This window comes from Veillonella nakazawae, assembly GCF_013393365.1.
Classification (GTDB): domain Bacteria; phylum Bacillota; class Negativicutes; order Veillonellales; family Veillonellaceae; genus Veillonella; species Veillonella nakazawae.
This window is the reverse complement of the sequence record NZ_AP022321.1, coordinates 2,021,543-2,079,213: the sequence shown is the minus strand read 5'-3', so window position 1 is coordinate 2,079,213 and position 57,671 is coordinate 2,021,543. Positions and strand designations below refer to the sequence as shown.

At 38.9% G+C, this 57,671-nt stretch carries 52 protein-coding genes and 1 pseudogene (1 of these 53 cut by a window edge); 45 read left to right on the top strand and 8 right to left on the bottom strand.

From position 1 onward, the window contains the following. From hydF to VEIT17_RS09670, 8 genes are all read left to right on the top strand, one after another. Nucleotides 1-925: the 3' portion of a [FeFe] hydrogenase H-cluster maturation GTPase HydF gene (hydF, locus tag VEIT17_RS09705; RefSeq protein ID WP_060924857.1), read on the top strand. 353 nt of this gene lie to the left of the window's left edge; 925 of the gene's 1,278 nt are visible here — the last part of the coding sequence; its start codon lies beyond the left edge, outside the window; the stop codon is at nt 923-925. Nucleotides 926-1,044: 119 nt separating this feature from the next. Beyond that, nucleotides 1,045-1,566, top strand: coding sequence for a DUF4446 family protein (locus tag VEIT17_RS09700; protein ID WP_060924856.1), 522 nt, complete (start codon nt 1,045-1,047; stop codon nt 1,564-1,566). Nucleotides 1,567-1,578: 12 nt separating this feature from the next. Then, entirely contained in the window at nt 1,579-2,532 is a 954-nt protein-coding gene (locus VEIT17_RS09695; RefSeq protein ID WP_178885941.1) for a M23 family metallopeptidase, read from the top strand. A gap of 124 nt (nt 2,533-2,656) precedes the next feature. Then, complete coding sequence (locus VEIT17_RS09690) at nt 2,657-3,235, top strand: cob(I)yrinic acid a,c-diamide adenosyltransferase (RefSeq protein WP_060924854.1); 579 nt, start codon at nt 2,657-2,659, stop codon at nt 3,233-3,235. 29 nt (nt 3,236-3,264) lie between these two features. Further along, complete coding sequence (locus VEIT17_RS09685; RefSeq protein ID WP_178885939.1) at nt 3,265-4,404, top strand: hypothetical protein; 1,140 nt, start codon at nt 3,265-3,267, stop codon at nt 4,402-4,404. 155 nt (nt 4,405-4,559) lie between these two features. Next, a complete protein-coding gene (locus VEIT17_RS09680; RefSeq protein ID WP_005384862.1) occupies nt 4,560-4,937 on the top strand; it encodes a GerW family sporulation protein in 378 nt (125 codons plus the stop codon). A gap of 259 nt (nt 4,938-5,196) precedes the next feature. Continuing rightward, entirely contained in the window at nt 5,197-5,655 is a 459-nt protein-coding gene (locus tag VEIT17_RS09675) for an OmpH family outer membrane protein (RefSeq protein WP_060924853.1), read from the top strand. Nucleotides 5,656-5,851: 196 nt separating this feature from the next. Beyond that, nucleotides 5,852-6,373 carry a nitroreductase family protein gene (locus tag VEIT17_RS09670; protein WP_178885937.1) on the top strand — a complete coding sequence of 174 codons (522 nt, stop codon included), beginning with the start codon at nt 5,852-5,854 and terminating at the stop codon, nt 6,371-6,373. A gap of 122 nt (nt 6,374-6,495) precedes the next feature. Here VEIT17_RS09670 and VEIT17_RS09665 read toward each other — a convergent pair whose 3' ends face one another. The 3 genes from VEIT17_RS09665 to VEIT17_RS09655 form a co-directional block, all read right to left on the bottom strand. Then, entirely contained in the window at nt 6,496-6,783 is a 288-nt protein-coding gene (locus tag VEIT17_RS09665; protein ID WP_004694414.1) for a cupin domain-containing protein, read from the bottom strand. A 385-nt stretch (nt 6,784-7,168) separates the two neighbouring features. Continuing rightward, a complete protein-coding gene (locus tag VEIT17_RS09660; RefSeq protein WP_060924851.1) occupies nt 7,169-7,834 on the bottom strand; it encodes a hypothetical protein in 666 nt (221 codons plus the stop codon). A 1-nt stretch (nt 7,835) separates the two neighbouring features. Then, nucleotides 7,836-8,792: a DUF1858 domain-containing protein gene (locus tag VEIT17_RS09655; RefSeq protein WP_178885935.1), complete on the bottom strand. Its 957-nt coding sequence runs from the start codon at nt 8,790-8,792 to the stop codon at nt 7,836-7,838. Between the two features lie 544 nt (nt 8,793-9,336). Here VEIT17_RS09655 and VEIT17_RS09650 point away from each other — a divergent pair. From VEIT17_RS09650 to VEIT17_RS09570, 17 genes are all read left to right on the top strand, one after another. After that, a complete protein-coding gene (locus VEIT17_RS09650) occupies nt 9,337-9,552 on the top strand; it encodes a type II toxin-antitoxin system RelE/ParE family toxin (protein WP_337250261.1) in 216 nt (71 codons plus the stop codon). Between the two features lie 17 nt (nt 9,553-9,569). After that, nucleotides 9,570-10,433 (top strand): HigA family addiction module antitoxin, encoded by an 864-nt coding sequence (locus VEIT17_RS09645; protein ID WP_178885931.1) that lies wholly within the window; start codon nt 9,570-9,572, stop codon nt 10,431-10,433. 207 nt (nt 10,434-10,640) lie between these two features. Then, complete coding sequence (sfsA, locus tag VEIT17_RS09640) at nt 10,641-11,801, top strand: DNA/RNA nuclease SfsA (protein WP_178885929.1); 1,161 nt, start codon at nt 10,641-10,643, stop codon at nt 11,799-11,801. A 317-nt stretch (nt 11,802-12,118) separates the two neighbouring features. Then, entirely contained in the window at nt 12,119-12,913 is a 795-nt protein-coding gene (locus VEIT17_RS09635) for a hypothetical protein (protein ID WP_420031273.1), read from the top strand. Between the two features lie 19 nt (nt 12,914-12,932). After that, a complete protein-coding gene (locus VEIT17_RS09630; RefSeq protein WP_178885925.1) occupies nt 12,933-13,733 on the top strand; it encodes a hypothetical protein in 801 nt (266 codons plus the stop codon). Nucleotides 13,734-13,978: 245 nt separating this feature from the next. Then, a complete protein-coding gene (locus tag VEIT17_RS09625; protein ID WP_119209239.1) occupies nt 13,979-15,181 on the top strand; it encodes an ATP-binding protein in 1,203 nt (400 codons plus the stop codon). A 116-nt stretch (nt 15,182-15,297) separates the two neighbouring features. Next, on the top strand, nt 15,298-17,772 hold the full coding sequence (gene gyrA, locus VEIT17_RS09620) for a DNA gyrase subunit A (RefSeq protein WP_178885923.1): 2,475 nt from the start codon (nt 15,298-15,300) through the stop codon (nt 17,770-17,772). A 173-nt stretch (nt 17,773-17,945) separates the two neighbouring features. Continuing rightward, nucleotides 17,946-18,317 carry a hypothetical protein gene (locus tag VEIT17_RS09615; RefSeq protein ID WP_178885921.1) on the top strand — a complete coding sequence of 124 codons (372 nt, stop codon included), beginning with the start codon at nt 17,946-17,948 and terminating at the stop codon, nt 18,315-18,317. A gap of 469 nt (nt 18,318-18,786) precedes the next feature. After that, on the top strand, nt 18,787-19,152 hold the full coding sequence (locus tag VEIT17_RS09610; protein WP_178885919.1) for a hypothetical protein: 366 nt from the start codon (nt 18,787-18,789) through the stop codon (nt 19,150-19,152). Nucleotides 19,153-19,430: 278 nt separating this feature from the next. Further along, the gene (locus tag VEIT17_RS09605) at nt 19,431-20,474 is read left to right on the top strand and encodes a Fic family protein (RefSeq protein WP_178885917.1); all 1,044 of its coding nucleotides are present in this window, start codon (nt 19,431-19,433) and stop codon (nt 20,472-20,474) included. Between the two features lie 90 nt (nt 20,475-20,564). Beyond that, nucleotides 20,565-20,939, top strand: coding sequence for a hypothetical protein (locus VEIT17_RS09600; RefSeq protein ID WP_105093775.1), 375 nt, complete (start codon nt 20,565-20,567; stop codon nt 20,937-20,939). A gap of 401 nt (nt 20,940-21,340) precedes the next feature. Continuing rightward, nucleotides 21,341-22,771, top strand: a complete 1,431-nt coding sequence (locus VEIT17_RS09595) for a [FeFe] hydrogenase, group A (protein WP_156719507.1) — start codon at nt 21,341-21,343, stop codon at nt 22,769-22,771. Nucleotides 22,772-23,233: 462 nt separating this feature from the next. After that, nucleotides 23,234-24,382, top strand: a complete 1,149-nt coding sequence (locus VEIT17_RS09590) for a glycoside hydrolase family 3 N-terminal domain-containing protein (protein WP_178885915.1) — start codon at nt 23,234-23,236, stop codon at nt 24,380-24,382. A gap of 370 nt (nt 24,383-24,752) precedes the next feature. Continuing rightward, complete coding sequence (locus VEIT17_RS09585) at nt 24,753-25,817, top strand: ATP-binding protein (RefSeq protein WP_129823695.1); 1,065 nt, start codon at nt 24,753-24,755, stop codon at nt 25,815-25,817. 289 nt (nt 25,818-26,106) lie between these two features. Beyond that, entirely contained in the window at nt 26,107-27,012 is a 906-nt protein-coding gene (locus tag VEIT17_RS09580; protein ID WP_178885913.1) for a sigma-70 family RNA polymerase sigma factor, read from the top strand. Between the two features lie 474 nt (nt 27,013-27,486). Continuing rightward, a complete protein-coding gene (locus tag VEIT17_RS09575; RefSeq protein ID WP_178885911.1) occupies nt 27,487-28,095 on the top strand; it encodes a hypothetical protein in 609 nt (202 codons plus the stop codon). Nucleotides 28,096-28,412: 317 nt separating this feature from the next. After that, on the top strand, nt 28,413-29,414 hold the full coding sequence (locus VEIT17_RS09570; RefSeq protein WP_178885909.1) for a DNA cytosine methyltransferase: 1,002 nt from the start codon (nt 28,413-28,415) through the stop codon (nt 29,412-29,414). Nucleotides 29,415-29,455: 41 nt separating this feature from the next. Here the strand turns inward: VEIT17_RS09570 and VEIT17_RS09565 are convergent, their stop codons facing one another. Beyond that, nucleotides 29,456-30,349 (bottom strand): hypothetical protein, encoded by an 894-nt coding sequence (locus VEIT17_RS09565; RefSeq protein ID WP_178885907.1) that lies wholly within the window; start codon nt 30,347-30,349, stop codon nt 29,456-29,458. A 145-nt stretch (nt 30,350-30,494) separates the two neighbouring features. Here VEIT17_RS09565 and VEIT17_RS09560 point away from each other — a divergent pair, with 145 nt between their 5' ends. After that, nucleotides 30,495-31,412, top strand: a complete 918-nt coding sequence (locus VEIT17_RS09560; protein ID WP_178885905.1) for a DUF6731 family protein — start codon at nt 30,495-30,497, stop codon at nt 31,410-31,412. A 676-nt stretch (nt 31,413-32,088) separates the two neighbouring features. Here the strand turns inward: VEIT17_RS09560 and VEIT17_RS09555 are convergent. Next, complete coding sequence (locus VEIT17_RS09555) at nt 32,089-33,393, bottom strand: cytosine permease (RefSeq protein ID WP_178885903.1); 1,305 nt, start codon at nt 33,391-33,393, stop codon at nt 32,089-32,091. Nucleotides 33,394-33,855: 462 nt separating this feature from the next. Here VEIT17_RS09555 and VEIT17_RS09550 point away from each other — a divergent pair, with 462 nt between their 5' ends. The 4 genes from VEIT17_RS09550 to VEIT17_RS09535 all read left to right on the top strand — a co-directional run bounded on the left by VEIT17_RS09550 (nt 33,856) and on the right by VEIT17_RS09535 (nt 38,695). After that, the gene (locus VEIT17_RS09550) at nt 33,856-34,542 is read left to right on the top strand and encodes an IclR family transcriptional regulator (protein ID WP_242013262.1); all 687 of its coding nucleotides are present in this window, start codon (nt 33,856-33,858) and stop codon (nt 34,540-34,542) included. 203 nt (nt 34,543-34,745) lie between these two features. Continuing rightward, nucleotides 34,746-35,906, top strand: a complete 1,161-nt coding sequence (locus VEIT17_RS09545) for a M20 family metallopeptidase (protein WP_242013261.1) — start codon at nt 34,746-34,748, stop codon at nt 35,904-35,906. Between the two features lie 29 nt (nt 35,907-35,935). Next, nucleotides 35,936-37,297: a C4-dicarboxylate transporter DcuC gene (dcuC, locus tag VEIT17_RS09540; protein WP_178885897.1), complete on the top strand. Its 1,362-nt coding sequence runs from the start codon at nt 35,936-35,938 to the stop codon at nt 37,295-37,297. Nucleotides 37,298-37,474: 177 nt separating this feature from the next. Continuing rightward, entirely contained in the window at nt 37,475-38,695 is a 1,221-nt protein-coding gene (locus tag VEIT17_RS09535) for a hypothetical protein (RefSeq protein WP_178885895.1), read from the top strand. Between the two features lie 513 nt (nt 38,696-39,208). On the opposite strand, the gene VEIT17_RS09530 is transcribed toward VEIT17_RS09535, so the two are convergent. Beyond that, nucleotides 39,209-40,624, bottom strand: a complete 1,416-nt coding sequence (locus VEIT17_RS09530) for a sodium:solute symporter family protein (protein WP_178885893.1) — start codon at nt 40,622-40,624, stop codon at nt 39,209-39,211. A gap of 553 nt (nt 40,625-41,177) precedes the next feature. Here VEIT17_RS09530 and VEIT17_RS09525 point away from each other — a divergent pair. From VEIT17_RS09525 to VEIT17_RS09490, 8 genes are all read left to right on the top strand, one after another. Further along, complete coding sequence (locus tag VEIT17_RS09525) at nt 41,178-42,434, top strand: hypothetical protein (protein WP_178885891.1); 1,257 nt, start codon at nt 41,178-41,180, stop codon at nt 42,432-42,434. A 35-nt stretch (nt 42,435-42,469) separates the two neighbouring features. After that, nucleotides 42,470-43,051, top strand: coding sequence for a hypothetical protein (locus VEIT17_RS09520; protein WP_178885889.1), 582 nt, complete (start codon nt 42,470-42,472; stop codon nt 43,049-43,051). Between the two features lie 5 nt (nt 43,052-43,056). Beyond that, entirely contained in the window at nt 43,057-43,629 is a 573-nt protein-coding gene (locus VEIT17_RS09515; RefSeq protein ID WP_242013260.1) for a hypothetical protein, read from the top strand. Nucleotides 43,630-43,750: 121 nt separating this feature from the next. Next, complete coding sequence (locus VEIT17_RS09510) at nt 43,751-44,326, top strand: TonB-dependent receptor (RefSeq protein WP_178885887.1); 576 nt, start codon at nt 43,751-43,753, stop codon at nt 44,324-44,326. A 591-nt stretch (nt 44,327-44,917) separates the two neighbouring features. Next, the gene (locus tag VEIT17_RS09505; protein ID WP_178885885.1) at nt 44,918-46,138 is read left to right on the top strand and encodes a hypothetical protein; all 1,221 of its coding nucleotides are present in this window, start codon (nt 44,918-44,920) and stop codon (nt 46,136-46,138) included. A 484-nt stretch (nt 46,139-46,622) separates the two neighbouring features. Continuing rightward, nucleotides 46,623-47,216 carry a hypothetical protein gene (locus VEIT17_RS09500; RefSeq protein ID WP_178885883.1) on the top strand — a complete coding sequence of 198 codons (594 nt, stop codon included), beginning with the start codon at nt 46,623-46,625 and terminating at the stop codon, nt 47,214-47,216. Between the two features lie 21 nt (nt 47,217-47,237). Further along, nucleotides 47,238-47,774 carry a flavin reductase gene (locus VEIT17_RS09495; protein WP_119206384.1) on the top strand — a complete coding sequence of 179 codons (537 nt, stop codon included), beginning with the start codon at nt 47,238-47,240 and terminating at the stop codon, nt 47,772-47,774. A gap of 35 nt (nt 47,775-47,809) precedes the next feature. Beyond that, nucleotides 47,810-49,051, top strand: a complete 1,242-nt coding sequence (locus VEIT17_RS09490) for a hypothetical protein (RefSeq protein ID WP_178885881.1) — start codon at nt 47,810-47,812, stop codon at nt 49,049-49,051. 146 nt (nt 49,052-49,197) lie between these two features. On the opposite strand, the gene VEIT17_RS09485 is transcribed toward VEIT17_RS09490, so the two are convergent. Next, nucleotides 49,198-50,547: a hypothetical protein gene (locus tag VEIT17_RS09485; RefSeq protein WP_178885879.1), complete on the bottom strand. Its 1,350-nt coding sequence runs from the start codon at nt 50,545-50,547 to the stop codon at nt 49,198-49,200. Nucleotides 50,548-51,204: 657 nt separating this feature from the next. Here VEIT17_RS09485 and VEIT17_RS09480 point away from each other — a divergent pair. The 7 genes from VEIT17_RS09480 (at nt 51,205) to VEIT17_RS09450 (ending at nt 56,164) form a co-directional block, all read left to right on the top strand. Next, nucleotides 51,205-51,648 (top strand): hypothetical protein, encoded by a 444-nt coding sequence (locus VEIT17_RS09480; protein ID WP_107945074.1) that lies wholly within the window; start codon nt 51,205-51,207, stop codon nt 51,646-51,648. After that, the gene (locus tag VEIT17_RS09475) at nt 51,648-52,247 is read left to right on the top strand and encodes a DNA-3-methyladenine glycosylase I (protein ID WP_178885877.1); all 600 of its coding nucleotides are present in this window, start codon (nt 51,648-51,650) and stop codon (nt 52,245-52,247) included. The genes VEIT17_RS09480 and VEIT17_RS09475 overlap by 1 nt, the downstream gene beginning before the upstream one ends. Nucleotides 52,248-52,737: 490 nt before the next feature. Continuing rightward, the gene (locus VEIT17_RS09470; protein ID WP_105086081.1) at nt 52,738-53,454 is read left to right on the top strand and encodes a DUF554 domain-containing protein; all 717 of its coding nucleotides are present in this window, start codon (nt 52,738-52,740) and stop codon (nt 53,452-53,454) included. 382 nt (nt 53,455-53,836) lie between these two features. Next, complete coding sequence (locus tag VEIT17_RS09465; protein WP_129823256.1) at nt 53,837-54,121, top strand: type II toxin-antitoxin system RelE/ParE family toxin; 285 nt, start codon at nt 53,837-53,839, stop codon at nt 54,119-54,121. A gap of 12 nt (nt 54,122-54,133) precedes the next feature. Further along, on the top strand, nt 54,134-54,448 hold the full coding sequence (locus tag VEIT17_RS09460) for a HigA family addiction module antitoxin (protein WP_060925106.1): 315 nt from the start codon (nt 54,134-54,136) through the stop codon (nt 54,446-54,448). Nucleotides 54,449-54,524: 76 nt separating this feature from the next. Further along, the gene (locus VEIT17_RS09455) at nt 54,525-54,878 is read left to right on the top strand and encodes a Spx/MgsR family RNA polymerase-binding regulatory protein (RefSeq protein WP_005384960.1); all 354 of its coding nucleotides are present in this window, start codon (nt 54,525-54,527) and stop codon (nt 54,876-54,878) included. Nucleotides 54,879-55,390: 512 nt separating this feature from the next. After that, nucleotides 55,391-56,164, top strand: coding sequence for a hypothetical protein (locus VEIT17_RS09450; RefSeq protein ID WP_119208577.1), 774 nt, complete (start codon nt 55,391-55,393; stop codon nt 56,162-56,164). 97 nt (nt 56,165-56,261) lie between these two features. Here VEIT17_RS09450 and pgtP read toward each other — a convergent pair. After that, a pseudogene (gene pgtP / locus VEIT17_RS09445) lies at nt 56,262-57,590 on the bottom strand (phosphoglycerate transporter protein PgtP). Between the last annotated feature and the right edge of the window lie 81 nt (nt 57,591-57,671).

The following is a 57,671-nucleotide window of genomic DNA, read 5'->3' as shown; positions in this document are numbered from 1 at the left end:
GCCTATTGCATTATTTATAAATGAAATCAATGCAGAAATTGACCAAGAAAATGACAAAGAAAATGACAAAGAAAACAACATAGAAAATAAAACAGATGTATCTACTTATGTAGAAACTCATAAGGGATTATCTGAATTAGCTACTGTCATTGGTTCTGCTGATTTTACATCTAAAGCTAAACGTTTAGAATTACTTGATCTCTTGGGTGGGTTAACACCACTTGATGTAGAAGGAGATCAAACTCTATTACAAGGCCTAGTAGAAGAGGGAGATACCATAATTCTTGTATGTCCTATCGACAGTGCAGCGCCAAAGGGCCGCCTTATTTTGCCACAAGTTCAAACTATTCGTGAAATATTGGATTATAAAGGCTTAGCGTTAGTATGCCAAACAGAAGAATTGCCTGCTATGATTAATTCTCTTAAATATCCACCAAAGATGGTTATCTGTGACTCGCAAGCTTTTGATCGCGTCGATGAGTTAACACCTGATACAATTCCGTTGACATCATTCTCTATTTTGATGGCCCGTTTCAAGGGCAAATTACAAGATTTAGTAGCTGGTGTAGAAGCGATTAAGAATTTGAAAGCAGGCTCTAAGGTGCTTATCAGTGAAGGTTGTACACATCGCCGCCAATGTGATGATATTGGTACTGTAAAGATTCCTAATCTTCTTAAGAAGCAAGGTCATACAGATTTACAGCTAGAATTTACTAGTGGGGGCGCCTTCCCAAAAGATGTATCCCAGTATGATTTAATCATTCATTGTGGTGCTTGTATGCTCACACGCCGCGAGGTGTTACGACGCATTGAATGTGCCGTTGTACAAGGCACACCAATCGTAAATTACGGTGTACTCATAGCGGCTCTACATGGTATACTAGAACGAGCGATAAGCCCATTTATTGACGAAATAAAAGGGTAGATATAATTAATCTATAATTACACATATTAAATTAAATTGTATACAGTCATTTAACTTTCACAATAAGAATGGTATAATTAAGTGTTGGAGTTTGAATGATTGTATAGGAAGGAATATACATGTTCGAATCGATTCAACCGTGGATTGGCATGGCGACCATTATCCTTGTAATAGCGTTGTTAGTGTATTGTGTAATCTTGCACATTCGCTTAGGGAGCCTTAAAAAGAAATATGATTTCTTTATGCAAGGGGACAATGGTGCGAGCCTAGAACGTAAATTATCTGTTGAGGTTAGCGAAATTCGCGATGCTGCAAAAGGTCTTGAGACTATGATGACCGAACAAGCGGCGATCCGCAATATTCAAAGCAATACGATACAAAAAATTGGCTTTGTTAAATATAATGCCTTTGAAAATATCGGTAATGATTTGTCTTTTGCGCTTACATTACTTGATGGCAATAATAACGGTATCTGTATCTCCAGTATTTACGGTCGTAGCGAATCCCGTATTTTTAGTAAACCTATTGTGAAAGGTAAAAGTCTCGTAAGTCTTTCACAAGAAGAATTAGAGAGTTTGAACGAAGCGTTGGGCGAGCGCACCAATGAGGAAGCGTTAACGAGCGCCATCGTTTCTAAATAAGGAAGGTTTGTATTGAAAGTACCGGCATTTATTTCAAACAAAGTTGAAAGAAATGGTGACAACTGCATATTGACATTAACAACCAAGCAAGCGAAGGTTGCAGCTATTGTAAGCTCTATTATAATTATCGCTGCATTGGTTCTCGGCATTTGGGGCATCGTGCGCCAAGCTGAGGTTGTGCAATTACGTCAACAGACACAATTACAATCTGAACAGCTAAAATTGTTACAACAAAAGACAGATGTTTTAGATAAGAAAATTCAAAACTTAAATCAAATTAGCGAAGAAAACAAGCAAATGCTGAAGGGCGCTGAATCTGGCACACCATCTCAAGGTGGCGGGGACGGTAGCGACCCAAAGCAGCCAGCCGCTGATGAAAGCGAAGTAAAGACGCTAAAAGCGGCACAATTATCAGCTCGTCTGTCCAAAATGGACAAGGACGCACAAAAATTGCTAGTTAGCTTCTATACAATGCGTAATATTCTTCGTGATGGTGGGGCGCAAGACCTTATGGCTATGCAATCCATTAACTTCTCTGCTGGTTCTGGTGGTGTTACGAATAACACTACACCAAGTATCTGGCCGAGCAAGGGTGTTATTACCTCTCCGTTTGGTAGCCGTGTGGACCCTGTAACGGGCGCTATTGGTGCATTCCACGAAGGGGTAGATATTGCGGATGACTATGGTACACCAATTGTGGCAACAGCTGCGGGCGTTGTAACCTTTGCAGGTTATACAGAAGGCGGTTATGGTAACCTCGTTGAAATCGATCACGGCAATGGCTTCGTAACGCGTTATGGCCATAATAGTGCTGTATTGGTAACTGTAGGTATGAGCGTAAAACAAGGTCAAACAATCGCCTTGATGGGCAGTACTGGTAAAAGTACAGGCGCTCACGTTCACTACGAGGTACGACTCAATGGATCTCCTACAGATCCTATGATCTTCTTACCAATTAGTAACTAAAATAAAACATAATTCATAGAAAAAAGAACTTGTTATGCGTGTAAATGCACTAATAGCAAGTTCTTTTTCTTTATTTTTGCATATATATATTGTAAAATAAAAGTATATGAACGGAGGTATATCTATGAAGGCCTATGTACAAGTTTATACCGGCGAAGGCAAGGGCAAAACGACCGCTGCTATCGGTCTAGCTATCCGTGCCATCGGTGCTGGCAAGAAAGTCCTCTTTTTGCAATTTATGAAATCTAAAGTATATAGTGAACATACTATTTTACCTACCTTACAGAATTTAACCTTAGAAACCGTGGGCAAACCATTCTTTATCATCAAAGAAGGGATGAAAAGCAAGGATGAACTCGCTAAATGGGGCGATGAAGTCGTTGTCTTTGAATCCGGTAATCCGCCAAAAGACTATGTAGCGCTCATTGAAAAAGGCTACGAACGCGCACTGGCTGCTATTAGCAGTGGGGAGTACGATCTCGTCGTTCTTGATGAATACAACATGGCGCTTTTCTTTGAACTTATTACATGGGATAAAACAAAGGCTTTGCTCGATGCTCGTCATCCAGAAACGGAACTCGTATTTACGGGCCGTGGGGCTCCTCAAGAATTAATCGACGAGGCAGACCTTGTAACGGAAATGAAAGAGGTTAAACATTACTACCTTCAAGGCGTAATGGCTCGAAAAGGTATTGAAAACTAATCATAGGTACACCTAAGGAGGTGATGTGGTTGAGTACAGTGGCTATTGTGGCCCTCGTTATTGTGGCCATCATTGCAGCACTCATCTTGATTATCCTACTGACACCAATCACATATAGCATCGAAATTAACGGACGCTCGCCATATCGAGGCGAGGTGCGCGTCAAATGGCTGTGGCGTGTATTTTCACTGCATCTAGCATATTTGCAGGACAAACCATTTTTTAAGGAATTATATATTTTGGGTATGCTCAAGATTGGTCCTGTGAAAGACTATGAAGAATGGCTTGAAAATCGCGTAGACGAAGAATACCAAAAAGTTGTGGACGAAGACGATGAAATGTCTCAAACAGAAGCTTTTGCGAAGGCGATGCAAGGGGGCGGACAAGGTCCTTCTGCAAGCTCTAGTGGTACTAGCTTTGAAGATTTGAAGAGCTCTCAACGTTCTGACATTACCTTTGATGATGAAGAATCACCGGGGGCTGGTAGATCTGAAAATCCAAATGAACGCATTGAACGTCCTGAACAAGCTTCTAAGGATATGGATGCACAGGCTCGAGCTGATCGGTATGACTCCATTCAGCAAGATCCAACATCCCATATAAAAAGCGATGACGAAACAGTGAGCCGCGTTACTTTCAACAGTGACGGTTCTATCAAGGAAAAGGTATTTACGAAGGTGAAAGACCTCAAAACGACGGTTAAACATCGTTTTGAAAAACCAGATCCAAACGATCCGGTAGCATCATTTAAGTCTAAAATTCCTACATTCTGGTTCATGAAACATGTACAAAATACAGAATTATGGCACCAGTTATTCCTTGTTTCGAAGCGATGCTATGACCACTCTAAACCACGCGATGTGGCCATAGAAGGTCGATTTGGTATTGGTGACCCATATCGTATGGGGATTATCGCATCTATGCTGTACAGCATTTGGCCTGAACAAGCTGAGAACATCGAGCTCGATTATGTAAATTGGGCCGGTGAAGGTAGTGGTCATATTAAAGGGCGCATTATTTTAGCTGTCATGGCTTGGCATGGTACAAGATTCTTGCTATCTAAACCAATGCGTTCCCTATTGGGTGAAAGCGCTCGCGTCTTCTGGGTTAAACGGAAGGAAGCTAAGCAGTTAGAAAAGCTGAAAGCCGAACAAGGTCAAACAGCGTAAGGATATATTAAGTCAACTAAGTAAATGAGCTGTGTTAAGACAATATATAAGGTCTACAAATACTGTATATATCATATAGAAGTAAATACATAGTATAAAAACCTGAGTATTGAACGTACAGCAATGATACTTTCACAAAAAGCGGAGGTACTGTGATGGAAAACAGTAATGTAAAAGAGAATTTGGAAGTCCTATTCGAGAAATTCAAAAATATGATTAAGGTGGAAACTGTAGTAGGCGAAGCTGTGCAAATCGGCGATACTACACTTGTTCCATTCGTAGACGTAACATTTGGTTTTGGTACTGGTACAAACCACAACACTGCTAACAAAAACCACGAATGTGGCGGCGGTGGTGGCGGTGCCAAAATGGAACCAAGCGCTATCCTCGTTATTAAAGGCGAACGCATTGAGTTGTTCAACATTAAAGGCAACCCTTACAGCAGCAGCTTCGATCGTCTGATCGGTTTGGTGCCTGACCTTGTGTCCAAATTGAAATCCGATAAATACATTTATTTGAACGATGAACAATAATTCGACGTCGAATTATAAATAATAGGTGAAAGCCGTAATACCCACATGTGTGCTCTGAATATGTCCGTAGCGACTGCTATTATAGCTTCAGAGTATACTTGTGGGTATTATTTTAACTTCTATAGACTTTCATAAGCATTTCATAGGGCTTTATTATGCTATGTAACATAGTCTTGTGAAAGTTAGCGAGATTTGTTATAGTAAAAATAGTACACTATTGGATTGTATAGTGACACTTTTATTTCGAGGAGGATTTCAGATGAAATTATCTAAAAAATTAACTACCCTAGCTATCGTTGGTGCTATGTCTGCTACTGCTGCAGTAGCAAGTGCTGCTAACATTGGCTTAGTAAATATGAGCCAAGTAGTAAATAGCTACCCTGGCTATGGTGCATTAGATATGAAAATGCAACAAGTAGACGCTCAATACCGTCCACAAATTGAGAAAAAAGTACAAGAAATTGAAAAAATTCAAGATCAAACTCAAGCAGAAGCTGAATTCAATAAATCCGTAGCTCCATTGCTTCAAAAAGAAAACGATGAAATCAACAAAATTGCTCAACCTATGATGCAAGCAATTCACAATGCAGTTGAAACTATTCGTGTTGAGAAAAAAATGGATGTAGTATTGGATGATCCATACACAATCCGTGCGGCTGACGCTAACAGCAAAATCGAAAACATTACTAACGAAGTAATTAGCCGTCTTAAAAAATAATACTGGCTAAAAAAATAATATGAAATGGCCCCTTGTCTGATTTCAGACAAGGGGCTTTTGGATTTAAAGGACTTTTATAGTAAGATAGAGAAATATATTAACAGAAATAGTCTGTATAGAGATAAGATATTGTAGGTTACATATAGGTGTTTTCTTTAAAATAGATTAGCTTATTTCAATTAAGGAGTGAGTTCTAATGAAAGATTTTAAAGCATTAGCCACAGAGCGGTATTCAGTACGAAAATTTGATACGAAGCCCGTTGAGCAAGAGAAGTTAGATATCTTGTTAGAGGCAGCGAGATTAGCACCTACAGCTCATAATTATCAGCCGCAACGCTTACTTGTGTTGAATACGACAGATAGTCTTAATAAACTAAAAGACTGCACTAATGGCCACTTCAATGCGCCATTGACAATTATTGTTTGTTACGATAATACAGTGAGTTGGAAGCGGGAATATGATGATGCGGATATGGGCGTTGTAGACGCTAGTATTGTAGGTTCTCACCTCATGTTTACCGTGGCGGATATAGGTTTAGGAACAACTTGGATTGCTCATTTTGATCCCCGTAAAGTACGAGCAGCCTATGCTTTGCCTGATAACATCATACCTGTAGCGATATTCCCAATCGGTTATCCTCATCCAGATTGCGTACCTGCTCCAGGCCATACAAAACGCTTTGATGTAAGTGACTTTACAATCTATAATTCCTTTTAATTTCTTTAAAATGTAAGCTCTATAAAATGTAAGCACTACAGAATTTAAGTAATACAAAAAGGGCGGTTAATCAATTACGATTAACCGCCTTTTCTAATAGTGTTTGTAGGTTCTGTTAGTATTTATTCAGGTTTGTGGATAAGGTTTACTACGAATTCGCTGTCTTCAACAAGTGTTGCTTGGATGTAGTTGTCGCCGTTGAATTCTAATACTTGGCCTGGTACAAGTACGTGTTCTTCAGTTTCGTTAAGGAATACTTGTACTTTACCTTTAACTACTGTAAAGATGACATTTGCTTCTGGGTGGTTATGTTTTTCTACCTTTTCACCAGCTTTGCCGCCTTTTTTTACGATTACATAGTTAGGACCTTGGAATAATAAACCTAATTCTTGATTAACTGTGCCTGCCATAATAGACCTCCTAATTCTAGCTTTTTATGTTTTGAAAGCTGACGCTATCACTTAATTAATTAATTTGTGTAATTACCTTATGTTTACATTATAAATGATATTGCTTATCAATGCTGTGCCTATAGCTACAGTTTTGAAAGAAATATATATTAAATATAGATTTAAAACGGGCGTAAAAACGAAGGTATTACAAATTGTTAATAAATTAGTGAACTCAGGTTTTTTAAGAAAACAAGGTATAGGACGTGGTACTACATATACTGTTAAGTAATTGTAGAATATAAATAATAAGATAAAAAGCGAACGTAAAATTTTACGTTCGCTTTTTTGCTCGTTTTCGTTCGTTTATAGTGCCTAAACAAACAGAATGTTATGTATTTATTAATTATTTTTTCTTGATTGTATATAAACGTGTGCCGTTTTCTTCAGTCGTTACAAGTTCAAAGTTAGGATCTACCGCTTTTACAAAGGCTTCGAACCATGTTTGGTACGCAAGTGCCATGAACTTAGGATCAACGCCTGCTGTACGCCAGTAGCCTGCTTGTAATCTGTGATCGCCAACCCATGTGAATTCGTCAGGGCTTTCAGAAACAACTTGGTCACCACCATCGCAAGGCATGCCATTTACGTAGAAGTTTTGCAACGCATTGTAAATTGCTGGAGCTGTGTGTTCTTCAAGGTTATCTTGTGCCACAACGCCACATGCTTGGCCTTGTACAGCAAACGCATCAAGAATAGCTGTTACTACGTTCACCGCTTCGTCGCCAGAGTTAGTGTCGAGCAAATCTTTGATGAAAGCTGCTTCGCGAACAGATGCGATGTTAATTTGGTTGGACAACCAGCCATGGATATTGCCATGATCGATGATGTTTTCCAGAGGAATACTTGGATTGATTGGCTCACCGTATGTATCTACGGAGATGGAGTGCAATTCCTCTGCCAAATCATCAACAACCTTAGTTGTTTTCTCTAAAATCAAGTTTTCACGCTCAACGAGCAATTGAATTTTACGATATAACCAGTAATGGATGTGACCTAAGAATGCGGACATATTAAGCTCCTTTTCGTGCTGTTTCTAATTTTTGAACTAAATCGTATACATTGACACCGTGAATTTCTGCAGCTTGCCATAATGGTTCAGCCGTAGAAGATGGGCAACCAAGGCAACCCATGCCAATGCTTTGTAACACAGGTACAACATTTGGATATGTATCTACAATATCGCGAATGATTGTATCTGGTGTAATAGGGGCACCTTCTTCGAGGCGTGGTGCTTCTGGTTCAGGATCGTTACCATGACCAGGCAAGAACACAGCTGGTTCGTCGGATTTGCTTTCAGCTGGAGCACCTTCAAGGTCGCCTAATACAGCTGCTTTGAAAGCCTCTAAACCAATGCGGTCAATGAATTCGCCCATGCGCTCGATTTGTGCATTTTCTTTATAGTATGCAATGATACGATCTACTAATGCAAGAGCTTCTTTTTCAGTTGTTACTTCAGCGATGAGGTCGCCGATGCGTGGATGAGCACCGCCGCTACCGCCAGCGTAAACATTCCAGCCCTCTACCGTACCGATAATACCAACATCTTTCATGCGGCTTTCAGTACAAGAGTTAATACAACCGGCCACGCCGATTTTCATTTTACTTGGCATTTCTTGAGATAAATATTTGCGTTCAAGTTGCATACCTAGATGTACGCTGTCTTGTTTAGCACGTTTACAGAATGTAGTGCCAGGGCAAATTTTTACGCTACGCACGCGGTTAGAAACCATGTACGCTGGCTCCATGCCGAGCATTTCCCAAGCTTTATCTACGTCTTCTGCTTTCAAATTGGTAATCATAATGCGTTGGCTGCCAGTCAATTTAAGAACGGCACCGAACTCATTGGCTACGTCGATATATTTTTGTAATTGTTCTGGTTGAATGAAACCTGCAGGAATGCGAGGTGTAATTGCATAACGGCGTTGGCCGTTTTTAATGCGTTGTAAATTTGCTGCAATTTGTGCCATGTTAGATCCTTTCTCGAGCCCTCTCTGCGGAGAATAGTGGCTTAAACTACTTAGTTAATCTATATGATTCTTTATATATAATCTTTACACGCCATTGGGTTTTGTGAAAGCTTCGCACGTATACGAACAGCGTGATGAGATCAACTAGGCGATGCCTCATCAAAACCCGGCGTAACGATCAGTACGGGTATTAAATACTGACCTGATGTTCCTAGTATAAACTATTTTAACACGTAATAATGTAACCTAAGCTACAAAAAAGAAAAATTTCAATATTAATTATTAATAGCATAAATGATTTTTGATACTACATAGTGTTATTAAATTTACCCAATTGGTAAATTATTTATTTACATTTGTATTTGAAAAGGTATAATAGAATTAACCTACTAGGTAAATTATTATAAATGGCCATTTATATTGTATCAACCATTCACTATGATTTGAGAGAGTCGGTGACATATTGGATATACGATATAAGAATAATAAGATACGTAAGATATGTACAGATATTAATGCAGCACAGGAAAAATATAATCTTAAAATGACTGTAAAACTATATGAACGGTTACAACAAATTACTCAAGCTACATCTATTGAAACATTAATTCTTTTGCGATTAGGAAGATGCCATCCTTTATACGGAGATCGATTAGGACAATATGCTATGGATTTAATCCATCCATACCGCTTAATTTTTACTCAATATGGTAATACTGTAGATATTGTAGAAATCCAAGAAATTGTTGATTATCATTGATAAGGAGTGTAAAAAATATGAAAATTTATAGAAGTAATACCTTTATAGCGATACCACCAGGTATGACTATAAAAGAGGTTTTAGAAGATAGGCATATGACGCAAAAAGAATTAGCTACACGAATGGATATGAGTGAAAAACACATTAGTAAGCTTATTAATGGAGAGGTGCCACTAACTCAAGATGTGGCAATGCGTCTTGAGCGGGTGTTTGGGGTAGAGGCTAGTTTTTGGAATGGTTTAGAAGCTGCATATAGAGAATCTATCTTGAAAGTAGAGTACGAGAACTCTATTGATGAAGAAATTAATTTTGCCAAGCCTTTTGGTTATGCTAAGCTTGCACGTTTGGGTATCGTTCCAGAAACGAAAAAGGCAGCTGAGCAGGTCAATAATTTACAGAAGTTTTTTGAGGTAGCTTCTTTAAAAAATGTAGCTAATGACATGGTTATGCCCTTAGTATATGAAAATATTAAGGATATGGAGTCTGATAAAAAGAGTGCGATTTATACATTGGTACAAATCACAAAAGGGCAGGCTCGTTTTGTAGAGGTCAATCCTTACGATGCGGAGTTACTAAGAAAATTTATACCAAAAATTAAGGATCTTTCTAGCGAACCTTTAATCGGTGTGAAAGAGCCTCTTAAGGATATGCTAGCAGCATGTGGCGTAATTATTGTGTATTTGCCAATTATTGATAACATAACCTCCACATGTATTACATATTCCAAAGGAAACTCCATTGTTCTTGGTATACCTACGGAAGATTCTGATGCTTTTTGGACGTTATTGGGTGAAGTGCTACATAACTTGTTAGAACGAGATTATCCACGTAGTAATCGGAAATACCGCAATAATGATCCTGTAACTGTGGTGAATTATTAATTCATTTTGTGAATAGTTAAGGTGTTACTTCCTAGGCTTTTTTAGGTGTTACTTCTTAGGCTTTTCTTAGGTCTTTCATCATGCAAGTTGTAAGGACTTAAAAACTATAATCAGCAAGGACTTTCAAAGTACAATCCGTAAGACTCTCATCCTGTAACAAAATAGCGTATAATAGACACATAGAATATTCTTGATGTAGGAGTACCAATGAAAGTCCTTTACGATACAATTTTAAAAGCGAAATATACAGGTCGCCCAAACCGTTTTGTGGTGACTTTAGATTTAAATGGTGAAAGCGTGCTCGCTCATTTGCCAAATCCTGGTCGCATGTGGGAGCTATTGTTTACGGGTGTAACGATGTACATCGTACCTCACGATAAGCCTGATGCAAAGACGAAATATCGCGTGGTTGGTATAGAGCGTGATGGCGTTGTGATTATGCTCGACACCAACTATAGTAATGATGTAGCGCAGTATTTGATCGAAAATAAACTCATCCCTGGATGGGAAGAGTGGCGCGTTGTACGACGAGAATATACGATTAAACTACACGGCACATCATCGCGGTTTGATTTGCTCCTCACCAATGATAAAGGTGATGAGTTTTTGCTAGAGGTTAAGTCTTGTACGCTATTCTCCAAGACTGGTGCCATGTTCCCTGATGCCATTACAGAACGAGGGCGCAAGCATTTATTACATCTGAAAGAATTGCAAAACGAAGGTTACCACACAGGTGTTTTGTTCCTCGTACAATGGGATAGGGCGCAGTGGTTCTTGCCAGACTACCATACAGATTTGGAGTTCGCTAAAACCTTTAAAGAGGTAGCCCCTTCTTTAGACTGGAAAGCCGTTGCTGTGGTGTGGGATGAGACTTTTACCATGCCTACTGTAACCCATGAATGTTCCTATCCGAGTAGCATTCTCGACACAGAGGCTCACGATAGTGGCGTGTACGTGATGGTCATGCATCTCGACCATGATTTAGACCTTGAGATTGGCTCTAAAGGAATGATGCATTTCAGGGCGGGGTACTATATGTACGTAGGCTCTGCGAAGGCGAATTTAACGAAACGCATTGAGCGCCATAAGCGAAAACGGAAGAAAATGCACTGGCATTTAGATTACTTCCGCGGTCACTGTGAAATGATCGGAGGCCTGCCAATTCGAACTAGCTGGGCTGATGCGGAATGTGCTCTCGCTGATGCGGTCCGTGGCGTTGCCGAATGGGACGTGCCTAAATTTGGATCCTCTGATTGCGACTGTAAAAGCCACCTATTTGGGATGACGGACAATCCGATACATAATCAATCCTTTATGAATGTAATAGAAGACTTCCGAATGAATACATTGGATGCGCTAGTTAAGTGATTGTTGTTGGGGCCCCGTCACATAGTGGTTTACTAGTTAAAAAAGTTAGACACTTATTCCTTCGCTCCATAGTGACCTAAGTCGCTCATTCATAAGTGTCTAACTTTTTTACAACCCTATATGTGGACTAGTCCCAACAACAAAAGCACTTTTCCTTTCGCATGGGGCGAGGCCCCTGATGGGGAAAGGGTGTGAGTAGAGTATCAACAATCAGCTGATGTTATCAATGATTGTGTCTGCATATTTGATATGAATACTTGATACAAATGGGGAAAAGGAGAGAGGTGTGGTTGTGTATGCCTTTGTTTGTTAGGTTTGTGTTGTTGGTTTTGTTGTGTGTTTGTAGTGTTGTATTGGGTGGTTGTACTTCTTCTCGAATAACGCTGTTTGATGGGGATCCATACACGCCAAATGATGTGAAGGAGATGGTTGAGGAGCGTTTTTCGGCTTATAATCCCCGTCTTGTGTTGCAGTCTTCTAGGGTTGTTTCTACAAAGCCCAATAAACATAATGAGTATACTTTTTTAGATGAGAATAATGGTTTTGTCTTTACTACAAGTGTGTATGTGAAGACTCCTGAGCTACCTATTCCAGGTGGTCAGCGGGTAACGAAGGCTGAGTATAGGTATGCAGATACATATTTAAATCATTTATATAGTGAGGTAGCTCTTCTTGCTACAAAATATCGCTTTCACATAGCTAATGATGAGGAGCGTAAGGCGCTCATCAGTGCTAAACTCATGCGTCCAGATGGTAATAGTACAGCGCCTTTGTTTGATGAAGGAGATTTTGTATTTCTTAATCAAACATCTAATGGTGCTGGTGTAGTGGGCATGTTACGAGACATATATTCTCTATATAAACCTAATGGTGACGAGACCTTAGTAAGTAGTGTGTATGGACGTAAGGTTAGCTTTTACTATTTACCAAATGGTGAAACAGACAAGAGCAAGGCTCTGTACCTAATAAGTTTTAAAATTAGAGGGCGGGAAGATTGGCGAGATACCTTAATGAGTGGTGTTGGTTATCAAGATAAGAGTTCTGAGCAGATTGAACGAGACATAATTACCGTTGTTGATCGGGAAATACAACAGGCTGTGCGAGGAAAATAGGTCAGGGAGAGGTGTATCTATGAAGCAGTTGATTAGGTATATATCATTAGTTGTTGTGTGTATTTGTACATTTTTATTGAGCGGTTGTTCTTTTGTGTGGACGATGGAAAATGGTGATCCTGCCACGCCAGAGGATATCAAGGCTAGTGTGGAAAAGGAGTTCAGCGTTGTTCATCCGCGTCTAGTTCTTCAATCTGCTGTGGTGGAGAAGGAGAAACCATTCCAGCGCAATGTATATGTTTTTTATGATGAAAGCAATGGTTTTTCTTTTACCATAAATTCTGTGGTGCATCGTCCAACCTTGCCTGCACCTGGTGGTGAGAGAGATAATAATGCAGATTTTGCTTATTCACAGGCGTATCTAGTTCATTTGAATTCTTCTTTGGTAGAGAGTGCTAAGCGGTATGGCATGCGGATGGCCACTCATGAGGAGGCGTTGGAGCTAGCTAAATCTAAGGCGACACGCGTTGCTGGCACTAATAAGATTCCTTTATTTACATACGATGAGATTATTTTTGTAGATACGTCTGTAAAGGGTGAAGATGTTCTAACCTTTATGAAATCTATATATAGCCAATATAAACCGCAAGATAATCCAGCACTGTTGCCTACTGAAAGAAGCATAGGCTTTTACTATTTGCCAAAAGGAGAAGCGGATAAAACAAAAGCTAAGTATTTGATCTCATTTAGATTTAAGGCAAAGAATGATTGGAAAGAAACTATGTTAACTGGGATTGGTAGCACCGGTGCAGACACTTCTGCTGTGGAACGAGATTTTGTTAGCATTTTAGATCATATGATAAAGCATGCGGGTCACTAAATAAGGGATAGAGATAGTTATAAGTGTTCAATACGATGATAAAACAGTTGTTTTAGGATTGTAATCCCGAAATATATTGTATTTAATAAAAATAGGGATTATAATCCTAAAAAATGATATAATTATAATAAATAAGGATTATAGTCCCTGTTTAAATTATAAATGTACTGAATTAGGATTACTATCCTAAAATATGTTTCTAGTTGTGCAATAATAGTGAATATTGTTGAGCTAAGGAGGTTATAATGCCTTTGATTCAACGCGAGCAATACTTAGAATTTTTAAGGCGTCATAAAGATCAAGATGTGATTAAAGTCGTTTCTGGTGTGCGTCGGTGCGGCAAATCTACATTATTTGAATTGTTTAAACAAGAATTATTAGCTAGTGGTGTAAAAGCCAATCAAATCATTTCTATTAATTTTGAAGATTTAGAGTATGAACCGCTACAGGAGTATCATGCCCTCCATGAGTATATAGTAGAACGATTGATTCCAGAGACTCCCATGTATGTATTTTTAGATGAAGTGCAGCATGTACCACAATTTGAGAAGGTCGTAGGAAGTTTATTTATCAAACCTAATGTGGATATTTATATTACAGGTTCAAACGCATATTTTATGTCTTCTGATATTGCCACATTATTAACCGGTAGATATGTGCAAGTTGAGATGCTACCGCTTTCATTTAAAGAATTTCATAGTGCATATAGTCAGCAAAACTTGTCAGATATGGATATATACAATTTGTATATCGAGCATAGTTCTTTCCCTAGGCTTGTACATGTTGAAGATGATGAAAGTATTGATGAATATTTAGAAAGTATTCTAAACACTGTTATTCTGAAAGATATTGTAACGAGATTAAAAATTACAGATGTACCATTATTATTGGATATTATTAAATATTTATTAGCTAATATAGGGAGTTTGATTAATCCAACGAAAATTGCGAATACGCTCACTAGTTATGGTCGCAAAACGGATAATAAGACGGTTGAGAAATATTTACAAGGTCTCAAAGATGGTCTTTTAATCTATGAAGTTGACCGATTTGATGTAAAAGGAAAAGCGTTATTGCAGCGAAATGCTAAATATTATGTTGTAGATAGTGCATTCCGTAAGTTTTTATTAAGTCGTACAGATTCGGATCGCGGTCATATACTCGAGAATATTGTATATTTGGAATTAATTAGACGTGGTTACCGTGTTTATGTAGGGCATCTACAAAATGGTGAAATAGATTTTGTAGCTAAAATGCCACATCGTTTAGAATATTATCAAGTAAGCTATAGCGTTATGGATGATACTACGTTACGACGTGAATTATCACCGTTAGAGAAACTTGATGATAACTATCCTAAATATTTACTTACAATGGATGTGTTACATAAAACAGATAATCATAATGGTATAGAGCAAAAGAATGTTTTAGATTGGCTACTAGAATAGGTGAAGTAGCTTTCACAAAAATGCAGAAAAATACCGATAAAATTAGCCTTTAGCCCTTAAAAATGCTATAATATTATGATGAATTATAATCAGTGTTAGTAAAATGAGGTGAGATTGTGGCAGACCAACAATGGTCCCACGGGAATATTCATCCCGTTCAGATTGATAAAGAAATGAAGAACGCCTATATCGATTATGCGATGTCCGTAATCGTAATGCGTGCTCTTCCAGATGTGCGCGACGGCTTGAAACCAGTTCATCGTCGTATTTTGTACGCGATGCACGAAACAGGCATGACGCCAAATAAACCGTACAAGAAATCCGCTCGTATCGTCGGTGACGTACTCGGTAAATATCATCCACATGGTGATAGCTCCGTTTACGATGCGACTGTACGTTTGGCGCAAGATTTCAATACGCGCTACCTCTTGGTAGACGGCCACGGTAACTTTGGTTCCATCGATGGCGATAGTGCCGCTGCGATGCGTTATACCGAAGTACGTATGGCGAAAATTACGCAAGAAATGCTTGCTGATATCGACAAGGAAACTGTTGATTTCATGCCGAACTATGATGAAAGCTTGCAAGAACCTACCGTATTGCCAGCGAAGATCCCAAATCTTCTCATCAATGGTTCCAGCGGTATCGCCGTAGGGATGGCGACAAATATTCCGCCGCACAATCTTAACGAGGTATGTAATGGCCTTACCATGCTCATCGATAATCCAGATGTAACTGTGGACGAATTGATGACGCAAATCAAAGGTCCAGACTTCCCAACTGGGGCGCTCATTTTGGGCAGGGAAGGCATCAAAAAAGCGTACTCCACAGGTCGTGGTAGCGTAAAAATGCGCGCTCGTGCAACCATTGAAGAAATGGCGAAGGGCAAGCATAAAATCGTAGTGACTGAGATCCCATACCAAGTTAACAAGGCTCGCGTTATCGAAACGATTGCGAACTTGAGCCGCGACAAGGTTATTGATGGCATCACAGCACTTCGCGACGAATCTGACCGTCAAGGTATGCGCATCGTTATCGAATTGCGTGCTGACGTGCAACCAGATATCGTTCTTAACAAATTATATAAACACACTCAACTTCAAGAATCTTTCGGCGTGATTATGTTGGCCCTCGTAGATGGCCATCCTCGCGTATTGAATTTGAAAGAAGTATTGGGTTACTACTTAGATCACCGTCTCGAAGTAATCGTACGCCGCACTCAATTCGAGCTTAACAAAGCTGAAGCGCGTGCTCACATCTTGGAAGGCTTGTTGATCGCCCTCGACCATATCGATGAAGTTATCGCTACAATTCGCAGTTCTCAAACTGACGAAATTGCACGTAACGCATTGATGCAAAAATTCGGGCTTTCAGAAAAACAAGCAGTAGCCATCCTCGATATGCGTTTACGCCGTTTAACAGGCTTGGAACGCGAAAAAATCGAAGACGAATACAAGGAATTGTTGGCATTGATCGAAGACTTGAAAGCTATCTTGGCTAGCGAAGCGCGTCAACGTCAAATCATCAAAGACGAACTAGAAGATATGAAGAAGAAATACGGCGACCCTCGTCGTTCTGAAATCACAATCGATACGTCCGACCTTGATGTAGAGGACCTCATCGCTGACGAAGAGATGGTTATTACCTTGACTAAACAAGGTTACATCAAACGGATGAACGCGAACGTATATCGCAACCAACATAAAGGTGGCGCTGGCGTTATCGGCATGAAGACGAAGGAAGACGATTATGTAACGCAAATTATGCATGTACGTACGCATAATACATTGTTGTTCTTCACGTCCACAGGCCGTACATACCGCCTCAAAGCATATGAAGTGCCAGAAGCAGGTTCCCGCAACTCTCGTGGTACTGCTATGGTTAACGTATTGCCACTAGCTGTAGGCGAATCCGTTACGACTATGATTGACCTTGAACGCGTTCAAGAAGATGTAAACTTATTCATGGTAACTGAGTTTGGCGTTGTAAAACGTACAGCTATCGAAGAATACCGCAACATCCGTCGTTCTGGTCTCAACGCTATCAACCTCGACGAAGGGGATCACTTGATTTCCGTCAACGTAACGACTGGTGACCAAGATATCTTGATTGGTACTAAATTGGGTATCGCTATTCGTTTCAGTGAAAGCGATGTACGCCTTATGAAACGTGCGGCTCACGGCGTGCGAGGCATTAAACTCAATGCAGGCGACGTGGTTGTAGGTGCTGGTGTTATTAATGCTGATGAAAGCGAAGCACAAGTGTTTACTATCTCCGAAGAAGGATTTGGTAAACGCAATGATGCGGAAGCTTATACATTGCAAAAACGCGGCGGTAAAGGCTCTAAGAACTTCAAGATTACGAACAAAACAGGTGACGTAGTTGCCGTTGAAGTTGTTCATAACGATGATGAAGTAATGCTTATCTCTGAACAAGGCAAAATCATTCGCTTTAACATGAATGATATTGCTGTTAAAAAAGGTAAAGCTATTTCTGGTGTGAAAACACAAAATCTCGACGAAGGTGATAAAGTAGCTAGCATTGCTGTTATTCCAGGTTCTGAAATCGAAGAAGATGTAACTGAAGAATAATAAGCTGAAGAACATTAATCTCATAAGTTCATAAGCTAACGAGCTAAATAAGCTAATAAGCTTATGAGCTAGAGCATACTATAAGTCATATAATTATGTAATTAAGATACAAATATGTAAGTAACTATGGGCGGCCATCTTAGATGGTCGTCTCTAGCGTTAAGGAGTTAGAAATGAAAAAATGGTTAGCTGCTATGTTTGCAGCAGGGGTTTTCTTTGTAGGTGGCTTTGGCCAAGCGAGTGCCGCTGATTGGTATTATATCGATGCTGATGCTGATGATGCAGCATGGTTTATCGACAACTCTTCTGTATATAAAACAGATGATGCGGCAACAGTACTTGTTAAAATTAACAATGTAGAAGGCTTCACATACATCTACACAGTACGCATCGATCGTAAAGAAAAAACATGGACAGAACTTGATACAACAGTATACAGTGCTGCAGGCGTAGCGTTATTATCCAGCAAAGACGCACAAAAACCTACAAAAATTGAAGATGATACCATGGGCGCGGAAGTTATGAAGGCCCTATGGGGTAAATAATCCTTCGGTGTAGGGATGCCCATTCTAGACTGTGTGTTTAGATAGTAGACCCAACACTTCTATGAAAGCCTCCAAAGCGAGCTAAGTCGTTTTCATAGAAGTGTTGGGCCTTTTTATTTCTAATTTACGCTAATCTTAGTATGGGCATCCCTATTATAATACGATTATTTAATCCCATAGGGCCCTCGCTAGACGTTCCTAGAGGAATAAGCTAAGTCGTTTTTAGAACAGTTCGGGGCTTTCTGTTTTCTTATCAATCTTACAGGGCGAATATCAGCCTTCAAATCTATTGGATTATTTAAAGCCCATAGGGGCCTCGCTAGACGTTCCTTAGAGGTTCTATATAGTTTATGCATTTAATAGAGTTTTTATTAGTAATATGCAATTATGGTGTTATAATGAAGTCATAGTGAATTGTATTATGCGAAATGCATAGTTGTTTAGATTTTCTAATCAGGAGAGAACGGTTATGAAGAAATGGTTTGCATGTTTAGCGGTAGCAGGTTTGTTATTTAGCGCTGGTGTGGGCATGTCTCATGCTGAAAGTTGGTATCCTCTTAATACTGATGCGGATGGTCGTACTGGTTACATCGATAACGATACGGTAGAAAAAGACGATGCGCAGGCTAAGTTGAATTTGAAGATTGTTGACCCTAGTGGTGATCACGCTATCTATACTTTGCAATTTAATCGTGCTGCAAAGACTGCGAAACTGCTCGAGATGAAAGCATACAATCCAGCAGGCTATATGATTGGTGGCCAAACATACGACAATACAGACATACAAATACAAGAAGGAAGTAATCTAGATCACGTGTATCACTTGATTTGGTAAATTTCCTCTTTAGTTATGAACGGGTGGATATATCTCTTCGGCCTCCATAGTGACCTAAGTCGTCCTTAGAGATATATCCACCCGTTTTCTCATTTCCTAATGAGGAAATCTTTCCAAAACTGCGTTTGGGAGTAGTTACCTAAGTCGGTCTCAAAGAGATGGAACCCTTTCTGTACGTATGATTAAATGTATCTAAATTATTTATTCCCTTAAATTATGGTATAATTTAAGGGAATAATTTTATGTATAAGGGATTAGAACCGAATGGAGGTGTGTGTATGCGTCGTTTTGAGTATGGTTGGATTCAGTCTTTGTCGTTGGATATGGATATTTTAAGTCTTATTGCGGGAATTTACCGGGCGAATGGCAAGGAGGAGGTTTTGCTTTCACAGAGTCCTGCTATATTAGATTCTCTTGTAGAGTTGGCAAAGGTACAGAGTACGGAGGCTTCAAATGCGATTGAAGGGATTGTGACGACGAGTACACGGCTTCGGCAGTTGGTGGCTGACAAGACTACGCCTCGAAATCGGGATGAGCAGGAGATCATGGGGTATCGTGATGCTTTAAATGTTATCCATGAAAGTTATGACTCCATATCTTTGTGTCGCAATCATATTTTGCAGTTGCACAAGATTTTGTATAATTACCAGTTTAATGCTCGTGGTGGACAGTTAAAGAGTGTACAGAACTATATTAGTGCTACCTATCCCGATGGACGGACAGAGGTGTTATTTACTCCTCTAGCGCCCTATGAGACAGCAGAGACTCTTGACCAGATTTGTGCTGAATATAATCGTGTTGTAGGCAATGGAGAGGTAGAACCACTTCTAGCTATTCCTATTTTTATACATGATTTTTTATGTATTCACCCATTCAATGATGGAAATGGTCGCATGAGTCGATTATTGACGACATTGTTGCTGTATCGCAGTGGCTTTATGGTTGGTAAATATGTGTCCTTAGAGGCTAAAATCGCCGCAAACAAGGATATGTATTATGCTGCTTTGCGCGAGTCTAGTGATGCCTGGTATGATGAAAGCTCTTGTCCTACGACTTTCATTCGGTATTGGTTACAAATGTTATTGGCCGCGTATCATGACTTTGAGGACCGCAGTTCTATATTGGCAAATCGTGGTTCTGCCATGGAGCAGGTGCAAGCTGCCATCGATAATCACTTAGGGGCTTTCACAAAGCAAGATATTAGAGACTGGTGTCCTAATCTTAGCGATAGTGCTATTGAATATTCTGTACGTGCTCTTGTGAAGGATGGTCGTATTCAACGTAAAGGCGGAGGTCGTTCTACCTATTATGTGAAGTCTTGATAATTGAGCACGTTTGTCTTTCATAAAATATTTAGTTTCATCGAATATACTAGATTTCGTATTCTTGTATTTAAATCGAGAGGTAAACATATGAAAAAAACATTGGCAGCTGTTTTGGCAGCAGGCGCTTTATTGATTGGTGGCATCGGTAGTGTTGATGCAGCAAATTGGTATACTGTTGGTACTGATAGCAATGGCATCACTTGGTCCATCGATAACGATTCTGTTAAAAAAGATGATAAAAAAGCTGTTTTGGACATCAAAGCTATGGACTACGAAGGTTACCACTACATCGTAACTGAAGAGTTCAACCACAAAAAACGCGAAGTAAAAGACGTTAAGGTTACTCTTTACAATCCAAAAGGCGAAGTAGTAAAACAAGAACAACCTAACAAATCTACTCGTAAGGTTGAACAAGGTACTCCTGCATACGCTGTATACACACTTATTTGGGGTGACAAATAATCTGATCTTCCGAGGGTTATGATTTTTGGTGAAAGCCACATACGCACGTTCTCATTTGAGGGCGTGCGTTTTTTATTTGCTTTTAATTCCCTAAAATTTGGTGAATTATTTATCCATTCGTGGTACAATGGGAATATTATTACACATTTTGTAAGTTGTCTCTTATTGAAATATGCTTACGCACAATGTTATGCAGAATGCCATGCGCAATATTATGTCATCTAGAGAGGGTTGATTAATCATAATTTTGCACAAAAGTGTAACATTTCTACATAGTATAAACTTTCACTATAGCGTATACTAAAGGTAAGATGTGGAAGTACGCTTTGAGCACAGTGCTCTGTAGTTTGGCCTATTTCTTTTAAAGGTTTGCTAGTTTTAGTTTGTTAGAGGAGGTCCTCATGTCTCAATACGAATTTATCGATAAACGCGTGCCGATTGCGCTCGACAATCCATCCATTTATCACGACATTTCTAAGTGTAAAAACTGTACGTTATGCCGTCGCGCTTGTGCGGACGTAATGAGCGTACTCGACTACTACGATCTCGATGCAAATGGCGATGTGCCTGTATGTATCCACTGTGGTCAATGTGCGGCTGCATGTCCATTCGACTCCATGCATGCTAAATCCGAGCTTGAAAAGGTGAAAGCAGCTCTTGCAGATCCTGAAAAAATTGTTGTTATTCAAACAGCTCCAGCTGTTCGTGTAGCTATCGGCGAAGGCTTCGGTTACGAACCAGGTACATTCCTTGAAGGTAAAATGGTTGGTGCATTACGTGCATTAGGTGCGGACTATGTAGTAGATACTAACTTTGGTGCGGATTTAACTATCATGGAAGAAGCCTCTGAGCTTGTAGAACGCCTTAAAAATGGTGGTCAAATTCCTCAGTTCACAAGCTGCTGCCCAGCGTGGGTGCGCTTTGCGGAAATCTACTTCCCTGAATTGATTCCTAACTTGTCTTCCACACGTTCTTGTATCGCTATGGAAGCAGCTATGATTAAGACTTATTTTGCTGAGAAAAAAGGCATTAATCCTAGCAATATCGTATCCGTATCTGTAAACCCTTGTACGGCTAAAAAAGCAGAAACAAAACGGGAAGAAGAAAATGCAGCGGCTCGTTACCATAATGATGAATCTCTTGGCATGGATACAGATATTTCCATCACCACACGTGAGTTCATCCGTTGGATTCAAGAGGAAAACCTCGACTTCAATGCTATTGAAGAATCTCAATTTGATGACTTAATCGGTATGGAAACTGGTGCATCCATCATCTTTGGTAATACTGGTGGTGTTATGGAAGCAGCTATGCGTACAGCGTACAAGCTCATCACTGATAAAGAGCCACCTCCATATGCATTGACACACCTTGAAGACGTTCGTGGTATGGAAGGTGTTAAAGAGGCCACTGTTCAATTAGGTGATGATGTAACCTTGTCTGTTGCTGTAGTGCATGGCGGTAAAAACACACGTGACTTCCTTAATGCCTTAAAAGACAGTGATAAACACTATGACTTTATCGAAGTTATGGCTTGTCCAGGTGGCTGTATCGGTGGCGGCGGTCAACCGCGCACTAAATTGCCTCAAGCTGTGAAAACTAAGGAAGCTCGTATTGGCGGTCTTTACGAAGCTGATGCGAACTATAAATGGGTCGCTTCCTATGAAAACCCAGAAATCCAAGCCTTATACAAAGACTTCTTGGGTGAACCATTGGGCCATAAGGCACATGAACTTTTGCATACACATTACACAGACCGCAGTGCGGTTCTTGGTGATCGCAAAGACGTAACACCTGAAACATGCCCAACATCCCCTAAATATAAGGGCTAATCGTATTACGATGTAGCTAATTCGGTCAGTACGGATCGTTTCGAATGTAATCTGCCGATACGTACATCTATACATTGGCATGATTAGACTGGTATATGGGTAACTAACTGAACATACATAAATCCTACGGGTCATGAGTGACTTGATACTTGTGTAGATATTGACTACTGAGTGTCAACTTACATGCGATTCGTAGGATTTTTATATTTATCCTTCTTATAGTTTTGTATATGTTATATGTATGGATCTCATAAGGCACTAGATTGTGACTGTATGTACTATCATAATGATTTCATATCAATGGATTGTTTTGTATAGTAATTGTTACTGTTACTTTATAACTTTATTATGATAAATTAGTATAGGAAATTAGCTTTCACATGAGGAAAAGATGAATTATATAGTGTATAATATATAGAGAAGTAATGTGTAAGAGAGTTCAGCAAGGAGTTTTGTGGAGAGATGAACTTGTTTTTACGGCGTGCCTTATGTGGCATAGCCTTGATAGTCGCCGCCATCGGTATTGCGGGATGCCAACATGAGAGTCAGGCAGAGCAGGAAGAGGTACGAACTGTATCGTATCGAGCCGTCATGGAATCAGACAAACCTGTCCCTGAGAAGGTGAACACCTGGCTTGGGGCTATGTCTCAAGAGGACAAGATAGGCCAGCTGATGATGATTAGCCTTCACGGCAGCACGGTAGGACAGTCCCAAAAGGACGTCATCAGGAAATACCGTGTGAGCGGCGTTATGCTAACTAATGAAAATCTAAATAATAAAAACCAAGTGAAAGCTTTCACCAGCGATATCATGCAAACGGCCACAACGGCGAGTATGGTGACGCCATACATCGGCATCAATCGGGATAAGGTGTTGAGTACGAATGAAAGTTTCTTGCGCTTGCCAGAGCCAAATCGTTGGGGGCAACTACCGATGGAACGGATCATCAATTTAGTGACTCGATCGGCCATCGAAATGCGCGATATGGGCTTTAATCTCATTGTGGGACCGAATGCAAACCTAGGGGTGCCGAATGTGTCCTATACATCTGACCCTACGTGGGCAGGGCATATGGATCTCGCCATGGCGGAGCGTTACCAAATCAACCACATGTGGTTTGCCTATAACTACTTCCCAGCAGTGAGCCTTGGTGATGCATCCTTTGAGACCGCTAACGATGCGAAAGTCTATTTGAACAACAACGATGTGTCCGTATTTAAACGCCTCATTACACAGACGACAGCGAACACGTACATGCTCGTCATAAGTCATGTGCAAATCCCTGCCATCGATAATGAACACCTAGCGAGTAACTCGAAAGCAATCATAACGGATTGGCTACGACACGAGCTAGGCTATAACGGCGTGGTTATGACCGACCGTGTCGATGTAGGGGCCTTGCAAGCAAACCAAAAGATAGGGGACTTTGCAGTTAACTCCATCGTAGCAGGCAGTGACCTCGTCCTTCTTGATGCGGATACGGGGCACATCGATGAAGTCCATCGCGCACTTACGCAAGCAGTGGCGAACGGAACCATTTCAAATGACCGACTCAATGATGCGGTTAAGCATATTTTGCTCATGAAGATGCAAACTCAACTACAACAATAAAGAAACAAATACAACAATAAAGAAATAACTATAACAATAAAGAAACGACTCTATAAATATCCTTATTACATACGAGTCATATGACGTGCTATACCTTATGGTAGGCACGTCTTTTTATATGTGTTGGGTATGGAAAAAGATTATATACGGAATATTGTATGTCATCGTGATGAGGATAGACCTATAAGAATGCAGTAAATATAAGGGCTTTCACAATTGAATGGGTAAAAAGTAAACCATTAAATAAGTATATTTTATGCGTAAAAAATTTAACATAATAAAAAGTCATGTTAATATTATGAAAATAAGTTTAAATTTGTTTTAAATTTATGATATAATAATCTCCATAGAATGTTGGAGGTGAGAGTATATGAATTTTGTGGGACGTGCTGAAATTATTGAGAGTATCCAGTCCCGTATTGCGATGAATCAAATGAGTTTGTGTGTTGTGTACGGTCCGCATCGCAGTGGCAAATCCTATGTGGCTTCCCAGCTTGTACGACGTCATAAGGCGTTATACTTGGCAGGTCGCATGGCTAATGAAGCAATCCATGTAGCCGATATGAATCGAGCTCTTGAGGCACGTTTTGTTCCTACTGATGAGCAGGACAAATTCGAACCGATCACTAGCTTGCAAGAGGCTTTTGAGGGTCTATTTGAAAGCAGTGTGAAAACGCCTCAGACTGTGGTGATTGATGATTACCCTTCCTTGGTGGAGGCTGTACCTCAGTTCCCCATACACTTGCGTGATTTGTTAGATACCTATAAAGAAACGAGCCAGTTGAACATCATTTTGATGGCCAATGGTTTAGAACAGCTCGATGGTCGCATCATTGGCGATCGCAGTCTAATCGGTCCCTATGTGTCGGAATATTTTGAGGTGAAACCGTTCTCCTTGGTGGATATGAAATCCTTGGGTCTTCACTATGCGAAGGATGACTTGCGTACTGTATTCGCCGTAACAGGCGGTCTACCTGCGTATGTGCAGTACTTTGATAATGGTGAAAGCATCGATACGAATATTATTAATTTGTTCTTCTCTGTATCGGGTGCCCTATTTGAAGAAACACAACATATCTTACATCGAGATATGAAAAATATAACAGGTGCTAATGCCATCCTATCTGGCCTTGCTACCCTTGAAAGACCATACTACGTGGAGCTTTTACAAGCTAGCCAAATTAAAAGCGGCACCTTTACATCTCGTTTAAATGACCTCATGGCGATGGGTCTCGTAGGTCGTATCCAAGCGAATAGCCGTGGACCTGCGAAATACGCAGACTACCACTTTACCAATAGCATGTTCCATTTCTGGTACCGCTATGTGTATAAATACTGGGGTGAAATCGTGCGTGGCAACGGTGCAGACGTGTACCAAACCTACGTAAAACCACAACTGAAAGACTTTGTGGAAGCTTCCTGTATTGCAATTTAATCAGACAATTTAATCAGACACCACACTTCCTCTGTGGTGTCTTTTTGTGTTGTTTATTTATTTTGCCGTAGTATTCTTCTGAATCTTATTTATGTGTCATATTCTTTTGAATATATTTCATTTTCAGCAATTACCTATCTAGGTGTATAGTTATGACCTTTTATGGGTAGAAATTAATGTTAGGATGTAACAGAATATGACGGAATTCAAAAGAATTGCCAATTTGTCAAAATCTCCGATCCACGCTATTGTGTAGATAAGCGCTATGCCATGGCAGGAAAGGGGATTTATGTTATACACAAACGAAGAACCGTTAGTACAACGAACCTGTATTAAAACTGCAAGCTTACAATCGGAGAAATTAGTTACTAGAAAATCAGTATCTGAAAAAGTAAAATCTAAAAAAGCACAATCTGAGGAACTATCACCTGCGGAAAAAACGTCTGACGAAGTACTTTCTAAGGAATCAAAGTACAAGGTGCCAGAGGAGTTAAAATTACAGACCCTTATTTGTGGGCATCAGGTATTAACATCCTTATCGGATAAAAGCCTTGTGTCGGTTTGTCAAAATCCAAACATGCGGATTCAGACCGTTGGATATCAGCCGTGGTCTGTTGATGAGCTGCGCCATGATGCGGCACAAATAGAGATTTGTCGCAGGTATCGACCACTCATCTTGCACTATACGAATCGGACCGGGAACCGCGAGTTTAGGGAAGACCTAGAGAGCTATCTATGGGCCATACTCTTGGAATCGATTTATAGCTTTGATCTGAAAGGGGCTGTACCGTTCCCTGGCTTTGTGAAAGCTGGCATTAGATATGGTTATATGCGGTATTGGAAACGAGAACGGTTACGTAATCATCGTGAGATTCATATACCAGATCGCATCACCGAAGATGGAGAGGTCACGTTTGGTATGGATATCTTCTCGTCTGGAGAAAATATAGCGGACATGATCATGACTGCCGATGAAGAACAACGCTTACGAGCCCGTCTCGTATGGGCATTGGGTAGATTATCTCAAGACCAACAAGACCTTTTGCGCCGTGTATATGGGGAATGTAAAAGCCTCGTATCCGTTAGTGAAGAGCTGAACTGTAGCCGCCAAGCTATCCAAAGACGTCATGAACGAGCCCTTCGGAAGCTGCGCAGATACCTAACGACGGACTTTAAGAAATTGCGAGTACACTAGTATGAATGCAATAGGGCTATACATTCATTAGAGATATACACGTATTAAAGTTATATACATATGAGATTCTTAGAACTCTGAATCGATTAGAATATGTAGTGTAAACATATGAATATTAGTCTATTAGAGTCTAGTTCGTATTAAATAATATGTGTTAATATAATTTAATTTCTTATTTATATTCTGATTTTTGTATAATTACATTAATCTCGATTAATAGATATACATAAAATATGCAATTCTCAATTTAAATGAGAAAATAATGACACATATAAGTAACCATTAGTTTTACAAGATCTTAAAGTCTTTAATTTTACATAAATTTCTATAGTTTTGTGTATATATTTACAAATTATACAGACTGATATACAATTAAATCAACAGCAGATTAAAGCATGCGAATCTGCTTTCACAGAACACGTGTTCATTGTATTGTTGAAAGGAATGTTCCTAATTAGAGGGGAGAGAATTCCTATGATAACACATGATGAATTAACAGATATGATGGCCGCTCGGCTATCTAAGGGAGAGGATTTGGATTTGATCTATACGAATCCAAAGAACCACATTGTTTGTTTTATTCCTACTTATGAGCCTGGTGGTGGTGATAGTACGAAGTGCTATTTCGTAGATGGCCGTGAAGAACTGATCTGTCTGCCGATGCGCACCATTACGCGGGAGCTGGCGGTACAGGAAGGGTTGAGGCCCAATTACATTATGACCAGCGACGGTCGGCGTAGTAGCTATACATCGCCTAAGACCTATGGTCCGCATCTGACCTTTGCCCATATTAAATGTCGGCGCCCTGTTGGCAAAGACGTGGTGTATGGCCTCTTTAACGTGGCTATACCCTATGAATATATCGTTACGGAAGGTCCGGAACCCGACACGAGCTATATTCACGTGGGGAACTTTGCACCGATCTTGGTGTACCAATCCCCGCGTCACGTTAAACACAAACTGAATGAAGCCATGCTAGAACACTGCAACTACGTGCGCAAAATGCTAGCCCGCATCAAACTCAGCCAAAACCCACAAGTCGTGGCCGAACTATTTATCGCCTGGAGAGACCTAACAAGATAACGATTAGTTAGGTGGTGAAAGTAGGGTTAAAAGGGAAGAGAAAAGGAGGATATATAGGGAGATATAAGAAAATATTTTAATTATAATATGTAATAAAGAAACCATTCTTTGTGTAATCAAAGGATGGTTTCTTTAGTATTTAAAGAATTAATCCTTGTAGTCTTTATTTATTAATATAGATATGATACTATTTTATTATTTATCTTATAAAATAACTTTTGAATTTTCTCTAGATTTTATTGTAAAAATCGAACGTTTGTGCTATAATTTATGTAAAGAAGTATTAGTAAGTTGATATATAATTAGGGGTGTATTCTATGAAGCTTATAAGTCTTTTTAGTGGTTGTGGGGGGTTAGATTTGGGATTTGAGCGTGCTGGATTTGAAATTCCAATTGCTAATGAATATGATAAGACCATTTGGGATACCTTTAAAGCTAATCATCCTAATACACATCTTATTGAAGGTGATATTAGAAAGGTAAATAAAGATGATATAGAAGAATATATCACAGACGACGTTGATGGTATTATTGGGGGCCCTCCTTGTCAATCTTGGTCTGAGGCAGGTGCCTTAAGAGGTATAGAAGATGAAAGAGGACAATTATTTTATGATTATATTCGTATATTAAAAGATTTTAAGCCGAAATTTTTCTTAGCTGAAAATGTTAGTGGAATGCTTGCTGGTAGACATGCTCAGGCGGTAGAGAATATTATACATTTATTTAATGATGCAGGATATGATGTTAGTGTTAATTTAGTGAATGCTAAGGATTATGGTGTTGCACAAGAGCGAAAAAGAGTTTTCTTTATAGGCTTTAGAAAGGATCTTAAAGTTAATTTCAAATTCCCCATGGGTTCTACACAAAATGATGAGGATAAAATAACCTTAAGGGATATAATTTGGGATTTAAAAGATTCGGCAGTGCCAGCCCTTGAAAAGAATAATACGAATTCTGCAGCTATTAATAATAATGAATATTTTATTGGTGCATATTCTACTATATTTATGAGTAGAAATCGTGTTAAGAGTTGGGATGAACAAGCTTATACGGTACAGGCATCTGGTCGTCAGTGCCAACTTCATCCGCAAGCACCTAAAATGGAAAAAGTTGATAAGAATAAATATATTTTTGTGAAGTCTCATGAAGATTTATATAGAAGAATGACAGTTAGAGAAGTTGCACGTGTTCAAGGATTTCCTGACGATTTTAAATTTATTTATAGTAAAGTCGACGTGGGGTATAAAATGATTGGTAATGCAGTTCCAGTTAATTTGGCATACGAGATTGCTTCTGCTATAAAAGCTGTTTTAGTGTAAAATAAAAAATATGGTTGATATAATTATATCAACCATATTTTTTATTCGTGGGTAATTTCATTGTAGTTTATAACATTATCTTCGTTTAAATCTTCAGTGTTAATACTCTCTAAAGCGTTTAATGCATACTTTAACTTATTATAAGCTGAATCTCCACCTACAGCTAAAGGTGTATTGAAGTTTAAATTGTGAGATAATTTAGAATTTTCTATAGTCCAGTCTACTGAAACTGCGAGAGGACGATTACCATCATACTTATTATCGAATGTTCTATAGTTTAAGGCCTTATAGACACAAAATAAATTAGGGTTGCTTTTAACATAGCTACTGATAGGTTGTAATCTAGTAATTATACTCTCAATTGATGAAGTGTCATTTGTTACTAACATATAGTTAGCTATACCAGAATTTTTTATAATTTGACCATTGACTGAAGCATTTTTTTTGCTCTCCGCTAAATTTGTTCCTGAGTAGACATCCGTTACTTCATCTTCTGTAAGCTCTAGTTGTGTACTTAATTTTCCACCTGTTTTATTTGTTAATTCAAATTTCCAACCTAAAGTGATTGAGCCTGCTTGTGTTCTTGAGGATTTTGTTTTATAAATTAGTTTTTTTGCTTGGAATTGTGATCTTAATTTGTGAGTTGCCTCGTTTATTTTAGTTTCCCAATTATCCCCAAATAGTTGTTTAGCTCGTTCTTTACTAATTTTATTCTCTACAAAATCAGCATTTTCTTTTTTATAAGAAATCTTAATTTCTCTTACTTCATTTGTATTAATATCTTGTGCTTCAATATAAATATCTGTTTTAGGCTCACCATGAGGACTTGATGGTTTTCCGGCAAAGTTAACCTTGTAAGTATTACCTTCGAAATTAAATTGTGTATCATTTTGGAATAACTCTAGAATAGCCCGTTCGGCTTCAGTAAACTTCATAATACATCTCCTCTTATAAAATTTATATTCACTAAATAATAGTTTATCAGTATCAAGTTATTATATATAGTGAATGATTAACTTATTAGTTGTGGTGTAATAGCCTTTCCTATATAATTTATATTATATAGGGGGGGGATTGAATATGTCTAACAAAAGCTTTACTCTTAAATTCCATTACTATTTTGTTAAATCTTCAATAGAAGGGGATTTAGCATCTTTTGAAATTGATACTAATAAAAAGTTAGAACGACTACTAATAAAACTATCTGAATGTAATCATGAAGAGAGGATCTGGAGACATAATCAGGATGATGATAATATGATTATTCTGCAGTCTTTGTCTAGAGAGCGTAATGGCTTTTGGAAGTTAAACTTTGTGAAGATTCGAGATGGTGCTTTACCAGGAAGACTAAGTGCAGATGGTGTATTTAGTGAGATTATTTTGGAACCGGATGAATATATAGGGGAAGACATGACAATTATTTATTCTCCAAAATATTCGTTGCTGGGATTACAACGTAATTTTTTTAGTGTGAGTGCATCAAAGGTTCAAGATTATTTTTCAAATAAAGAAATGATTTTTATACAAGATGGTGTTAGTTTTATATTTGAGCCTATTATTGAGTCTAAAGTTATTCCGGAAACAGCTATTTTAAGAAATGTTGAGGTCTCTTGTTATGATTTAAATGGCGCATCAATAGAGGATATTATCTCAAGTGATAATTCTTATGGTGCTAGAAGAATTACTTTAATATATGGAATGGGTACTGCTCCTAAAGATAAAGGATTACTTAGTGGGATTCGTACTATTTTAGGGAATTGTATTGGTGATCCTAGATACAAGAGGGTAAAAGCTTCATATCGTAAAGATGCTAATAGTCCAATTGAAGCAATTGATTTTATTGAATCTAAAGTTGAAAATCGAATTTCCTTAATGTATTCAAAAACAGATCCAATTACCCACGATCGCGTTTATATGGCATTTTTACCAGAATTTAAGAAACAATTAGCTATTATTGCTCCAGTTGAAGGCGAAGATAATGAAAACGATGATAGGTAAATATAGAATACTTATTCTTTTTCTTTGCATTAGCATTGTGTTAACGTTTTGTTTTGATGTAGATAAAGTTAGAAGTGATAATTTCTTATCATCAATTCTGACGGTTGCTTCTATTATTGTAGGATTTATAACTGCTACAGTAAGTTTATTTATAGGTATAGCTGGAACGAATGTTATGCAGCGGCTGAATAAAAGAGGTAAGATTGATGAGTTAATATTTCGCTTTAAAAGTATAATTTATACAGGAATTTTGTCTATCATAATATCCATATACATGTACTTATTTGATAATGTTAAGCACATATATATTAATAATATTACAATACCGATAAGTTCCATAATTATTGCTTGTTTATTTACCTCACTTTCTTTAAGCATATATTATACATTAAATTTAATAAAAATAATGCTTTTAATTTTCAGAGACTTAGTAAAAAAATCATAATTCGATAAAAGAGGAGACTGTTTTGAAACAGTCTCCTCTTATGTTATATAGATTTATTAAATCAAGGCTGCCATTTAGAGTACCCAAATCCCATCATAATAATGCTCACTACGAGCATGCCGTTACCGAGGGTAATAGTGCTGTCACTTGTGGCTAGACAGGTAATAAAGGCTCCGATACCCATAATTATGGTTCCTAGTATAGCTGAGAGTTTATAGATTGCCATGATGATCACCCGTTGCTTTCACTAACGACATTAGGTTTTACAATATACGTGATGAGTGTGTATAGTAGGGCGCCGATTATAATCCCGTTTAGTGAAGCGAGACCAAATGGCATGAATTTTACACCAACTAATGCGATGGCCCAAGTGATCCAAGGAACTAGATTCCATTTTTTGAAAGTAGCCTTATCATAATCAATATATTTTCCACGATGAACTAGATAGAAATCGGCTAAAATAATACCACATAGTGGTGGAACAATAATACCTAGTGTACTTAAGAATACAAAGAGAGATTCAATTTTGTATGGTTGAGTAATTGTTGCTAATGCAGAGATGGCAATTAGCACGGCTAGCATAATATTTCTGTTTAGTTTGAAAGAATTTGCTAGGTTCAGTGATGTGGAATAAAGGTTTGCACCATTTGTTGTAAAGATGTTAGTTGTTAATAATAATAAGCTTGGGAATACAAGACCAAAGCTTAATAATACTGTAATTAAGTCGCCATCATGCATAGCTATACCTGCAATAGCACCACAGCTAATCATTAGCGTATTGCCACCTAATAAGCCAATTGTGCTAGCAGTAATAACATCTTTTTTGCTTTTACCATAGCGCATAATATCGGCGATACATGTTGCAGTAGATAGAATCCATGTACCAATAACAATAGTGATACCTGAAAGTAAATCAATGGGTTGTACAGGTATATGGTTAAACAGTTCTTGCCATCCACCGATAGTTAGAACAGAGCGAGTGGCCGTACCTAGTGAAAGGAATACGATAGCTGGAATTGCGATATAGCCAAATACGGCAAGTGATTTAATACCTAGAATTGCAAAGATACCCATGATCACAGCACTGAGCATCATAGCAATGACTTCACCTGTGTAGGAAAGGTTGAATACTTGAGCAATAAAATGTCCATATAAGGCCGCTTGAATAGTGTACCAACCTATATTGACTATAGGAACAAAGAGTGAAGCGATTCTTGAGCCTTCCTGACCAAAGCTATATCTTGTTAAAAGTGCAAAGGTAAGGCCTGTTTTATAAGCAATTACGCTCACTAGTCCTGCGATGATACATAAGAAAATATTTCCTAGAATCATGGCTAACAATAATTCATTGAAGGTAAGCCCTGCAGCTAATCCACCGCCAGCCATCATACTAGTTACAAGAAAAACAAATCCAGTCCAAACGATTGTGAGAGAAAAACAAGATTTTCTTGCCGCTAATGGCACAGGTTCTCTAGAGTACTCATTATCTGTGTTTGTATTAACCTGTTCTACAAACTCTAATTTCTCCTTACTCATAGATTTACACTCCTATACGTAATGAAAACCACCATGATGTATTTTGTATTTATATAAATATGGCAGTAAAGACCTATCTTGTAGCGCAAATATAGCAGATGTCTCAAATAGAGAGTTCATATTAAGTTGTCATAAACGAATAGTATTTAATTTCATTAAAGCATACTTAGAATTAATATTCAATATGTATGCTATGTATATTACTTTCTATTTTTGCTTGAAGGTAGCTCCAACACATATCGTAGATATGTATTGGAGCATTAGCGTAACCTATGCATCATAGTTATTTTTAAATTTTTCATGAATGTGTTATTGTTATATTTATAATGAGTCAAATGCACTTTATGTCGCTGAGAGGTATAGGGTGCAATCAAATAAATTACGTATATTGTTATTAGTTTTAATAGAATAGTGAAATGTATTAGCCCACAGTGGTGCTAGTGCACTTCTTTGGAAATGAATATGATTCAATCAATAGAGCGTGGTATTGAGATACTCAAGTTATTAGAGGCAGGACCTCTTGGTGTAACTGAGTTGGCGAATGCGACAGCGTTGCCGAAGACGACGGTTCATCGGTTGCTCAAGACCTTTGAGGCCCATCATTGGGTTGAGTTCAATGGGGCCAAGAAGTATCAGTTGTCTTGGGGTGTTTTGCCCATGGCAAAGTCCTTTCTTATGTCTTTGGATGTGCGTGCCATTGCGCATCCGTACATGGTGGCTATCCGCGATCAGTTGCAGCAGTCCGTGAATTTGTTCTTGGCGCAAGGCGATTATCGGATCTGTATCGAGCGCGTTGCAGCGGATAAGCCATTGCGTCATGACATTAAGATTGGCACGGTGTACCCTATCTTTAAAGGGGCGGCGGGCAAGATTTTTGGGGCCTATCTAGGGGATTTCAAGGATACCGATATGAGTGCTAGTGAAAGCTCCCAAATTCGTCACGATGGGTATATGGTAACACGAGGCAATCGCGTGCCTGATGCGGCATCGATGGCGGTTCCTATCTTCTCCTTTGGCAATAAGCTAGAGGCGGTGATGACTATCTCTGGCCCTATAGGGGACTACACGGAAGAACGCGTCAAAGAGTATCTATCTGTCATGATGGTATTAGGTCAAACTATTTCCAAACAAATGGGGGCGACCTTATAAATTTATTTTTTATCCAGTTTATGGAATGATATTCCATATTACGGAACATCTATTAGTGCATTAATAAATAGATAATTGGTGCATTATTAGACAAATAAATAGAAAGATGGATAAAAAATAGGTTATTAGATACAGTCTTCATAAGGCTTGTATTGGTAGGTATATAAATTTATGTTTTTATAGTGTGTATGTTGGAGGTAGAAATGAGTCAGCTTTTACAAGAGATTGAAGCATTAAGACAGCCCATGAAGGAGTTGAACGATTTCATCTTCGATCATCCTGAGCTGGGGAACGAAGAGTTCCAAGCCCATGAGTTGTTGACGAATTTATTGGAGAAGGAAGGCTTCACCGTAGACCGTGAGGTGAGTGGCCTGAAAACGGCGTTCAGAGCGGTGTACCACGTAAACGGTGGCGTCCCTAAGATCGGTTTGCTTTGCGAATATGATGCCCTTGAAGGCTTGGGTCATGCGTGTGGTCATAATTTACAAGGCCCATCTATTTGTACGGCGGCGATTGCCTTGAAACGTACGTTGCAAGCGCCTTGTACGCTAGTTGTGTACGGTACGCCTGCAGAGGAAACGGCGAGCGGCAAGCTCGTTATGGCTCGCGAAGGCGTGTTTGACGATTTAGACCTAGCTTTCATGATGCACGGCAGCGATACGACGACAGTAGACGGCAAGTCTTTGGCGTTGAATCTCGTGAATATCAAGTTTCACGGCAAGTCTGCTCATGCGGCGATTGCTCCGGAGAAGGGAATCAGCGCCTTAGATGCCGTGTTATTGTTCTTCAACGGCATGGAGTACTTGCGCGAGCATGTACCAACTGAGGTTCGTATGCATGGTATCATCACTGATGGCGGTAAGGCGGCGAATATTGTTCCAGATTATGCGTGTACTCAATGGTATATTCGATCTTCTAGTCGCATTCGTCTCGATGAGATTGTGGAGCGCGTGAAAAATGTAGCTCAAGGGGCAGCTTTACAGGTGGGCGCTACTATGGAATGGGAAGAGGTTAAGGCGTACGACAACAAAGTCAATGTACAAACCTTGAACGATATACTTTTAAAAAATGCAGAAAAGGTAGGGGCCCCAGAGATTTCCGAGCCTCGTAAGGTGACGGGATCCACCGATTTCTCTAGCGTTACGTTTCGCGTACCAGGCGCCTGCTTGCGCGTGAAATTCGTAGGCAAGGGCGTGACAAGCCATTCTCAAGAATGGTTAGACAATGGTAAAAGCCAGCTCGCTGAGGACGCTATCATGTATGGCGCGAAGGGCATTGCCTTATCTGTTGAGGAAATCCTTGAAACACCAGGTTTGTTAGAAAAAATAAAAGAAGATTTCAAACAGGCAAAGGAAAACTTCTAAGTATTGTGTTGTGAATGGAGGGAACATGTATGAATTTGTTAGTTTGTTTATTGGTTATTGCCATAACGGGGGCGCTGGTTATTAAGAAGTTTAAAGCGCAAACCGTATTGTTGTTAGGCGGTCTTATTATGATGTTCGCAGCTTATTTGTTAGGCTATACGACATCTTTCGTAGAAGCGAAGAAGGCCACAGGGGTTCTTTTCTTTGATGCTTTTGAATTCATTAATATTACAACTGCTAAAGATGCGGCAAACCTTGGTCTCATGATCATGACTTGTACTGGTTTTGCGAAGTACATGGACCACATCGGTGCCAGCTCTCGCCTCGTTGTAACGGCTATCAAACCGCTTGGTAAAATGAAATCTGCATACCTAGTAATGGCGCTTACATTTATTCTAAATATGTTCATGTCCCTAGTAATCCCAAGTGCGTCTGGCCTTGCGATGCTCATGATGGTGACAATCTTCCCAATCCTTGTGCGCTTAGGCGTTAGCCCTGTAGGTGCTGCAGCAGCTGTTGCTACAGGTCATTTGCTCGACATCGGTCCTGCATCTGCTACTACATTACTCGTATCCAAAACTGTAAACATGCCTGTTCATGAATACTTTGTAGGGTATCAGTTGAAAGTATATATTATCTGTGGTTTGATGGCGGCTATTGCTCATTTTGTATGGCAAAAATACTTGGATAAAAAATCTGGTCATGTTCCTGCAGAATATGTTGAAGCTCATAAATCTGATGACCTTGAAGTAGGTCCATTACCATATATCTTCTTGCCATTATTACCATTAATATTTATCCTTGGTTTCAGCGATTATGGTATTCAAGGTGTTAAAATGAACGTAAACCTTGCGATGTTCCTTAGTTTGTTTATCGCTATGGTTTGTGAACTTATCCGTCATCGTGACTTCCGTAAAATGGCAGCTAGCATCCAAACCTTCTTTAAAGGTATGGGCGACCAATTTGCCAACACCGTAACATTGATCGTTGCTGGTGAAACATTCGCCTTCGGTTTGACTTCCTTGGGAATCGTAAAAGAATTCGTTGCCGCTATTCAAAGCCTTGCCATCTCTGCTGACGTAGTAGGTGTTATCGTATCTACAATCATTACAGGCTTAAGTATTGTAATGGGCTCTGGCGTTGCATCTATGTTCGCATTCGCTCCACTCGTTCCAAACTTTGCAGCTGACTTAGGCGGCAATGCGACAACAATCCTTCTTGGCATGCAAAATGCAGCCAGCGTTGGTCGTCTACTTAGCCCAATCAGTGCTGTTATGATCGCCGTAGCAGGTATCGCAAACATCTCCAGTTTCGACCTCGTAAAACGAACAAGCGTACCTGTAATCGTTACATTCATTACAAGTACAATTGCGATTTTGCTTATTCACTAATTCTAAATAGTGCTTTGTTGTTCATATTGGAATTAAACTGATATTAGAAGTAAATACAATACCTCAATAATAAAATATATAAACTATAAAAGGCTCAATAATAGGCATGTTCTCTAGGTTATAGTATACTTATACTAATGAGAGAACGTGCCTATTGTTATTTGAGAGAGGTATTGTATGAAATTAAAAAGTACTTTGTTGAGCTTAGCTGTAGCAGTAGCTTTCACCATGCCTATTGATGCGGCACAGTATACTGTGCCTGAAGGACAACCGCCTGTACCAGGGGCTGACGCTAGTATTCCAGATAATGCATATCAGAACTATCGTTACGATAAGACTCGCAATATTCCTACTGCTGATCACATTAAGAAAATGGAAGAGTATAATAAGCGAATTGATGGAGAGGTTCTTGAGAAGAAAGGAACTGCGGAGCAGGCAGAGCAATCAAAAAAAGCCTATGCGAAGTATTTGGATTTAATTACGCATGAATCTACTGTAATTTTATTGCACGAAGGTGATTATAAGGCTAAAGTGACATTGCCTATTTCAGTGGTAGAAAGTTATTTTGAGGACTTAAATAAAAAGGGTAAAGGCTCGTATGTTTTTGAACACAATGTTATTGCTGGGCTAGTAGGTGCTAATGAAGGAGTTGAAGATTTAGGATTTTATAGAAATGATCAACGTAAAGGGGAATTTAAGTATCCGGGCATTAGTAAAGGCTATTGGGGAATAAGAGAGAAATATTCGAATGGGAATTTACCTGTAATGTATGCAGCTGTTACTTTTGATCAATACCCAAATCAGATGTATATGGCAATCCTAGGCAATAAGAATCAGCCCATTACAAAAAATCTAGAATCTACAATGGCTAATTTTGTAATTCCTTCTATGCAGACACTAGATGATCTAGATAAAACTAGTGATACTGTTACGTGGGATAATCTAACCTATCGACTACCTAAGGGTATGATGTTAGATATTGAAGAAAAAAGTGATAACTTTCAGGGTCGCGTGTATGTTGGAGACGGTATGAAACTCGTTGTTGCACGTAGTGCCTTAGTAGATAAAGCGGTGCCTATACAGTTGTATACTCAGACGGTTTTAAAACACTTTTTCTATAAAAAGAATCCAATATTAGTAAAAGATATACCTCTTCAAGCAGCCTTAATATGGAATAATGGTGTTCCTTCATATCTTTTGGAGCAATATAATCCAGGTAAGAAATCTCGTATTTTCCATCTGATAACAGATGATAAATATGAATACTATATTTCGTTTACCTATGAAGATGGTAAAAATAAGTATAATCATATTGAACTACGTAATATAATGGAATACTTAGACTTCGGAAATGCCAAGCAACTAAGACATGCTAGTAATAAAAGAGTAAAGAAATAAGAAAAAGACCGTACCTTGGGGTACGGTCTTTACTGTATTTATCTATATATTTCTATTATTCGTTCCTTATTGTATCGAATAATAGTTCGTCATATAATAAGACTAGAATAGTTAGACGAGGTTGGGCCTCTCTTCGTCATCGAAGGGAGGGATAAGCCTATGAGTGATTATGAATTAATCATGCTCTTATTACAGGTGATAACTGTGGTTATTGCCTTTGGGGCATTAATAGCGCTTATTTGTCTTGGAAAAGACAAATAGCCCTTCGTTATCTTAGATGATTCGATAACTAAAAGGCCATTTCTCAAGATTCTTTGCTTTTAGAGATGAGCCTGACGTTACGACTCGTCTGACTATCTACTTATATTATAGTAAGGTTATGATATATCGTCAAATTGTGATGAATATGTGTATAATACGTAATGTGTTGAGGTCTTGTAAAATAAGGAAAACTCCTATTGGTTTAACCGATAGGAGTTTTTTTAGTGTGTTCTTTTATACGCTTCTTTTATATCATTCTTTCAAGTCGTCAGGAATCGCCGGTGGAGCCGGTGGTTTACCCATAGATCTTTCAATGAACACCACAGCCACAAAGACGATGAGGCTGACAATGGAACCGAAGATGATAGACATAATGCCGTATGGGTTGCCCACGAATTCCCAGTACACGCCTGCGATGGAGCCGAGCACGATGGACCAAATGCCAGCGCCTGCTGTTGCATTTTTCCATGTGAGGCCTAGTAGGAATGCAGCGAATGGGCCAGCGGATCTCATGGTGAAAGCAAATACGAGCATTGGAATGATGGCTTTGCTTACAAGGGAGATAACGATGGCGATGATGCCGAGGAATAGAACGCATAAACGGCTATATTTAGTGAGCTGAGCATCAGTGAGGCTTTTACCAAAATGATGTTCTACAATATCCTTGGTAAATACAGTAGCGGCGCCTAATAGGTCGCCTGCGCCTGATGAAAGCGTTGCCGATACGACAGCGGCCATAACGAAGCCTGCCATTATTGGAGGCATGAGGTTAAGTGCTACCGTTGCCACCGCGTTGTTCGCTTCGATGTTTGGAAACTCAGCTAATGCTACGAGGCCTAACACGGCAGGAACGAAGGCAAATAGAGCCATGATAATACCACAAATGATGGAACCAAGAACGGCTGTTTTTTCGTCCTTCGCGGCGAAGTACCGTTGTACGGACTCTTGGCCGGTGGAGAAGGTCATGAAGTACATGATAATAAGGCCGATGATGGTTTTCCAACCAACCTTAGTGAAGCCGAGCTGTTCAGGTGGTAATTTTGCCACTACCGATTCCCAGCCGCCCACATTGTGCAATACGAACGGCACAGCGAGGGAGAAGCCCCCAACGAGAACGAAGAAATGGATAACGTCCGTCATCGTTACGCTCCACATGCCACCGGACATGGTGTAAATTACGAGAACCGCACCGCAGATGAGGATGGCGAGCTCTGTTGAAAGCCCGGTGAGAACGCTAATAATAGTTGCTGTCGCTGTAATCTGTACGCCGGCTAATGTAATCGTTGCTAGCATGGACAGAATAGACGTAATTAAATGGCTAGAGCCACCGAAGCGACGACCGATGATCTCTGGCACTGTTGTTGCCATGGCGCGACGTAAAAGCGGAGCGATAAAAGCAACGAGAATAACCCCAATCCCTGCAGAGACTACGTACCAACCTGCAGATAAACCCCAAGAACCATACGCTTTCGCGGCTACACCAACGGTACTCCCGCCACCGATCTCCGTAGCTGCTAATGTGCCTGCCGTCATAAGAACCCCAATACGACGACCTGCGAGTAGATAGTCAGTACTATCTTTTACACGAATATGACAATACACGCCGACCAATAAATTCAGTAATAAATAGGCACAAACAATAACCCATATAATAGTTAAAGAGTCCATATGCCACCTCCTAAACTACAAACTAGTTAGAGACACATACTAAATCACCCTTACCTACTTGCGGGGCATATATCAAGTATAGTTTAATTATCCATAAAAACTGGGGAAAATACAAAGAGGAGTTTCTTGATATATTGGAGAATGTATATATATTAGGAACTAAAAAAAGCCCGTTAATACGGGCTTTTTCTATGCATTCCTTTGAAGCACTTGTGGCGCTTATTTGTCTAGAAATAGCAAAATAGCCCTTCGTTTCTTCGGAAATTAGATAAAACGAAAAGGCCATTTCTACATGTTTCATTTAGTTTAGAGATGAGCCTGACGTCACTACTCGTCTGACTATCTACTTATATTATAGGGATAAAGATATATATCGTCAAATGGAGATAAATCGTATAAATATCAACCTTATAAATAGCAATTAGAAGTAAATCCTATATACTAAATTATAAAATTATTAATAATAGGCACAGTCTTATTTGCATAGTATACTTATGCTAATAAGGTTGTGCTTATTTTGTTGTAATGTGAGAGAAGAAAAAGAGAGGGTTTTATGTTACGTAAAAGTGTAATTATGATGGCAGTAGCAACTGCTTTCACCATAAATGTAAGTGCTGTACAGATCGAAGTGCCAGCCGGACAGCCGCCTATGCCTGGAGCAGATGCGAGAATTCCTGCCAATGCGTATGAGAATTATCGGCATATTAATAAAGTAGCGGAGCAAGAGGCAGAGTCATATAGTCAATTTGCAAAATCGAATCCTAAAAATCCGCCATCTACGCTTGATAAGCTAAATCTGGAACATCCTGGTTTTTCTAAGGCTTTGGAGCTTGCAGATTATTCGCAGTCTACAGTGGTATTGATTCATGAAGGGGATAAAAATATCAGATTATCCGTACCAAATGTTAGCTTCCGTGGTGATGTGATAGAAACTGAGCCTGGAAAAGGGCCATTATTTGCTGTTCGTAGTCTCAGTTCGTTTTTAGTAGTAGGACCACCTCATGGTAAAGAGCTTAGTAAATATGCTGAAGGTGAAGGAAAATATAATTATCCAGGGTTGAGGAATGCATCTTGGAAGTTCATGTCAAACAATTCTCGTATAATGTATACGGAATTCACTCCGGATGATACAAAGACAACGTATGGAGTTACTTATGGGGGATGGGTTAATACAGAAGATCCATATCAAGAGCAAGCACCTGAAGTGGTGATGAGTAATTATATTATTCCATCCATAGAATCCTTATCTGTATTAGATAATTACAGTCAGATTGAGCATTGGGGGAACTTTCACTATCGCATTCCTAAGACGGCTAAGTTAGTCAGTGAAGCCGTAGAAAATGAGAGACATGAGGTGAGAACTTATGAGGATACAGGGGTTAAAATACGGGTAATACGTAGCGCAATTATGAGCAAAGAGACAGATGACACGCTGATTAAGGTTCCAATAATATATTATTTACATAAATATAATGATTTGGATACACCTACACAGTACGCCGTAGTGTGGAATAACGGAATTCCTGGTTCTTTAGTTGATGCCTATAAGCCCAATCGTGAATCCTATCTTCGTCATGTTGTAAAAGATTCTGTATACTATTACAGTTATCGTATTAATTATGATGAAAGTAAAACATCGTATACGCATAAGCAGCTAAGAGATATGATTGAATACGTAGGCTTTGATGATGCTGCAAGATTACGTAAAGAGCCACAATGGCGGGAAGAAGGGACATATAAGGAGAGTCTTGAAAATAGTTCCATCTTTATTCCATGGTATATGGAATGGGTTAAGCTGTTAAGTAAATAAGCTGTATTTGACTGTTTAGTTTGAGAGAGGTTTTTATGGTTCAACGTATTTTAATGCTAGCCCTTGTATTGCTGGCTTTCACCATGCCTACAGAGGCAATCACCTATCAAGAGTTGAAAACATCACCACAGTTTAAGTTGGTTTATCAGCATGAGTATGCAAAAGGGAGTCCTATTGTTAATGAAGGTGGCATGTATGTTTATTTAAATACCTATTCTGTGGAAGTCCAAAAATATGCGCCGCCACAGTATACCTTAAGTGCTATTTATTATGTGGTACATACGTCGCACTATCAGGCTGTGATTATGGAAAATAAGCTTACTGTTAATTATGATGCAAACTATTCACTGGCTACTCTGATTAAATCCTCTCATATGATGAATCCGAGTCCATCTATGATGGCTTTGATTGAGGCTAGTGAAAGTAAGTCTGGGTTATTTATGACTGATTCAGACAGTGCGATTTATACATTAGATGGTGTACTTATAAAGACTCTGTCTTTAAAAAATACTAGAAACCTTCCGATTCATCGAAAGCATGTTCTTATGTATGACTTAGCTGATGCCATGTTTATGGCTGCCTATCAGCAGCATTTTGATGATATTGTGGTACAGTGAGGTGGATGATGAAACGCATATATTTACTTTCACTATGGTTACTAGCTTGCCTCGTATTGCCTATGAAAGGTCAAGCCGTATCACAAGCTGAGTTATTAAATGCAGAGCATTATCAGCATATCGACTCAACCGTTGATTCTGGTAGAGGGGATGGCAAGTACTTAGATCTTAGTTCCATTAAAGCTGTGGACGCACCCGATGGTCATCGACGTGTAGAAGCGACTATTTACGTGTTAATGCCTGCATCAAATCTGATTCAAGGCATTAACCTGCAATATGATTACGACTTAGAGCGATCCTTGCGTCGTTTGATTACTGTTCATGAAAAAGGCTTACACCAAGGAGCTAACACACCGTATATCTCTATTTGGCGTGCGAAACAGGAAAATCCTGGTATTATAGGGACCGTTAACGGTGGTATGGCTTTTAATAATGAAGGTAGAACACGCCGACAACGACTTCAAAAAGAACACTTAGAAGCAATGATATTACCGCCTCAATTTGGCATGGAGCGATATACAATAGCAAATATAATCTATCAAAAGGCCTATGGAGTGGCCTATGATGATGAGCCGTGATAGATTGTGGTGTAAAAAGCTGTATCCCGCATTTGATACGCCTAATATGTCATCTGCTTTTAGACAGTATTATAAAAATTATTAGTTTGAGTTATTTATAAGAATGTTCAGGAGAGAAGCTATGAAAAGGAAACTTATAATTATGGGGCTTGTTATAGGTCTGCAATTGGTAAGTAGCTATAATTATGTGACAGATGCAAGTTGGCTGAGCAAAACTTGGGACCGTCTTGAAACAAATGCAGCGAAACAGTCTTATGATTGGCCAAAAGCTGAGCAATACACTCATTATGTGGGTGGACAAATTGTAGGGGATACCTTGCCAGAAGAGGATATGATGATTCTTGGAGTTTCTTTAGGCAATACATTTGATAGCGTGAAAGCTAGTCTAGGTCAACCAACTAAAGAGACGAGTAGAGGAATTACTTATGGTGGTGTTACATTTGGAAATTTAAAAATGGATGGCGTAGGGCCAATCGTTACATATATGATGATTGAGAATCGTGATGCCGTTACACATAGAGGTATTGCCGTAGGCGATTCCATGCGAAAAGTTCTTAATGTATATGGTAGACCTGATTTAGTGGACTCTAACAATCGATGGTTTTATGGGAAATATCGCTATCGGACTGATATTATGCACGGAATACAATTTGAACAAAAAGGCGATAAAGTCAGTAAAATTTTGATTTATAGATGATTATATTGGAATAACAGGCACAAAAAAGCTGAGCTATTTAGTTATAGAATTAGCTCAGCTTTTATTAGTTTATTCGTATATTTATATAATATAATACTTATTGTGTCGTATATTAGTTCGTTCTATAATAGACTTAGGATAGTCAGATGAGGTTGGGCCTCTCTTCGTTTTTGAAGGGAGGGATAAGCCTATGAGTGATTATGAATTAATCATGCTCTTATTACAGGTAATAACTGTCGTTATTGCCTTTGGGGCATTAATAGCGCTTATTTGTCTTACAAAAGACAAATAGCCCTTCATTTCCACTAACCTGGAGATTAGTATAAAACGAAAAGGCCATTTCTCAAAATTTTATGTTTTCCGAGATGAGCCTGACGGTACGACTCGTCTGACTATCTACTTATATTATAGGGATAAAGATATATATCGTCAAATTGAGATAAACCTTATCAATACTAAATATATACACAAAACTTATACATACTAAAATATAAAATTATTAATAATAGGCACAGTCTTGTTTGCATAGTATACTTATGCTAATAAGGTTGTGCTTGTTTTGTTGTAATGTGAGAGAAAAAAGAGGGTTTTATGTTACGTAGAAGTATAATTATGATGGCATTAGCTACTGCTTTCACCATGAATGTAAGCGCTGTGCAGATTGAAGTCCTAGCCGGACAGCCACCTATGCCAGGTGCTGATGCGAGTATTCCTGCTAATGCGTATGAGAACTATCGGGCTGGTAGTTTGAGTAATGTGGGGGCTAGTGATGTTATAAAATTACATTCTGAATCTGATAAGCGTATGGAAATGTATAGAACTGACTGGGGACTAACACAAGATGAAGTCAATCAGATAGCAAGCGATTCTGAGAAGGTGATGGATTTGTTAGTTAATGAGTCTGCAGTTGTGTTGTTGCATGATGATCGTAATAACATCCGAGCATCTGTCCCTGGACTACTATTAGCAAGTAAATATTACCCCAAACGCAGTGATGGTGAGCGTTTATCTATTGTGAGAGAACATTCTGTGTTTTTTGCCATCGGTACGAAACAGAATTATGATGATGCATTAGGCAAACTAAAAACGGACCGAAAAGGGGAGTTTATATATCCCAGTATAACACATGGTAAATGGGCTATTGAAACAGAGTCTTTTGGCGAAAATACGCCTGCTATGGTTGCCGTAGTTGGTTTAGATAATCAGCCAAATCAAGAATATATGATAGGCCTTAGCTACAAAAATCAGCCCGTTACCGACAAGCTTGAGCGCGTTATGAGTAATTATGTAATTCCGTCGATTCACTCTTTAGATGATATGGATCAGTATAGTGAAAGTATCAACTGGGATAATCTCCTGTATCGCATTCCTAAAGGACTTAAACTAACAGCACAGAAGTCATTAAAGGACTCTGCCGAAATAAGGGACTATCGTGGATTAGGTATGCGACTTGTTGTGGCCAAGAAATCTGTAAAGGTAGATGATAAATATATTTACTCCTTTATTAACGAAATTTCGGAGGTAAAGCCAGAAAGTCAAATTATAGGTGATGCACCTATTCAGGCAGCATCTGTTTGGAATAATGGCGTGCCTAGTCTTTTAGTAGATAACTATCAACCGGGTAAAAAATCTTTAATGCATCGATTCTTACGGGATGACAAGAATATATATATTATGAGTTTAGTTTATACTGACGGAGCAGTGCCATATTCTCATATTCAGCTGCGTAATACAGTAGAATATTCTGACTTTGCAAATATTGAAACATTGAGAAATAAGGTAATCCGCATTCAAAGTCAAGAAAAAATGTAATATAGTTGTGTGTATTTAGTTTGTATATTTTGATAGGGGTGAACTAATGAGTAAACTCAAATATATCAAAACTATATTAGTACTTTTGCTTAAGGCGTATCTTGTCTATCTATGGATTAACTTTGTAGAGACCTTTACTCAGCTACTCTATAATATCTATGTATTAAAAGTATATTCACTGGAGCATTTCGACCTATTTCTATTCTTTCTCTTTGGTAATATATGTTGTATTCTGTGGCTTGTTTTATGGTGTAAGCGATTACCGCCAGCTTTTAACAAACCAAAAATATATTATAAAATTAAAGACTGGATACGATCCAAGAAACAAGAAGCACCTATCTATAAAGTCCTATTTGGCAGTTTACTGCTTTTGCTAAAACTATGTCTTGTAGTGTATATCTTAATCTCTGTCTTTACTGTTTTAAGTATTCCATTGATAAATTATTAGTCTATTTTGTAAAAGTTTAGAAAGATGAGAGGATATATGTTACACCGATTTTTAATAACGCTAGGGCTTATGCTAGCTTTCACCATTCCAGCTCAAGCAATTGCGATTGAGGAGCTCACGTCTCAGCCGCAGTTTAAGCAGGTATCTCAGTTTGTGTCGGATATTCCTAATGTAGACGAGCGTGGCGCGTCCTATATTGACGTGAATACGGTGAAGGTCATCGGGTTTGAGCCGCCTATTTATACGATTAAGGCGACGGTATATAAAGCGTATCAGTGGAATGATGAGAAAGTGATTACCGTTAAGGACATGACTTTCACCTATGATAGTAGTAATTCAGCAGCTAGTAAGGCTTATCGGGCGCAACAGCAAGGGACAACGGCGATTAATACTGATGTGGATACGAATATGGATATGAATGAAGATATGTGGTCTAATCCAGGTATTATGCGTGATGAAGAGGAAATCAGTCGCTTTGGTTTTGACGGAACGCCTCGACCTATCGATCGCGGTGCCTTTCTGCGCAAACCCGTTGTGAAAGATTCTCTAAATAAAGAGTTTTACGATATCGCTGATGCAGTGTATTATGAAGTATATAAGGAACATTTTGATGAGGTTATTGTTAATTAAATTCTATGTTCGGAGGTTATTATGAAAGCATTTGAAACAAAAGATTATAAGGCGTTTACCATGTTTGAGGAACGTTGGGCTCTTGTTACAGCGGGTACGCTTGATGATTTTAATACGTGTACAGTTAGTTGGGGCAGTATGGGTAACATGTGGGGCATGCTTGGCAATGATATATCTACCGTGACTGTGTACATTCATCCAGCTCGCTATACTCAAGAATTCATGGCGAAATACGATACTTTTACAGTTAGCTTATTCCCTAACAGCCAGCGTAAGGCTCTTGGCTATTTAGGCTCTCATTCTGGTCGCGATGAAGATAAGGTTGCCAATTCTGGTTTAACACCAGTGGCAGTCGGTGATGGAGTGACCTTCAAAGAAGCAGATTTAACATTTGTATGTAAAAAGTTATATGAACACCAATTCGATGAAGCTCATTTGGCAGATAAAATAAAGGAATATTATGCAGCAAACCCTACTGCCTATACTCAAATTGGTCATGATCGTTGGGAACCACATTATATGTACATCGGCGAAGTACTTGAGGCTATAGAAGGTTAGTCTTATATAAGGCCTATTTATATTGAGGGAATTATATGATAAAGAAAGCAATTTTAACAGGTCTTTGCTCACTTGGCCTTATGGTAACAGCTCATGCTGCCAATATAGATATCCCTGGTGGTGATGCCATGGTGCCTGATACTGCTTATGAAAGCTATTCTTATAATAGTGCTGATATGGATCTTGTGGAGGCTCAATTTAGACGTCGTTCAGGTCCTGTTGTAGCACAGACTGTAAGAGATGGGCGTAGGACCTTGGAGCAAGCTAAGTCATATATGGAGGGTAATGCTAAGTTTTTAAAACGTCAAGCTAATCAGAGTACGGTGTTTATCTTTGACAATGATACACAGCATATTCGTTTTTCTATGCCTTATCCAAGCCTTGAAAATAAGGTGATTAATGATGGCGCTAATCCAGTAGTTAATGTAGTAAATGGTAGCCCCCAATATTATATTAAAAGTATGAATGCAGATATCGTTGTGGATGTAGTCCATAAGACCACCTATACGGATCGTGCTTTCACATATAAAACGGTAAAAAATGGCCAATGGCATCAGAAGTATGGGATTATGACAAGTATCCCTGGAAAAGAGGAGGAGACTGAGCCACGTACGAGTACGGGTGTTGAGTTTTCCTTACCTAGTGATACGAATCATGTGTATCGTGTTAACATCATAAATCGTGGTAATGGCAATCCAGATCATATTAGGTATGCAGAAGGGGCTTTAGCGAATTATGTGATCCAATCGGTAGAGGATACGAAAGCAATAGATCGCTATTCTAATGTTGAAAAATGGGGAAACTTTGAATATCGTGTGTTCAAGAATAGTAAGCGAAAAGCTGATTACGAGCCTACCTCCTATGGTGAGGAAACACGCGTTTACGAGGGTGGCGGTATAGTGCAGCTAGTTAAGCGTCGTCCGATTTTTCCAAATGATGAAAAACATTTTTATGCAGGTGCTTTTGCTACGATAGATACGGTGAGTCGAAAATATCCGTACTCAGCTAATGATAATGCTACCATTTGGAATAATGGTGTGCCTGCATTTAGCGGCAGTATAAAATTTGATAATGGTACTAATTATACATATTTTACAATCCGTGATGATCAATATGTGTACAGCATTGAAGTTACTTATAAAGCCAATGAGGTGAAGAGGGCTTATCATGATATTCGTAATATGGTAGAAATGGCAAAACTAATTAGCCCTCCGAATAAGCAAGAGTTTCCTGCATTGAAGTACATTTGGGAGGCTGATGTCTTTAGATTGCCTTAATGCTTAATTAATATGTTATCTATATGTGTGGATAACACTTATGTCTAAAAAGAAATAGAGAGAGAAAAGCAGCCAGTATTGCGATTTGCAGTACTGGCTGTTTGGTTTACACCTCTGATACTATTAGGTTGATTTTGAACGATGTTTTAATGGGCATGGCTCCCCTCTGTATCTGGGAATAGAACATGCTCTTTCAGTTTAAAGTTAGGATTATTGGTAGAGTCAAAAAACTCAATCATATTCCGTAATTTTTGAACTTCCTCAGCATTTAAAAAACTTGGATAAATGATGGTATAGATGAAACTATAGGTTCCATCATAGGAGTAAAAGGTTAGGATGTGATCATCTTTATGGGGTTTATAGATGTGTGTGGATAGCCCAGGAATATTATTATTCCATATAACGGCATAATTAATATAATCTGATGTTGGGTAGGAATAGTAAATATCCCAGGACGTATTTAACTCCGTTTTAAAATTGTAATGACCATTTACAACAAGTTCATGCGCATATGGGTTCTTAGGAACATTGTCAGTAGAAACAAAGAATATTATGTTCCCTTTTTTGTAGTGTCTAATATCTTGGTGGTCGGAGCCCTTACGTTGACCTTCGTATATGGCGTCTTTTGGTACGCGGTATTGTACACCGTTTAAGTTTTCTATGCGTGAATATTGATTTAATTCATTTAGGTTTTGCACAGAGGGAAGCACATAATTAGCCAATAACTTATCTGTAGGAACTTTGTTCAGAACGGGGTTGTTATCATAATAGACAAACCCTGCGTGATATAAGGGATGACGCATGTTATAGCCCTTAAATTTAAAATTGATCGTGTCGATAGTGAGCGTTGTTTTTTTACCGTTTTCAAGGTGTGGCATCTTCATGCTATCCCAAGTGCTATAGGTAACAGTAGGATATGAAAATACAGTACCCTTTATATCAGAAATGTGTTTTGCTGGATTATGTTTTGCCATGTCTTGAAAGAAATCACGTACATTCTTGTCAGTTAGTTTTTCATAAGCTATTTTTGTGTTACGCCAGTCATAGTCTTTGTAATCAGCATAGTCAATTTCTAAATTGAGACTTCCATTATCGGTAAACACTCGATAGTCCTCAATGGTTCGACTTGGACTTTTGTAACGCCCTATATTATAATCACTTTTTATGCCCGCTACGGGGAATGAAAGCCGGATTTGGTTGTATTTGTCATGAACGGAAATGATCGTATTATGGTAATGTTGACCGCGATAGATAGAGGCAGCTTTAGCGTACTCCATTTCGCTTTTGTTAATACCTTTAGTTTTGTCCGTTGCTTTGAGTGTTTCTACATAGTTTGCTACATCCTTTTCAATATCAGGATTCGTGGTTTTGTAATTTATGTAGGCATCCTTTGGAATTTTCGAATCTGCGCCAGGAATATTAACATTGATGGCGCCTACTGGTGATAAGATAGTGCTTATCATGAAAACACCTGCTAATATTGGTAGTTTGGTCATGGTAGTATCTCCCGTTTATACTCTCATATCTATTGATCTTGTGTAATCCATAGGCTAAGTTGTTAAGTATAATTATATAACTAAATGACTATATTTTTAAGTTGTATGTGGAATACAAAAAAGGCAGCCCTAAGAAGCTGCCCTTTTTGCATTGTTTATCAAAAGAAAGTGAGACGGTATTTACTACCTGTATTTATAATAACATAGGGTATGGGCATAAAATGCCACATAGTATTGATACAGATTCTTAGTTCTTTATTTTGGCTTTTATGTTACTTTGTATGCCGCATTTTTCTAAGGAATTTATCAAAATAAGTCATAATTTTGATGAAAAATTAGTATATATGAGTCGATAGTGATGGATAGCTTATATAGTGGGTTCTATTGTTGATAACTACTATAAATTGTATATTTTAGCAAAATTATGTGAATTTTAACCCCACAAAAAGGCCAAAATCTGATATAATAATAGTATAGAAATCGATGTATGAAAGGACTAAAAATTTTGAGTGTGAATTGATGTTTTTAGACTCACCTTTGGGCCTAAAAATATCCGTAGTTCTTATAGTTAAATCGATGCGATCGGAACGTTGTATATATGAAACGACTACGCAGATGCGTAGTTTTTATTATTTTGTGTTTGGTATAGGTAGTCCCATGAGTGTAGTGAAGCCCTTATTATGGCTATTAGAACCGTATATCGTATATAAAGCCTATTTGTGGGCTCTCCGCTTTATAGCACATCCAGTGACATGGGAAGGCGAAATAGATTTGTTCTCCTTGACCTTAACGGTGCTACTCATCCTTGATGCGGTGGTATTGCCATTGGTGATTTTGTATTGTCCTGGGTTGAACCATGGCAAGCGCGTTCCTGATTGGATTCGCCGCTTAGGCACGCCTATCTACATCGTTCACAATTGGCTTGATGGCAAGGTTGGCGGTGGTACGTCTACGCCGATTGTATGGTTACGCAGAACCTTACATTCCCTATTGTTATTTATCTATTTGCTAATCCCGCTCTACGTAGGCGGTCATCTCGTGATGGGCCTCGTAGTGGCTCTCATGTATGATGTCCTCGTGTGGGCACATGGAGGTGTGTGATGGCGACTTGCGAGTGGCCTACTACGCCTTTGTATCAGGCCTATCACGATCATGAGTGGGGGCGGCCTATTCATGATGATCGGTTGCAGTTTGAACATCTCTGTCTTGAAAGTCTCCAATGTGGCCTCAGCTGGCTTACGATTTTGAATAAACGAGACATTATCCGAGGCTGCTTTGATCATTTTGATATTGATACGGTTGCTGGTTATGGTGAAAGCGACGTAGAGAGAATCTTGCAGACCGAGGGTATGCTCAAGTCTCGCCCTAAAATTGAGGCCATCATCAATAATGCTTCTGCATTTAAAGATATTCAAGATGAATTTGGTTCGTTTTGCAACTATATCTGGGCTTTCACAGACAATAAAACTATTATTTATGAAAGCCACCCTGATGGAAATATACCTGCGAAGAATGGCTTGTCCACGCGGATTAGTAAGGATCTAAAGAAACGAGGGTTCAAGTTCGTAGGCCCTGTTACCATCTATTCCCACCTGCAAGCTAGTGGTCTCATCAACGATCACGGCAAGGACTGTCCTTGTTTTAGCGAGATTAATAAGCTAGCAGATATTGTTCAATTGCCTGTAGACGCTGAGGATTAATATAGTTTTAAATGTTGAGTATTAATATAAATCTGAATGTTTGATAGTTAGCTCATTATTTTTGCCTTTTTCTAATAATTCGCATTCTTTTACCTATATGTTGTAACGTATTTGTATAATCGTTAGTTAACAATAGTTTTTATACATGATTGATGTTACAAAATTGTACTTGTGTTAAACCATACTTTAAGGTGTACACTATAGTCGATGGAAAGATAGCGTTCCATCATATGTCGTCCCGCTTTATATACAAACACATATATTCTCTCTCTCCAAAGCGGGGCTCTCATATACTTCTCTCTCAAAGCTATAAACACAACATAAAGACCTTATCCTTTACTGGATAGGGTCTTTTTGCTATATGTTTTTATCTAGGGCCATATAACGGCATAGATTGGTTGTATGCCATAGCAGATTGATTTGTTTCGATATAGTTGGTATACTGATGATGAAATAAAGTATTACTTTCACAATTAAGAAAGGGAAATATATGATTGGTTTGGGTACAGCCATTAACATTGGCCTCATCATAGCCGGCAGCTTGTGCGGCCTCGCATTTGGTCGGTTTATGAAAGAAAATTTGAAACAGACGCTCATGATGGTGAGCGGCATTATCGTTCTCCTTCTTGGAATGAGCGGCGCCATGCAGTATATGCTAGTCATCGTAAACGGCACGCTGCAAACGACGGGGCCTATGCTCATGATTATTAGCATGGTTGCAGGCGCTGTAATTGGTGAGCTTATCGACCTTAACCGTTGGATTACTGTTTTTGGTGACTGGGTGAAAGCAAAAACTGGCAACACTGGTGATCCACAGTTTACGCACGCTTTTATTACGGCATCCCTTACGTTTACAGTGGGAGCCATGGGCGTACTAGGCTCTATTCAAGACGGCTTAACTGGTAATTACCAAACGCTGTTGTTGAAAGGCATCCTCGACGGCATCATCGTTATGGTTATGGTATCCTCTATGGGCAAGGGCGCATTGTTCTCCTTTATTCCTGTAGGGATTACCCAATGGATCATTACAGCCATGGCTCACATCGCTGCGCCTCTAATGACGCCGAGCGCCATCGATAACCTGTCCTACGTGGGATCTATTCTGATCTTCTGCGTTGGTATTGACCTCATCTGGCCTGGTAAAATCCGTATTGCCAATCTATTGCCAGCCATCTTTGTGGCTATGGGGCTTACATTCTTGCTCTAATGTAAATCGTATTATGAATACTAATAAAAATAATATATAGATCTTATAAGAGACCTATATGCTCTAACCTTTCACTGTTATACTTTGCAGATGAAAGCTGGGAGATTATAGGTCTTTTTACATTTGTAGCCATTAGTTATATGGATAATTTTTTAAAAGTTAGTATTAATCTTTGCTTATCTTCAAGTGATGACTAAAACTAGATACATTCCGAAATAGTTGACTAATAGAGTCAGGAGAATAGTAGGATTTGAGTGAGAGTTTAGAGAAATCTTTTACCGAAATGATTTATAGAATAAAAATATTCCATAATATACTCGTTTTACAGGTATATATTATTGAGTTATACCTGTAAAACAGTTATAATCGAAGGAGAGGTTCTATGATTATCGGCTTTAAAGATAAGGAGACGGAGCGTATTTTTTATCGTGGCTACTCTCGGCGGTTACCACTTCAAATACAAAAAATGGCATTATTAAAATTGCGTATTTTACATGCTTGTCGCTGTTTGAAAGATTTAATGATTCCACCAGGTAATCGTTTTGAATTTTTACAAGGAGATCGTCTCGGACAGTGTAGTATTCGTATTAATAAACAGTATAGGATATGTTTTTGCATAGATGAAGATTTTAATTTATATGATGTAGAAATTATTGATTATCATTGAGGAGATATATTTATGAAGGAATTAATTCCTGTACCCAAAATGAGTGAGGTTCTACGTACGGAATTTATGGAGCCATTGGGTTTAAGTGCATATCGTGTCGCTAAAGATATTATGGTGCCTGTATCGCGGATACAAGAAATCCTACAAGACAAACGTAAAATCACTGCAGATACAGACTTACGATTGTGTAAATATTTTGGAATGTCTAAGGGGTTTTTCTTAAGACTACAGATGGATTTAGATTTACTTGAAGCAGAGGATACAGAGGGGCTTCAAGCTGATTTGAAGAATATAAGATGTATTACAAATTCATGTACTGCTGATTGATAATTTTCGATATATTTGGTACACTTATTTTATAAATAAATCGTTATGACATTATGTATTACTATAAGGAGACGCTATGTTATTCGTTGAATATCCTAAATGCACAACATGCAAAAAAGCAAAGAAATTCTTAGATGATCATAATATTAAATACACAGATCGTGATATTAAATCTGAAAACCCTACAGCAGAAGAAATCGCAGCTTGGTATCCACAATCTGGTAAAGATTTGAAAGCATTCTTTAATACTTCTGGTATGATTTATCGTGAACAACAATTGAAGGATAAATTGCCAAACCTTAGTGAAGAAGAAAAACTAGCTTTGTTAGCATCCAATGGTATGCTTGTAAAACGTCCTATCTTGGTTCTTGAAGACAAAGTTCTGGTGGGCTTTAAAGAAGCAGAATGGATTGAGGCGTTGAAGCTCTAATTTCATAACTTGGGTCAAAGCCCCTATCTCTAAAAGCCTCCATAGCGAGCTAAGTCATTTTTAGAGATAGGGGCTTTTCTTTTTATATGAAATTAGCATCTTCAACTAGGGCCTATTGAAGAGTCTCCAAAGCGAGCTAAGTCGTTTTTAGGGACCTGTTCTTTCTACATCTAATAAAGAAATAAGCGCCTTTAACTAGATCTTTAAAGGGAGAGGTCATTTTTATGAATTCGTTCTTTTCCTATTCTGTAATGGAAATGCAGTTTTTTATTGTTTATCGAAAAAATTAACTTGTATATAGTTTGTATGTCTTGTATAATATTTACATTGTAGATATACCCCTATGGGTACATAAACTTTAAATCACCTTAGGTACAAAGTGTTTTAAATTACTTTAGGCCCAGAGAGTTTCAAATTACTTAAGGTATAAAGAGTTTTGAATTATTATGTTGTTGTTTTGTGTTGTGTTTCCGGAGCAAGTTTAGCCGGTTCTAGTGTATAGAGAGGTCTATATGAAGTTTTTACAGTCTTTATCGGCTCAGGTGTCGTTATTTACGCAAGGTGCTATTTTAGCATTAGGCGTTGTCTTTATTCTTTTGGATGTGATTACAGAGTCATTAAATCCCGTTATAGATTTAGCATGGGTAACGGTTCTAGTTTGTGGTTTACCACTACTTATTAACAGTGTTCAAAGTATTTGGGAGCGTTTAGAGATTCATGCTAATTTCCTCATTGTAGTGGCCATGGTGGCGCTCATTTCCAATGGCGATTATCATACGGCGGCCTATGTGGGGCTCATTGTACAGGCTGGTTTCTTCTTGGAGCAGCTTATTACGGGTGAGTCACATTACACTGTAGATGATGATATGCTGCCTACAATGCCAGCACAACTCGTTGCTATGCGTCAGGGCATTAACAATTATTCGTCTGTCATTGTTGTGGCTGTATTGCTATTATCTATGGGTTCCTTTGCATTGACACAGGATTTTATACATACTGTAACCTTGTTATTGGTACTATGCCCATGTTCCTTGGAGCTTATCTTAGTGGCACTTATGATGGGATCCCTTGTGGATGACGCATCTCCTGTATCGGAGCTTTCAAAAGGAACAAAGCAGTCTCATTTAGGTCTACTTATCGTGTCTATTGTATTCCACGTAGCGATCATCTGCGTGGGCGTACTTGGTCTTATAGATCCTGTTACGGCTGTTGCATTGCACGGTTTGGCACGACTTGGTCTCGTGTATAATTTGAAAGTTTTAAATGGTTCTTTGTGTGTAGCATAGAATTTAGTACAGTATATATTTTAAGACATAATAAAATCCCCTAGTAATGATGTGTTACTAGGGGAGTTTTTAGGTTCATACAACTATTAGTTGTAGATTATTCTTTTGCTTGGGATTTGTCACCAAGTGTGAGAAGTAGGAATACGATAGCGAGGATACATGCACCAACGAGGGCTACGAAGCCGCCATCCCAACCATAAAGGTCAACCATGAGACCCATGAAGGCACCAGCACCAGCGGAACCGATGAGGTAACCAAGAAGGCCTGTAAGACCAGTAGCGCCACCTGTTGCTACACGTGGTACCATGTCTGCTGCTTGAAGGCCGATCATCATAACTGGACCGTAGATGAGGAAGCCAATAGCGATAAGTGCTAAGTTATCGATAAGGATATTGCCTGCTGGGTTGAACCAGTAAACAAGGATTGCTAAGATAACGAATAGCATGAAGCAGATGGTAGCTGGAGCACGACGGCCGCGGAATACGCGGTCACTCAAATAGCCACTTACGAGCATGCCTGGAATACCAGCCCATTCGTATAAGAAGTAAGCCCAACGGGAACCTTCTTTTGTAAAGCCTTTTACAGCAGTCAAATAGGTAGGAGCCCAGCTTACTACGCCATAACGGATGAAGTATACAAAGATATTTGCAATTGCAAGATACCATAAGTATTTGTTATGCAAAATATATTTGTAGAAGATTTCTTTGAAAGTAGTTTTGTTTTCATCTTTTACTTCAGTTGCTACTGTTTCGTGTTTATATTCCTCGATAGGTGGCAAGCCACAAGATTGAGGTGTATCTTTCAACAAGAAGAATGTAACCACAGCTAAAACGATAGAAATAAGAGCAGGGAAGAAGAAAATACTATGCCATGTACCAAATAGATAGATACCTAACGTAGCAAGAGGTGCGATGATACCGCCACCAAGATTGTGGGATACGTTCCACCAGGACCACCAAGCACCGCGTTCAGAACGGGAGAACCAAGTTACCATATTTTTCGCATATGGAGGATACCCCATACCTTGGAACTAACCATTTAAGAAGGCGAGCACGCACATGATAGGAATACTGCTTAACACACCAGGTAAGGTGCCGAATAATAACATAACTAAAGCACTGAGCAATAGACCTACTGTGGAGAAGTATTTTGGGTTAGAGCGGTCAGACGCATTACCCATGACAAATTTACTTACGCCGTACGCTACGGATAAGAGGGTCATGACAATACCAAGATCCGCTTTAGTGTAGCCGTACTCAGCAATCATGTACGGAACAGCCAAACTAAAGTTTTGGCGGATCAAATAGAATGTAGCATAACCAATAAAAGTACCTGCAAAGACTTCTTTGCGAAGACGTTTGTAGGTGGAATCGATTTGCCCCTCTGGTAATCGTTCAATATGAGGAGCTGGAGAGAAAATCGACATCATCACACATCCTTTCTACAAAATGCCATTGTAATCATACCATGTATGACTAAAAGTCGACTATATTTTATTTTTAATTAT

What these genes read in the sequence shown, in the direction of transcription:
- VEIT17_RS09700 (WP_060924856.1), top strand. Translation starts at nt 1,045, where the DNA reads ATGTTCGAATCGATTCAACCGTGGATTGGCATGGCGACCATTATCCTT.
- VEIT17_RS09690 (WP_060924854.1), top strand. Translation starts at nt 2,657, where the DNA reads ATGAAGGCCTATGTACAAGTTTATACCGGCGAAGGCAAGGGCAAAACG.
- VEIT17_RS09680 (WP_005384862.1), top strand. Translation starts at nt 4,560, where the DNA reads ATGGAAAACAGTAATGTAAAAGAGAATTTGGAAGTCCTATTCGAGAAA.
- VEIT17_RS09675 (WP_060924853.1), top strand. Translation starts at nt 5,197, where the DNA reads ATGAAATTATCTAAAAAATTAACTACCCTAGCTATCGTTGGTGCTATG.
- VEIT17_RS09670 (WP_178885937.1), top strand. Translation starts at nt 5,852, where the DNA reads ATGAAAGATTTTAAAGCATTAGCCACAGAGCGGTATTCAGTACGAAAA.
- VEIT17_RS09665 (WP_004694414.1), bottom strand. Translation starts at nt 6,783, where the DNA reads ATGGCAGGCACAGTTAATCAAGAATTAGGTTTATTATTCCAAGGTCCT.
- VEIT17_RS09660 (WP_060924851.1), bottom strand. Translation starts at nt 7,834, where the DNA reads ATGTCCGCATTCTTAGGTCACATCCATTACTGGTTATATCGTAAAATT.
- VEIT17_RS09655 (WP_178885935.1), bottom strand. Translation starts at nt 8,792, where the DNA reads ATGGCACAAATTGCAGCAAATTTACAACGCATTAAAAACGGCCAACGC.
- VEIT17_RS09650 (WP_337250261.1), top strand. Translation starts at nt 9,337, where the DNA reads ATGACTGTAAAACTATATGAACGGTTACAACAAATTACTCAAGCTACA.
- VEIT17_RS09645 (WP_178885931.1), top strand. Translation starts at nt 9,570, where the DNA reads ATGAAAATTTATAGAAGTAATACCTTTATAGCGATACCACCAGGTATG.
- sfsA (WP_178885929.1), top strand. Translation starts at nt 10,641, where the DNA reads ATGAAAGTCCTTTACGATACAATTTTAAAAGCGAAATATACAGGTCGC.
- VEIT17_RS09630 (WP_178885925.1), top strand. Translation starts at nt 12,933, where the DNA reads ATGAAGCAGTTGATTAGGTATATATCATTAGTTGTTGTGTGTATTTGT.
- VEIT17_RS09625 (WP_119209239.1), top strand. Translation starts at nt 13,979, where the DNA reads ATGCCTTTGATTCAACGCGAGCAATACTTAGAATTTTTAAGGCGTCAT.
- VEIT17_RS09615 (WP_178885921.1), top strand. Translation starts at nt 17,946, where the DNA reads ATGAAAAAATGGTTAGCTGCTATGTTTGCAGCAGGGGTTTTCTTTGTA.
- VEIT17_RS09610 (WP_178885919.1), top strand. Translation starts at nt 18,787, where the DNA reads ATGAAGAAATGGTTTGCATGTTTAGCGGTAGCAGGTTTGTTATTTAGC.
- VEIT17_RS09605 (WP_178885917.1), top strand. Translation starts at nt 19,431, where the DNA reads ATGCGTCGTTTTGAGTATGGTTGGATTCAGTCTTTGTCGTTGGATATG.
- VEIT17_RS09600 (WP_105093775.1), top strand. Translation starts at nt 20,565, where the DNA reads ATGAAAAAAACATTGGCAGCTGTTTTGGCAGCAGGCGCTTTATTGATT.
- VEIT17_RS09595 (WP_156719507.1), top strand. Translation starts at nt 21,341, where the DNA reads ATGTCTCAATACGAATTTATCGATAAACGCGTGCCGATTGCGCTCGAC.
- VEIT17_RS09590 (WP_178885915.1), top strand. Translation starts at nt 23,234, where the DNA reads ATGAACTTGTTTTTACGGCGTGCCTTATGTGGCATAGCCTTGATAGTC.
- VEIT17_RS09585 (WP_129823695.1), top strand. Translation starts at nt 24,753, where the DNA reads ATGAATTTTGTGGGACGTGCTGAAATTATTGAGAGTATCCAGTCCCGT.
- VEIT17_RS09580 (WP_178885913.1), top strand. Translation starts at nt 26,107, where the DNA reads ATGTTATACACAAACGAAGAACCGTTAGTACAACGAACCTGTATTAAA.
- VEIT17_RS09575 (WP_178885911.1), top strand. Translation starts at nt 27,487, where the DNA reads ATGATAACACATGATGAATTAACAGATATGATGGCCGCTCGGCTATCT.
- VEIT17_RS09570 (WP_178885909.1), top strand. Translation starts at nt 28,413, where the DNA reads ATGAAGCTTATAAGTCTTTTTAGTGGTTGTGGGGGGTTAGATTTGGGA.
- VEIT17_RS09565 (WP_178885907.1), bottom strand. Translation starts at nt 30,349, where the DNA reads ATGAAGTTTACTGAAGCCGAACGGGCTATTCTAGAGTTATTCCAAAAT.
- VEIT17_RS09560 (WP_178885905.1), top strand. Translation starts at nt 30,495, where the DNA reads ATGTCTAACAAAAGCTTTACTCTTAAATTCCATTACTATTTTGTTAAA.
- VEIT17_RS09555 (WP_178885903.1), bottom strand. Translation starts at nt 33,393, where the DNA reads ATGAGTAAGGAGAAATTAGAGTTTGTAGAACAGGTTAATACAAACACA.
- VEIT17_RS09550 (WP_242013262.1), top strand. Translation starts at nt 33,856, where the DNA reads ATGATTCAATCAATAGAGCGTGGTATTGAGATACTCAAGTTATTAGAG.
- VEIT17_RS09545 (WP_242013261.1), top strand. Translation starts at nt 34,746, where the DNA reads ATGAGTCAGCTTTTACAAGAGATTGAAGCATTAAGACAGCCCATGAAG.
- dcuC (WP_178885897.1), top strand. Translation starts at nt 35,936, where the DNA reads ATGAATTTGTTAGTTTGTTTATTGGTTATTGCCATAACGGGGGCGCTG.
- VEIT17_RS09535 (WP_178885895.1), top strand. Translation starts at nt 37,475, where the DNA reads ATGAAATTAAAAAGTACTTTGTTGAGCTTAGCTGTAGCAGTAGCTTTC.
- VEIT17_RS09530 (WP_178885893.1), bottom strand. Translation starts at nt 40,624, where the DNA reads ATGGACTCTTTAACTATTATATGGGTTATTGTTTGTGCCTATTTATTA.
- VEIT17_RS09525 (WP_178885891.1), top strand. Translation starts at nt 41,178, where the DNA reads ATGTTACGTAAAAGTGTAATTATGATGGCAGTAGCAACTGCTTTCACC.
- VEIT17_RS09520 (WP_178885889.1), top strand. Translation starts at nt 42,470, where the DNA reads ATGGTTCAACGTATTTTAATGCTAGCCCTTGTATTGCTGGCTTTCACC.
- VEIT17_RS09515 (WP_242013260.1), top strand. Translation starts at nt 43,057, where the DNA reads ATGATGAAACGCATATATTTACTTTCACTATGGTTACTAGCTTGCCTC.
- VEIT17_RS09510 (WP_178885887.1), top strand. Translation starts at nt 43,751, where the DNA reads ATGAAAAGGAAACTTATAATTATGGGGCTTGTTATAGGTCTGCAATTG.
- VEIT17_RS09505 (WP_178885885.1), top strand. Translation starts at nt 44,918, where the DNA reads ATGTTACGTAGAAGTATAATTATGATGGCATTAGCTACTGCTTTCACC.
- VEIT17_RS09500 (WP_178885883.1), top strand. Translation starts at nt 46,623, where the DNA reads ATGTTACACCGATTTTTAATAACGCTAGGGCTTATGCTAGCTTTCACC.
- VEIT17_RS09495 (WP_119206384.1), top strand. Translation starts at nt 47,238, where the DNA reads ATGAAAGCATTTGAAACAAAAGATTATAAGGCGTTTACCATGTTTGAG.
- VEIT17_RS09490 (WP_178885881.1), top strand. Translation starts at nt 47,810, where the DNA reads ATGATAAAGAAAGCAATTTTAACAGGTCTTTGCTCACTTGGCCTTATG.
- VEIT17_RS09485 (WP_178885879.1), bottom strand. Translation starts at nt 50,547, where the DNA reads ATGACCAAACTACCAATATTAGCAGGTGTTTTCATGATAAGCACTATC.
- VEIT17_RS09480 (WP_107945074.1), top strand. Translation starts at nt 51,205, where the DNA reads ATGAGTGTAGTGAAGCCCTTATTATGGCTATTAGAACCGTATATCGTA.
- VEIT17_RS09475 (WP_178885877.1), top strand. Translation starts at nt 51,648, where the DNA reads ATGGCGACTTGCGAGTGGCCTACTACGCCTTTGTATCAGGCCTATCAC.
- VEIT17_RS09470 (WP_105086081.1), top strand. Translation starts at nt 52,738, where the DNA reads ATGATTGGTTTGGGTACAGCCATTAACATTGGCCTCATCATAGCCGGC.
- VEIT17_RS09465 (WP_129823256.1), top strand. Translation starts at nt 53,837, where the DNA reads ATGATTATCGGCTTTAAAGATAAGGAGACGGAGCGTATTTTTTATCGT.
- VEIT17_RS09460 (WP_060925106.1), top strand. Translation starts at nt 54,134, where the DNA reads ATGAAGGAATTAATTCCTGTACCCAAAATGAGTGAGGTTCTACGTACG.
- VEIT17_RS09455 (WP_005384960.1), top strand. Translation starts at nt 54,525, where the DNA reads ATGTTATTCGTTGAATATCCTAAATGCACAACATGCAAAAAAGCAAAG.
- VEIT17_RS09450 (WP_119208577.1), top strand. Translation starts at nt 55,391, where the DNA reads ATGAAGTTTTTACAGTCTTTATCGGCTCAGGTGTCGTTATTTACGCAA.